The sequence below is a fragment of the Pseudomonas mosselii genome, from assembly GCF_019823065.1.
In the GTDB taxonomy this organism is placed as follows: domain Bacteria; phylum Pseudomonadota; class Gammaproteobacteria; order Pseudomonadales; family Pseudomonadaceae; genus Aquipseudomonas; species Aquipseudomonas mosselii.
In genome coordinates, this window is record NZ_CP081966.1 from 2,137,685 (window position 1) to 2,190,841 (window position 53,157).

Below are 53,157 nucleotides of genomic sequence, written 5' to 3' on the forward strand. Positions count from 1 at the left end.
CAGACCGGCCATGGCGAAGAAGAACAGCAAGCCGATGTTCAGGTCGGCCACGCCCCAGCCCGGGGTGATCGGGATGATCGAGAAGCCGATCAGCAGGGCGCTCATGGCCACGACCGGCGCCAGGGTGAAGATCATCTTGTCGACGAAGGGCGGGTTCCAGTCTTCCTTGAAGAACATCTTCAGCATGTCGGCGGCGATCTGGAACATGCCGAACGGGCCGACACGGTTCGGACCGTAGCGGTCCTGCCACCAGCCCAGCAAGCGTCGTTCGACGAAGCTGAGCAGCGCGCCGCAGACCACCACGGCCAGCAGCACCACGATGGCCTTGACGACCTGAATGATCACATCGATCACTTCGGGGGTGAACCAGCTCATTGTGCTGCCTCCTGCAGGCCTTCGACGGCTGCACCGAAGATGGCGGGCGGAATGCCGGCCAGGCCTTTGGGCAACGCAACCAGGCCAGCGCCCAGTTCTTCATTGATACGCAGCGGCAGACGCAGCGACACGCCGGCCACGTTCAGGCTCAGCAGCGCGCCGTCGTTGACGCCCAGGCGGTCGGCCTCGGACTTGGCCAGGGCGACGTAGGCGGCCGGGATGCGCTCCTGCACCGGGGCGGCGCGCGAGGAGGACTCTTCGCTGCCGAACAGGTGGAAGAACGGTACGGCGGTCCAGGTACCGCGGGCCGGGTTGAACGCGCCCGGAATGGTGGTGAACCAGTTCAGGCGGTCGCCCTGCGACTCGATCAGGCGCACGCCCGGGTCACCGGCACGCAGGTGGCCACCCACTTCGTCCTGGAACTTGTTCCAGGCTTGCGGCGAGTTCCAGCCCGGCGACCAGGCGAACGGCACTTGCTGGCGCGGCTCGGCCGAGCCCGAGTAGCCTTCCATGGAAAAGGCGAACGCGGTGTCCTTGTCCTGTGGGGTACGCGGCTCGTGCACGCTGATGTTGGCGCGCATGGCGGTGCGGCCCGAGTAGCGCAGCGGCTCACGGGCCAGCTTCATGCCCTTGATGCGGAATGCGGCGCTTGGTGCGGCGTTGACGATGCCGGCCAGTTGCGGGGCGGCTTCGGCGCAGGCGCTGGTGACGTGGTCCAGCTGGGTCCAGTCCACCGGCTTGTTGAGCAGTGTGGCACGCAGGGCGTGCATCCAGCGCCAGCCTTCGTGAATCTGGATGCTGCTGTCCAGGTACTGCGGGTCGAACACCTGGAAGAAGCGCTGGGCACGGCCTTCCTGGCTGACCAGGGTGCCGTCGCCTTCGGCGAAAGAGGCGGCCGGCAGCACCAGGTGGGCGCGGTCGAGGGTCGGGGTCTTGGAGTGGTCGGCAACGATCACTACCTTGGCGGCGGCCAGGGCGGCGTCGACCTTGGCAGCCGGTACGCGGGCGTACAGGTCGTTTTCCAGCACGACGATGGCGTCGGCCTTGCCGCTGATGACCGCGTCCAGGGCGGCGTCGACGGACTCGCCGCCCATCATCGCCATGCCGAGGCTGTTGGCCTCAGGCACGACCAGGCTCAGCGAACCGTTCTTCTCGCGCAGCTTGAGGGCCTTGGCGATGTTGGCGGCGGCTTCGATCAGCGCTGGATCCGCCAGGGAGGTGCCGGCGACCACCAGAGGGCGGTTGGCGGCGACCAGGGCGTCGGCGATGCGCTGGGCCAGGGCCTTGGCTTCCTCGTCCAGGCCGGCGACGGCAGGCGCGCTCGGGTCGATGGCGTGGGCCACGGCGAAACCGATGCGGGCGAGGTCAGCGGGAGCGGCGTGTACACACTCTTCGGCGACGTCGTCCAGCTTGGTTTCAGCCAAGGATGCGATGAACAGCGGGTACAGCGCGTGCTGGCCGATGTTCTTCACCGCGGCGTCCAGCCAAGGCTGTACGCGCATGGCGTCGGCCATGGCCTCGGCCTTGCCCTTGGTGGCCTGGCGCACGGCCAGGGCGAGGCGGGCGGCGGTCTGAGTCAGGTCTTCGCCGAGCACGAACACGGCGTCGTGGTCTTCGATGTCGCGCAGGGTCGGGACCGGCAGCGGGCTGTCATTCAGCACGTTCAGCGCCAGTCGCACGCGGGCCAGTTCGCCAGCTTCCATGCCCGAGTAGAAGTACTCGGCGCCGACCAGCTCACGCAGGCCGTAGTTGCTCTCGAGGCTGGCGCGTGGCGAGCCGATGCCGACGATGGTGCGGCCGCGCAGCAGGTCGGCGGCCTTGTCCAGGGCGGCGTCCAGGCTCAGCTTGCTGCCATCGGCGAGGAACGGCTGGCGTGGACGGTCCTTGCGGTTGACGTAGCCATAACCGAAGCGGCCACGGTCGCACAGGAAGTACTGGTTCACCGAGCCGTTGAAGCGGTTCTCGATGCGGCGCAGTTCGCCGTAGCGCTCGCCGGGGCTGATGTTGCAGCCGCTGGAGCAGCCATGGCAGATGCTCGGGGCGAACTGCATGTCCCACTTGCGGTTGTAGCGCTCGGAGTGGGTCTTGTCGGTGAACACACCGGTCGGGCAGACCTCGGTGAGGTTGCCGGAGAACTCGCTTTCCAGCACTCCGTCTTCGACGCGACCGAAATACACGTTGTCGTGGGCGCCATACACGCCCAGGTCGGTGCCGCCAGCGTAGTCCTTGTAGTAGCGCACGCAGCGGTAGCAGGCGATGCAGCGGTTCATCTCATGAGCGATGAACGGGCCGAGGTCCTGGTTCTGGTGGGTACGCTTGGTGAAACGGTAGCGGCGCTCGTTGTGGCCGGTCATTACCGTCATGTCCTGCAGGTGGCAGTGACCGCCTTCCTCGCACACCGGGCAGTCGTGCGGGTGGTTGGTCATCAGCCATTCGACGACGCTGGCGCGAAACGCCTTGGACTCTTCATCGTCGATGGAAATCCAGGTGCCGTCGGAGGCAGGGGTCATGCAGGACATGACGATACGACCACGGGTGTCGTTCTCGTCGGTGTACTGCTTGACCGCGCACTGCCGGCAGGCGCCGACGCTACCGAGCGCCGGGTGCCAGCAGAAATAGGGGATGTCGAGGCCGAGCGACAGACAGGCCTGTAACAGGTTGTCCGCACCGTTGACTTCGAGCGCTTTGCCGTCTACGTGGATAGTGGCCATTGTTCAAAGTTCTTCGTTGGCCCGCGTGGGCGGGCGTGGCTAATGGAAATCGGTGAGCTCGCGGCCAGCCACGAATCGTTCGGGCCGGCCGGCGAGCTGGCGGATGGCACGGACCATCCGCTGTTCATCTTGTTATGCGCCGACCACGATCGGCTTCGCCAGGTTCGGGCGCAGGGCTTCGCTACCAGCACTGGCTGGGGCTACACCGGCCTCGAATTCCGAGCGGAAATATTTGATGGCACTGCCCAGTGGCTCGACGGCACCTGGTGCGTGAGCACAGAAGGTGCGGCCTGGGCCGAGGAAGTTGACCAGACCCAGCAGGGTCTCGATGTCTTCGGCGCGGCCCTGGCCTTTCTCCAGGGCGCGCAGCATCTTCACGCTCCACGGCAGGCCGTCGCGGCACGGCGTGCACCAGCCGCAGGATTCGCGGGCGAAGAACTCTTCCATGTTGCGCAGCAGCGAGACCATGTTGATGCTGTCGTCGACCGCCATGGCCAGGCCCGTACCCATGCGGGTACCGACCTTGGCGATACCACCGGCGTACATTTGTGCATCGAGGTGCTCGGGCAGCAGGAAGCCGGTACCGGCGCCGCCTGGCTGCCAGCACTTGAGCTTGAAGCCGTCGCGCATGCCGCCGGCGTAGTCTTCGAATAGCTCGCGGGCGGTGACGCCGAACGGCAGTTCCCACAGGCCGGGGTTCTTCACCTTGCCGGAGAAGCCCATCAGCTTGGTGCCGTGGTCCTCGCTGCCTTCACGGGCCAGCGACTTGTACCAGTCGTTGCCATTGGCGACGATGGCCGGCACGTTGCACAGGGTCTCGACGTTGTTGACGCAAGTCGGCTTGCCCCACACGCCGACCGCGGCAGGGAAGGGCGGCTTGGAGCGTGGGTTGGCGCGGCGGCCTTCCAGCGAGTTGATCAGCGCGGTTTCTTCACCGCAGATATAGCGGCCGGCGCCGGTGTGCACGAACAGCTCGAAGTCGAAGCCCGAACCGAGGATGTTCTTGCCCAAAAGGCCTGCGGCCTTGGCTTCGTCAATGGCGCGGTTGAGGTTCTTTGCCGCAGTGGTGTATTCGCCACGCAGGAATATATAGCCGCGGTAGGCTTTCAGCGCACGGGCGCTGATCAGCATGCCCTCGACCAGCAGATGGGGCTGTTGCTCCATCAGCATGCGGTCTTTCCAGGTGTTGGGCTCCATTTCATCCGCGTTGCACAGCAGGTAGCGGATGTTCATGGATTCATCTTTGGGCATCAGGCCCCACTTCACGCCAGTGGGGAAGCCCGCGCCGCCACGGCCCTTGAGGCCGGAGTCCTTGACGCTCTGCACGATGTCGTCGGCGGACATGTCGGCCAGCGCCTTGCGCGCGGCGGCGTAGCCGTTCTTGGACTCGTACTCGGCAAGCCAGACCGGCTCGCCGTCGTCACGCAGGCGCCAGGTCAGCGGGTGGGTTTCGGCGGTACGCGCAATGCGGTTGGCCGGGCCGAAGGAAGTGATGGTCATACGTAACCCTCCAGCAGCTTGGAGACGCCGGCAGGCTGCACGTCGCCAAAGGTGTCGTCGTCGATCATCAGCGCCGGGGCCTTGTCGCAGTTGCCCAGGCAGCATACCGGCAGCAGGGTGAAACGGCCGTCTGCGGTGGTCTGGCCGAGGCCGATGCCCAGCTCGCTCTGGATCTGGCTGACCACCGATTCATGGCCGCCGATGTAGCAGACCATGCTGTCGCACACGCGGATGATGTGGCGACCGACTGGCTGGCGGAAGATCTGGCTGTAGAAGGTGGCCACGCCCTCGACGTCGCTGGCGGGGATGCCCAGCACTTCGCCAATGGCGTAGATGGCGCCGTCTGGCACCCAGCCGCGCTCTTTCTGGACGATCTTCAGGGCCTCGATGGACGCCGCGCGCGGGTCCTCGTAGTGGTGCATCTCGTGCTCGATGGCCGAGCGCTCGGTTTCGCTCAGGGCGAAACGGTCGGTTTGGATAAGCGTGCTGTTCATGCTTAGCGGTCCACGTCAGCCATAACGAAGTCGATACTGCCCAGGTACGCGATCAGGTCCGCGACCATGCTGCCTTTGATCACCGAAGGGATCTGCTGCAGGTGCGGGTAGCTCGGGGTACGGATCCGGGTGCGGTAGCTCATGGTGCCGCCGTCGCTCGTCAGGTAATAACTGTTGATGCCCTTGGTCGCCTCGATCATCTGGAACGACTCGTTGGCCGGCATGACCGGGCCCCACGAGACTTGCAAGAAGTGGGTGATCAGGGTCTCGATGTGCTGCAGGGTGCGCTCTTTCGGCGGCGGCGTGGTCAGCGGATGGTCCGCCTTGTACGGGCCTTCCGGCATGTTGCGCAGGCACTGGTCGATGATGCGGATACTCTGGCGCATCTCCTCGACGCGGACCATGCAGCGATCGTAGGCATCGCCGTTGTGGGCCAGCGGCACTTCGAACTCGAAGTTCTCGTAGCCGGAGTAGGGGCGTGCTTTACGCAGGTCGAAGTCGCAACCGGTGGAGCGCAGGCCGGCACCGGTGGTGCCCCAGGCCAGGGCTTCCTTGGTGTTGTAGGCGGCGACGCCAATAGTACGGCCTTTGAGGATGCTGTTCTGCAGGGCCGCCTTGGTGTACTCGTCGAGGCGCTTGGGCAGCCATTCGACGAAGTCCTTGACCAGCTTGTCCCAGCCGCGCGGCAGGTCGTGGGCGACACCACCGATGCGGTACCAGGCCGGGTGCAGGCGGAAACCGGTGATCGCTTCGATCACGGTGTAGGCGCGCTGGCGGTCGGTGAAGGTGAAGAACACCGGGGTCATGGCGCCGACGTCCTGGATGTAGGTACCCAGGAACAGCAGGTGGCTGGTGATACGGAAGAATTCGGCGAGCATGATGCGAATCACGTCGACTTTCTGCGGCACCTTGATGCCGGCCAGCTTTTCCACCGCCAGTACGTACGGCAGGTTGTTCATCACCCCGCCGAGGTAGTCGATACGGTCGGTGTAGGGAATGAAGCTATGCCAGGACTGACGCTCGGCCATCTTCTCGGCACCACGGTGGTGGTAGCCGATGTCCGGTACGCAGTCGACGATCTCTTCGCCGTCCAGCTGCAGGACGATTCGGAAGGCACCGTGGGCCGAGGGGTGGTTCGGGCCGAGGTTGAGGAACATGTAGTCCTCGTTGGCACCGTGACGCTTCATGCCCCAGGCTTCGGGGTTGAAGCGCGCCGATTCCTCTTCAAGCTGCTGCTTGGCCAGGGTCAGGCTGTAGGGGTCGAACTCGGTGGCGCGGGCCGGGTAGTCCTTACGCAGCGGGTGGCCTTCCCAGGTCGGCGGCATCATGATGCGGCTCAGGTGCGGGTGGCCGGCAAAATCGATGCCGAACATGTCCCAGACTTCGCGCTCGTACCAGTTGGCGTTCGGCCAGATGCCGGTCACGGTCGGCAGGTTCAGGTCGCCCTCGCTGAGCGACACCTTGATCATCACGTCGCTGTTACGCTCGACCGACAGCAGGTGGTAGAACACACTGAAATCGGCGGCGGGCAGGCCACGGCGCTGGGTGCGCAGGCGCTCGTCGACGCCGTGCAGGTCGTACAGCATGCTGTACGGCTTGGCGACGCCGCGCAGGAAGCTGAGCACTTCCTTGAGCTGGGCACGTTTTACCCACAGTACCGGCATGCCGGTGCGGGTTTCCTGGGCGACGAATGCCTCGGCGCCAAAACGGTTGTGCAGTTCGACGACCACATCCTGGTCGTCAGCCTTGTAGGGCGGAATATAAATAGCGTTGTCCGCTGTCATGGTCTCGGTCGCTTTGGGTCAGCGTTAAGAATGAAGCCAGGCCGCCGGCTCCTTCGGGAGCGGGCGGCAGGTCGCTGGATCAGACTTCGTCGGGGCTGCGCAGGTTGGTTACCGCAATGCGCTGTTCGCGACGCAAGTCTTTCTGGGCGGGCATCTCGGCACGGTAGATGCCTTGATCACCAACCACCCAGGAAAGCGGGCGTCGTTCTTGGCCGATCGACTCCTGCAGCAGCATCAAGCCTTGCAGGAATGCCTCGGGGCGCGGCGGGCAGCCAGGCACATAGACGTCCACGGGGAGGAACTTGTCGACCCCCTGAACGACCGAGTAGATGTCGTACATGCCGCCGGAGTTGGCGCACGAACCCATGGAGATGACCCACTTGGGCTCGAGCATCTGCTCGTACAGACGCTGGATGATCGGCGCCATTTTGACGAAGCAGGTACCGGCGATGACCATGAAGTCGGCCTGGCGCGGCGAGGCCCGGATGACTTCGGCGCCGAAGCGGGCGATGTCGTGGGGTGCCGTGAAGGCCGTGGTCATTTCCACGTAGCAGCAGGAAAGGCCGAAGTTATACGGCCAGAGGGAGTTCTTGCGACCCCAGTTGACCGCGCCACGCAGCACATCTTCGAGTTTCCCCATGTAGATGTTCTTGTGGACCTGGTCTTCCAGCAGTTGATCGGTGACGGTTTCCCGCTCACCGACCGGATACTGCTCGTTGGGTGCGTCCGGATCGATTCTGGTGAGATTGTATTGCATGCCAAAGCCTCATTGTTTCAGCTTCGCTTGCCGCTTGCGGCGACCTTCGGGAGCCCAATCGAGCGCCCCGACGCGCCATAGGTAGACAAGACCTGCCAACAGAATTGCTATGAAAATGAGAGCTTCGACGAATCCGGTCCAGCCGCTTTCGCGGACGGACACAGACCATGCATACAGGAAGAGGGCTTCGATATCGAAGATCACGAACAGCATCGCGACCAGATAGAATTTGGCGGACAGGCGCAGGCGGGCGCTGCCGACGGGCAGCATGCCGGATTCGAAGGGTTCGTTCTTGGCGCGACCCCAGGCCTTGCTACCGAGCAGGCTGGACAGGCCGAGCATGAAGGCACACAGGCCGACGACACCCAGGAGGAAGATGGCAAAGCCCCAGTTGTGGGCGATGAGTCCTGCCGAATCGGACATGCTAGAAATCCTTATACAGAGACCCAGCTCTGCAGTCTGAAATAAAGTAGAGCGGCGACGTGGTGTCGCAGACGCAGTGACCAAATGTCGCAGCTGAATCAATCGCGCTGATTTTATGGGTAAACCCAGTGCAAGTAAAATTTCCGTTGCAAATTTATTCGTAGGTTTAAGAACAAAAATCTTTCGTAACTGGCTGAAACCCTTGAGTTTCGGGCATTGGGCGCGGATTTGTTAATTATGTTTCTTGCCCCGCGTAATGACGGGCTAATTGCGTAATGATAATTAATATCATTTGATCTGGCCTGTAATGTTTTTGCTGTTCTGGCCCTTGCAAAGTTCATCTGCCGAGCGCCCCTCTTGCAAATGCGAAAAACTCTCGTTCTAGCAGCTTCCGGCGCTGCGCGTACCGCTCTGGATCAATACTTTGTCGCTTGCGTCGCGGCTGACCGACGCGGCGATCAGCCACTGGCCGAGCCAGTAGAAGAGGATGATCAGGTACTCGGCGGCGGCGAACGGGCTGACGAAGCGGTCGATGCCGATCAGGCTGTCGGAGAACACGAAGGCGCAGGCGCCCAGCGCGGCCAGGCCACCACAGGCCAGGGCGCGCCAGAGCATGGCGCCGATGGTCAGGGCGTAGAGTACCACCGGGATCAGCAGTGGACCCAGGCCATGGCCGGCGAGCAGGCCGAACAGCGAACCGCCGATCAGCACGGCGAAGGCCAGGGCCGGGTAGGCCGGGCGCCATGTGAGGCTGCAATAGCCGCGCAGGTAGGCCAGGTGGGCGCAAAGAAACGCCGCGAGGCCGAACACGAACAGGTCACGGGGAATGGCCAGGAGTATGTCGCCAAGCACTGAGAAGGCCAGGCCGACGATGATCCAGCGACGATAGGGTGTGACGGGGGGGGTGCTCAGCCAGGCAATCAGGGCGAGCACCGGAATGGGTTTGACCAGCAGGCCGAGCAGGGCGTTGTCGCTGGTCAGCGCATATAGATAGACGGCGGCGGCTGCGACGGCGAGGGTGAGCAGGTGGCCAGGGCGGGGCATGGGCAGTCCTTGCTGTGGGGTAGCCACAAGCTTAGACCTGATCCTGGGTTTTGCCGGCGACGCGATCCCTGTAGGAGCGGCCTTGTGTCGCGAAAGGGGCGCGGAGCGGCCCCAGGGTTTCAGCGTTGACGCAAAGATCGCCGGGGCCGCTTTGCGGCCCTTTCGCGACATAAGGCCGCTCCTACAGGGGGGCGTTTGGCCTGAAAACAATGAAGAAGGCCCGGAATCCTCGCGAATCCCGGGCCTTGCTCAACAGCTCACTGCACTCAGTGGAACTGCTCTTCCTCGGTCGAACCGGTCAGTGCGGTCACCGACGAGGCGCCACCCTGGATCACGGTGGTCATGTCGTCGAAGTAGCCGGTACCGACTTCCTGCTGGTGCGCCACGAAGGTGTAGCCTTTGCTCGCGTCGGCGAATTCCTGCTCCTGCAGCTTCACGTAGGCGGTCATGTCGTTGCGGGCGTAGTCGTGCGCCAGGTTGAACATGCCGTGCCACATGTTGTGGATGCCGGCCAGGGTGATGAACTGGTGCTTGTAGCCCATGGCCGACAGCTCGCGCTGGAACTTGGCGATGGTGGCGTCGTCCAGGTTCTTCTTCCAGTTGAAGGAAGGCGAGCAGTTGTACGACAGGATCTGGTCCGGGTATTCCTTCTTGATCGCCTCGGCGAAGCGACGGGCTTCGTCCAGGTCCGGCTTGGCGGTTTCACACCAGATCAGGTCGGCGTACGGGGCGTAGGCCAGGCCGCGGGCGATGGCTTGGTCGAGGCCGGCGCGCACCTTGTAGAAGCCTTCACGGGTCCGCTCGCCGATCACGAACGGCTGGTCGTACGGGTCGCAGTCGCTGGTCAGCAGGTCGGCGGCGTTGGCGTCGGTACGGGCCAGGATGATGGTCGGCACACCCGAGACGTCGGCGGCCAGACGCGCTGCAACCAGCTTCTGCACGGCTTCCTGGGTCGGCACCAGGACCTTGCCGCCCATGTGGCCGCATTTTTTCACCGAGGCCAGCTGGTCTTCGAAGTGCACGCCGGCGGCGCCCGCTTCAATCATGTTCTTCATCAGCTCGTAGGCGTTCAGCACGCCGCCGAAACCGGCTTCGGCGTCAGCCACGATCGGTGCGAAGTAGTCGATGTAGCCATCGTCGCCCGGGTTCTTGCCGGCTTTCCACTGGATCTGGTCGGCGCGGCGGAAGGCGTTGTTGATGCGCTTGACCACGGTCGGTACCGAGTCGACCGGGTACAGCGACTGGTCGGGGTACATCGACTCGGCCGAGTTGTTGTCGGCGGCAACTTGCCAGCCGGACAGGTAGATGGCCTGGATGCCAGCTTTTACCTGCTGCACTGCCTGGCCACCGGTCAGGGCGCCCATGCAGTTGACGAAATCTTTTTCTGGGCGGAAGGATGGGTGGGCACCTTCGGTGACCAGCTTCCACAGTTTTTCTGCGCCTTGGCGAGCAAAGGTGTGCTCTGGCTGCAGCGAGCCACGCAGGCGAACGACATCAGCGGCGGTGTAGGTACGGGTCACGCCTTTCCAGCGCGGGTTTTCGGCCCAGTCTTTCTCGAGGGCTGCAATTTGCTGTTCGCGTGTCAGTGCCATGGAAATAAACCTCGTCGCATCGATCTTGAGTGTAATTGTGCTGATGCTCGGATACGCGGATCAGAAGCCAGGCGGCTGTCCTGTCCGGGGGCGTGCGGCGGCGAACGCAGAAGGCTCGAAGGGGGAAGGGGTGTGCGGCCAGGCGAAGGTGTGCCCTGCAGGTCGGCTCGTGGTTGCCTTGCTGCGGTGCGACGCGATTGCCAGAACTGCGGTGATGCGCTTCCGTCCCTCGGGACAACTTCTTCGTTGCAGTCGCAATCCCGTCGAACCGCCTTGTGGGCCGTATGGACACGAGGTGCCTCCACGGTGGGAGGAGCGCACCTCGAAGACCCTTGCCAGGGCCTCTGATTAGCGGGAGCGAGGCCATCATGCCCTTGGCGAAAAGGGCCTGTCAAATGTTTTGTAGTGCTTTTTTCTGCTTACTACATCTTTGGTCTAATGCGACTTGGCGGTCAGTTTCAAGGCCTTTGGTCGAGGCCTTGAATTGCCTGGGTTCAGTCGAGAAGGTCGACTTTGACGCGCAGAGTCATGTTTTCACCGCGCTGGGTGCTGTAACTGAGGCTTGAAGCGCTGCGTTCGGATTGGCTCTGCTGGTTGAACCCGGCCAGGGTGATCCACTCGCCGAGCTTGCCGGTGACGGTCGTGTCGGTGCTTTGAACTTTCACTACATCGGCACGTTCCTGACTCATTCGATCATTATTGGTGCTGATTTGCAGACGAACCGTGTCGCCGCTCAGGCGTGGCGTGACGTAGAAGCCTTGGGTGACATTGCGGTATTCGGTGTTGCTCTGGAGGCGCCCGTAACCATCGGTTTCGGTGCTGGTGACGGGAATGCTCTGGCCCACCTGGATCAGTGCCGGCTGCCCGTCGCTGGCCTGCACCTGCTGCATGCCGCCTTCGCGATTGGCTGTGCCGTAGCGGATCACGCGGGCGTTGCCGTGGTTGTCCTGGAAGTTGCTGTCGTTGTTGTCGACGCTGATCAGCAGGCGCTTGGGCGCGGTGTCGAGCTGTTGCAGCAGGGCGCGCAGATCGTCGATGCGTTCCTGGCTGGCGTTGACGATCAGCTTGTCCTCGAAGGTGCTGACGCTGCCGTCCTTGCCCAGGAACGACTGGGCGGCGGGCAGCAGTTCGGCGCTGCTGCGGTGTTGCAGGGGGATGACCTCGGTGGCGGCCTGGGCGGTGAGGCTGGCGGCCAGCAGCAGGGAGGCGAGCAGGGGGCGTAGCGGCATGTCCATGATCTCCGCGGGTGGAATGGACATGATGGCAAATTTGCGTGCAACTTGCCGTGCGGATTGGCGGTGGCTGCTGTCAGACAAAATCCGTAACATCGCGCCCTCGATTTTCAGGCTCATTACTCAAGTCTCCACAGCGTGGGAGCTTGAGGTTGTCTACAGGACCTCCATGAAACCCGCCCGACTACGCGCCGACCTGCTCGCCGGCCTCACCACTTCGTTCGCCTTGGTGCCGGAGTGCATCGCCTTTGCCCTGGTGGCACACCTCAACCCGCTCATGGGGCTGTATGGTGCCTTCATTATCTGTACCCTGACCGCCTTGTTCGGCGGTCGTCCCGGCATGATCTCCGGCGCCGCCGGCTCCATGGCGGTGGTGATCGTCGCCCTGGTGGTGCAGCACGGCGCCCAGTATCTGCTGGCCACGGTGCTGCTCGGCGGTGTGGTGATGATCCTGTTCGGCGCGCTGCGCCTGGGCAAGCTGGTGCGACTGGTGCCTTACCCGGTGATGCTCGGCTTCGTCAACGGCCTGGCCATCGTCATCGCCCTGGCCCAGCTGGAGCACTTCAAGGACGGCGAGCACTGGCTTGGCGGGACGCCGCTGTACCTGATGATCGGCTTGGTGGCGCTGACCATGCTGGTGGTCTACGTCCTGCCAAAGCTGACTCGTGCGGTGCCACCGGCGTTGGTCGCGATCCTCGGTGTCGGTCTGCTGGTCTATCTGCTCGGCCTGCCGACCCGTACCCTCGGCGACATGGCGCACATCGCCGGCGGCCTGCCGATCCTGGCCTTGCCGCAGGTGCCATGGAACCTGGAAACCCTCAAGATCATTGCTCCCTATGCAGTGCTGATGGCCATGGTCGGCCTGCTGGAAACCCTGCTGACCCTCAACCTCACCGACGAGATCACCGAGAGCCGCGGCTATCCGGACCGCGAGTGCGTGGCGCTGGGCGCGGCCAACATGGTCTCGGGCCTGTGCGGTGGCATGGGCGGCTGCGCGATGATCGGCCAGACCGTGATCAACCTCAGTTCCAATGGCCGTGGGCGCCTGTCGGGCGTGGTGGCCGGGGTGATGATCCTGCTGTTCATCCTGTTCCTGTCGCCGCTGATCGAGCGCATTCCGCTGGCGGCGCTGGTGGGGGTGATGTTCGTGGTGGCCCAGCAGACCTTCGCCTGGGCCTCCCTGCGGGTGCTGCACAAGGTGCCGGTAAGTGATGTGCTGGCGATTATCGCCGTGACCGTGGTCACGGTGTTCACTGACCTGGCCACGGCGGTACTGTTCGGCATCGTCATCGCCGCGATCAACTTCGCCTGGCAGCATGCGCGGGAGTTGTATGCCGACAGTCATGTGGACGGCGAGGGCAGCAAGCATTACCAGGTCCATGGCACGCTGTTCTTCGCCTCGACCACGCCGTTTCTCAACCAGTTCGATCCGGCCAATGATCCGGCCAGGGTCACCCTGGACTGCCAGCACCTGAGCTTTGTCGATTATTCTGCGGTGGCGGCGCTGAAGACCTTGCGCGAGCGGTATGCCAAGGCAGGCAAGCAGTTGCGGGTGGTGCACTTGTCGGAGCGTTGCAGGAAGCTGCTCAGGCGTGCGGGGGAGCAGCACTGAGTGTGTGCTGGCGAGCAGGATTGTTGTAGAGGGTCTTGGGCCTGGGCACTGCGCGTCCAAGCAGAGGTCGCGTTAAGCTGATTCGCAAAGTTTTTGATTTTTTTGAAAAAACCGCTTTACAGACGCACGATCGATGACTAATATGCGCCCCACACGACAGGCACATAGCTCAGTTGGTTAGAGCACCACCTTGACATGGTGGGGGTCGTTGGTTCGAGTCCAATTGTGCCTACCAAACCTGAAGAGGGCGATCCGTAAGGATCGCCCTTTTTGCTTTGTGCCGTTCCACCGTTGCCGACATACGCTGCAACCTTCCACCTTCGCCTCATCCCTGCGGCCGAGCTGTCCGCTCATGTTAGAATCCGCCCCTTCGAATCTGGAGGTACAGGCGTGCGCAAACTGGCGGTGGTAATGGCGGTGTTGGCCCTGGCGGGCTGTAACAACGAGGTCGAAGGCGTACACAAGCAGGTGGCCGAACACCTGAACAACCCCAAGACGGCCAAGTTCGCCAACGTGCGCTTCGACACCCAGGGCTCTATCTGCGGCCAGGTGCGTGGCAAGGACGACGCCGGGCAGTACGAAGCGTATCGCAGCTACGTGGCGATCAAGCATGATGGGCAATACGAAATCCTCATCGACGAGACCGGCAACAACCTGCGCATTCGTGAAGTCTGCGGGGGCGCCGACCTGCAGCGTCGCGCCGAGGCCCTGGCCGACCAGCCGGCGCCGGAGGGCTGGGACGTGGAGGTGATCCAGGGGCCGAACATGGGCGCCCTGACCGACATGACCGCGCGCCTGATCGAGAAGGGCATTCCGTCCTGGGTCGAATACCGCGAGGGCAAGCCGGTGGTGCTGATGGGGCCGTTCCCGGCCAAGGCCGATGCCGATGCGCGCAAGGCCGAAGTGATGGCCAAGCTGGGCACTGACTCGATCGTCATCCAGCACGGCGTCCAACGCTGATTGTCGACCGTGGCTTGGGGGCATTGCCCAGGTTGCGGTGCGGACCGCTTCAACGGCTAGCGATCAGTGCTGATGTCCTCGAACACGCTGATCAGATGCTGCGGTTGCCCATCTGCTCGGCGTTCCAGCGAGGTGCGCGCCCGCACCCAGATAAAGTGCCCGTCCTTGTGGCGCACGCGTTTCTGCACCTCGTAACGGTCGATCTCGCCGGCCAGCATGCGCCTCAGTAGCGCCAGGTTGTCCGGCAGGTCGTCGGGGTGGGTGATCTGCTGGAAGGTCGTGCCGTACAGTTCGTCTTCACTGTACCCCAGCAGCTCGCAAAAACTGCCGTTGACCCGCTGCCAGCTGCCATCTGGGTCGATGTAGGCCAGCGCGCCCCAGGCCAGTTCGAAGATGGTGCGAAAACGCGCTTCGCTCTGGCGCAGCTCCTCTTCGGCCACCTTGCGCTCGGTGTTGTCCATGCTGATGCCGACCATTTTCACCGGGCGCCCGACACTGTCGCGCAATACCGTGGCGCGTGAGGCGATCCAGCGCTGGCCGCCGTCGGGGCGGGTGATGCGAAAATCGCATTCGCAGCCGGTGCCGTCGGCCACCGCCTGGGCATACATGCCCTGCATGTGCTGGGCGTCATCGACATGGATGTGTTCCCAGAAGTCCTCGTTACGACGCAACGGCCAGCCATACACCGCCTCGACGTTGGGCGAGTAGGTCACTTCGTCGGTGACCAGGTTCCATTCCCAGGTGACGATGCGCGCGCCCTCCTGGGCCAGCTTCATGCGCGTCTCGCTTTCCATGATCTCGGCGGTGTAGCGGCGGCGCACGTCGGTCATCGGCAGCTCGACCACCTCGGCCTGCTGCACGCTGTGAAGGGCCTCCTCGCCGTAGCGCAGCCAGATCCAGTTGACCTTGAGCAGGTCGGCCAGGCGGCGCAGGTTGTCGTAGTCGATCTCGCCGCCGCGGGTCCACTTGTGCACCGCGGTGCGCGAGATTCCCAGCGCCGTGCCCACAGCCTGCAGGGTTAGCTTGTGGTGTTCGAGCAGTTCCTTGAGGCGAAAGGCGAAGCTGTTTTCGGTCATGGGCGCTGGATCCTTGGGCGGGCACGAAGGGGGCAGTATACCCGAGCTGTCAACTTGAGGTTGACGGGGTGGTTGCCGGGCATGTCGGGGCCGGTTAACGTGGCGCCTGACTCACTCAGGACAGGGAAGCACCGCAATGAGCCGATCACTGGAACTCAACCGCGCCAGCTGGGACGAGCGCGCGCCCCTGCACGCCGCCTCCGGGGACTACGAAGTCGAGCGCTTCGTCGCCGAGCCCGGGCATCTGTCCGAGGTGGTGCGTTTCGACCTGCCGCGTCTGGGCGATATCCACGGCCTGCGCGCCGTGCACCTGCAATGCCATATCGGTACCGACACCCTGTCGCTGGCGCGCCTGGGCGCCGAGGTCTGCGGCCTGGACTTCTCCGCGGCCTCCCTGGCTCAGGCGCGCCAACTGGCCGAGCGCTGTGGTGCGGGCATCGGGTATGTCGAATCGGACGTCTATCAGGCCGCGCAGGTACTGCCTGCTGAGGCATTCGACCTGGTCTACACCGGCATCGGCGCGCTGTGCTGGCTGCCGTGCATCGAGCGCTGGGCGCAGACCGTGGCGGCTTTGCTCAAGCCGGGCGGGCGGCTGTTCCTGCGCGACGGCCACCCGATGCTGATGGCCGTGAACGAGGACCATCAGGACCGCCTGCAACTGGAGTATCCGTACTTCGAGCGCGAGGCGCCGACGGTGTGGCACAGCGACGAGACCTACGTCGAGACCGACCAGGCGCTGACTCAGACCGAAACTCATGAGTGGAACCATGGCCTGGGCGAGGTGATCACCGCGTTGCTGAACAATGGCCTGCGCATTACCGGCCTGGAAGAGCACCAGAGCATTCCCTGGGAAGCGCTGCCGGGGCAGATGACGCTGGGCGATGACGGCGAGTGGCGCCTGAACGAGGCGCCGTGGCGGTTGCCGCTGAGCTATACGCTGCAGGCGGTGAAGGGGTAGGCGCGCGGACCTATGGCATGCGTCACCACCCCTTAGGCGCGTGCATGAATCCGGATCAGGACAGGAATCCACCGTCGACATTGAGCGCGGTGCCGGTGGTATAGCTGGAGGCATCACTGGCCAGGTACAGCACCGCGCCTGCCATCTCGCTCGGGTCGGCCACGCGCTTGAGCGGGATCTGCTGCAGCGCGGCGTTGCGGATGCTGTCGTTCTTCACCAGCGCCGAGGCGAACTTGGTGTCGGTCAGCCCCGGCAGCAGGGCGTTGCAGCGGATGCCGAACTGCGCGCACTCCTTGGCGAAGACCTTGGTCATGTTGATCACCGCCGCCTTGGTCACCGAGTAGATGCCCTGGAACAATCCGGGCGAGACGCCATTGATCGAGGCCACGTTGATAATGCTGCCGCCGCCGTGCTCGCGCATCAGCTTGCCGGCTTCCACCGACATGAAGAAGTAACCGCGGATATTGACGTCGACGGTCTTCTGGAACGCCCCCAGGTCGGTGTCCAGGACGTTGCAGAACTGCGGGTTGGTGGCGGCGTTGTTGACCAGGATGTCGAGGCGGCCGAACTGTTCGCGGATGGCGGCGAACACCTGCTGGATCTGCTCCATCTCGCCAATGTGACAGGCCATCGCGGTGGCCTTGCCGCCGGCGGCGACGATCGCCTCGGCCACCTGCTGGCAGCCGTCGAGCTTGCGGCTGGAAACGATCACATGGGCACCTTGCTGGGCCAGCAGGTGGGCGATGGCTTCGCCGATGCCGCGGCTGGCGCCGGAAACGAAGGCGATCTTGCCGTCGAGGTCGAACAGGTGGGTCTTGGACATGCGCATATTCCTTGTTGTCTGCCGAAGTTACAGGCTGGATTTGCCGATCAGTTGCAGGCTCATCTGCTCCAGCAGCCGGTTCATGTGGATGAACTGGGCGAAGCGCTTGTCCTGGGTCTGGCCGTGGAAGAAGCGGTAGTAGATCTGCTGGACGATGCCGGCCAGGCGGAACAGGCCGTAGCAATAATAGAAGTCGAAGTTGTCGATGCGGATGCCGGCGCGCTCGGCGTAATAGTCGACGAACTGCTGGCGAGTGAGCATGCCGGGGGCGTTGCTCGGCTGGCGGCGCATCAGTTGCACCGGCGCCGGGTCGCCCGCCTCGATCCAGTAGGCCAGGCTGTTGCCCAGGTCCATCAGCGGGTCGCCGATGGTGGCCATCTCCCAGTCCAGCACGCCGATGATGCGCATCGGATTGGCGCTGTCGAGGATGACGTTGTCGAAGCGGTAGTCGTTGTGCACGATGCCCGGGCGCGGATGGTCGGTGGGCATCTTCTCGCGCAGCCAGGCGATCACCTGCTCCCAGCGCGGCGCGTCGGGCGTCAGGGCTTTTTCATAGCGGCTGGCCCAGCCTTCGATCTGGCGCTGCACATAGCCTTCCGGCTTGCCCAGGTCAGCCAGGCCGCAGGCCTGGTAGTCGACCTGGTGCAGCTCGACCAGGCGATCGATGAAGCTCTTGCACAAGGCTTCGGTGCGGCCAGCATCAAGGTCCAGTTCGGCAGGGATGTCCGAACGCAGGATGATGCCGTTGACCCGTTCCATTACATAGAACTCGCCGCCGATCAGCGATTCGTTGGTGCAGTGCACGTAGGCCTTGGGGCAATAGGGGAAGCCGGCGTTGAGCTGGTTGAGGATGCGAAACTCACGGCCCATGTCGTGGGCCGACTTGGCCTTGTGACCGAACGGTGGGCGACGCAGCACGAATTCACGATCCGGGTAGCTGACCAGGTAGGTCAGGTTGGAGGCGCCGCCGGGGAACTGGCTGATGCTCGGCGTGCCGTCGAGGTCGGGAATGTGATCCTTCAGGTACGGATCGATGACGGCCGCGTCGAGTTCTTCGCCGGGGCGTACCTGGGTGGACTGGTCGGTGAGCGTCATGCGATTTCCTTATGATCGGTAGCAAGGACTATTGGCTAATCTAATTTCCCGTCAAAGCTGGTACAAGCGTGCCAGACGTTTATTGGCCTGGGTGTTGCCGGACGATCAATCGCCCTGATGGATGGGCCTAGCGGCGGGCGAAAAAAAACCGAAGCCCGTCAGGCTTCGGTTTTTCATTGGCGATTCGCCGCGCCGATCAGGATGGGAACAGCTCGCTGAGCTTCATCGACAGCATCATGTCGCCTTCGACGCGCAGCTTGCCACCCATGAAGGCTTGCATGCCGTCGGTTTCACCGCTGACGATGCCCTTGAGGGTCTCGCTGTCCATCACCAGGGTGCAGTTGGCGTCGGCATTCTCGCCTTCCTGGATCTCGCAGGTGCCATCCTTGACCAGCAGGGCGTAGTGCTTGTCTTCATCGGTGATGTTGAAGCCGAACACCAGGTCCAGGCCGGCGGCAGCGGATGGGTTGAATTTTGCCTTCATCGCCTCGACGGCTTTAGCTACATCGCTCATGGTGTATTCCTTGTTAAGTGATATTCGCGTCCGCAAGGACACAACAGACCGGGCTCATCGGTAGGTGACGAGCTCCGGCAACCGCAACAGCCGCACATGGGCTTGGCTGTTGAAGGAAGCCAGGGTGACGTCGCGGCCCCGGAATTTCAGGTGGCTGAGCGACGTGTTGATGATCTGCCAGTTCAGGGTGAACGCCTGAGCCGGCGTGATTCCGCTCACCAGGTGAAGCAGGGCAGCGATGGTGCCGCCGGAGGTGAACAGGGCGATGTTGTCGCCGCTGGCGGCGCTGTCGAGCAGCCGTCGCAGACCATCGCCGACCCGGCCGGTGAAGGCCTGCCAGGTTTCCAGGTGTTCATCGTGGGCATGCTCGCCGTCGTGCCAGCGCTGCACCATCAGGGCGAACAGACGTTGGAACTCGCCGCGGTGCTGGGCGCCATTGCGCAGTACATGCAGGGCCTCGGGCTCTTCGGGCAGCAGGGCAGAGAGCAGGGCACGGATCACGCCGTCGGCGTCGAACTCGTTGAAGGCCGCGTCGGTCTCAATGGTCGGGACTGCCTCGCCATGTGCCTGCAGCGCGTCGAGGGCCAGGCGGGCGGTGTCCTGCTGGCGACGCAGGGTGCCGGCCAGGCAACGGTCCAGGCGCACGCCCAGCTGAGCGAGGTGCTCGCCCAGTGCCCGGCTCTGACGCTCACCGACCGGCGAGAGCACGTCGTAGTCAGCGGCACCGAAGGAGGCTTGGCCATGTCGGATCAGGTAGAGATTGCCCACGTTGAAGTCCGGCCCGGTTGGAGGTTGTTGCGAGGTTAGGTTGCCCCAGGCGGGCTGTCAACGAAAAAACATACAAGCGTTTGAAAAGGTCGTTTGAACTGTGTTGCCAGCATTTTCACCGGCTGGCAGCGGCTCTGGCGCCCCGGTATGCTTGCATCCAGTTCGCGCCGTTGCGGCGCTGGTTTATCAAGGAGTCAATGTGGAGTTTCTTGCCGAATACGCAAGCTTTCTCGCCAAAACCGCCACCCTGGTGATCGCCATCCTGGTGGTGCTGTCGGCCATCGCCGGCCTGCGTGGCAAAGGGCGGCGCAAGCCGGGCGGGCAGTTGCAGGTCACCCGTCTCAACGAGTTCTACAAGGAGCTGCGCGAGCGCCTGGAATCGGGCCTGCTCGACAAGACCCAGCTCAAGGCCCTGCGCAAGCAGCAGGCCAAGGCGGAAAAACAGCAGAAGAAAAAGCCCGAGGACAAGCGCCGGGTGTTCGTCCTCGACTTCGACGGTGACATCAAGGCCTCGGCCACCGAGAGCCTGCGCAACGAGATCACCGCGCTGCTGACACTGGCCACCCCGCGTGACGAGGTGGTGCTGCGTCTGGAGAGCGGCGGCGGTATGGTGCACAGCTACGGTCTGGCTTCCTCGCAGCTGGCGCGTATCCGCGAGGCCGGCATCCCGCTGACCATCTGCATCGACAAAGTCGCCGCCAGCGGCGGCTACATGATGGCCTGCATCGGCGAGAAGATCGTCAGTGCACCGTTCGCGGTGCTGGGCTCGATCGGCGTGGTGGCGCAGATGCCCAACGTCAACCGGCTGCTGAAGAAGCACGACATCGATTTCGAAGTGCTCACCGCCGGTGAGTACAAACGCACCCTGACCGTGTTCGGCGAGAATACCGACAAGGGCCGGGAGAAGTTCCAGGAAGACCTGGACATTACCCACCAGCTGTTCAAGGACTTCGTTGCCCGCTACCGTCCGCAGCTTCATATAGACGAAGTGGCGACCGGCGAGGTCTGGCTCGGCATCGCCGCGCTCAATCGCCAGTTGGTCGATGAGCTGGGCACCAGTGACGAGTACCTGAGCCGCAGCGCCCGCGAGGCCAATGTGTTCCACCTGCGCTTCGCCGAGCGCAAGAGCCTGCAGGAGCGCATCGGCGTGGCCGCCAGTGGGGCGGTGGAGAACACCCTGGTAGGCTTGTGGAGCAAACTCGGGCGTCTGCGCTAACACCTTGAACCCCTTGAAGATTTTTTTCTTCAAGGGGGTTGCAAGGTCCATCGAATGCCGACATAATGGCGTCCATCGAAACGCAGCTGACTTGAAAAAGCCCAGCGGTTTCAAGGGGATAGCGAAAGCTGGCTCCGACTTTGAGGCCGAGTAGCAAAGTGGTTATGCTCCGGATTGCAAATCCGTCTACGCCGGTTCGATTCCGACCTCGGCCTCCACTATTCGAAACCCCGCAGACCGCAGGTCTGCGGGGTTTTTTAATGCCTGCGAATTATTCGTCGTCCCACTATCTGGGACAAATCGTGGGACACTAAGGAAAGTGTGTGACCACCAGTAAATCCGCGGTGATCTTCTACTGGTTATTCAAGGATGAAACGCAATGAAGAAGCTCAAAGAGCTGGACGCAGCCGCCACCCGTTACCTGAGCAGGTACTCCCGCAAGCAGTTTTTCTCGATTTTCGTTGTGATTACGGCGATCAACTATTGGTGCGCCTACAACGTAGAGGGATACAAATCGATCTGGCTGGCAATGATTGGCGGCTGGTTCTTCGGTATGACCTTCGCGCCGTTCCACGCTAAAAAGGGCCAATCCTGAAGGCAGCTACTGGGTAGTGATCTTGGGTGGTAGCAAGGGCGGCCAACGTTGGACAGCGAACCGCCTTGATCAGCCGCGTCTGCGCAGCCACTCATCCGCGACGTCCCCCATGGTGGCAGGCGCAGCGCTCTTGATCCAGGCCATGAAGGCGCGGTCGAACTTGAAGGCCTCGCCACATTCATTAACCAGGAACTGTCGGACCTTCTGCGTATTCCGGTAGTGCCTGTCCAGCGGGGTGGTGCGGGTGATCGGTCCAGCGTGCCAGTCGAAGCTCATCTTCATTCCCTTGGATGGCCATGATCCTCGGAGCGTAGCACTGTCTGCGGCTGTGCGGGCGTGCGCTCACCTGATGGTCTGAGCCGTCTCATTGAGCCAGGCGGCTTGCCAGAAGCTCGACAAACGCCCGCACCTTGACCGGTCGAAAGCGAGCCGTTGGAAAGACTGCATGGATCTCGCCTCGGGGTAGCGACCATTGCGGCAGCACCTCGATCAGCCGGCCTGCTTGCAGGTCAGGTTCCGCCACATAGTCCGGAAGGACCGATAGCCCGGCCCCGAGCAGCGTGGCTTCGCGCACTGCCAAGGTGGCGTTGAGCGACAGGCTGGCTCTCATCTCAACCGTTTCGCGCTGTGAGGTGTCCTTGGCAAATACCCAGCGGGTCGGTTCTCGCAGCGCCAGGTTCGCCACGATCGGCAACTCGGCCAGCTCCGCTGGGGTCTGCAGTTTGCCTACCCGCGCTTGCCACTGAGGGGCGGCCACCAATCGTTGCGCAAACTGGCCGATTCGTCGGGCCTGCAGATGTTGCTCGGTAATCCAGCCAACGCGAATGGAAAGGTCCAGATCGTTGGCGCCCAGATCCAGGGTTTGGTCGCTGAAATGGGCCTCGACCTTGCACTGCGGATATCGCTGCGAGAATGCGGTGATGGCCGGCACCACGACACCGATGCCGTAATCGAAAGGGGCGGTCAGGCGTAGGGTGCCCGTCGGCTCACTGGCGGCCTCGGACAATTCTTCGAAAGCCTCTTCCGCCTCTTTGAGGATCAGAGCACAGCGTTGGTAGAACTGTTGGCCTGCCTCGGTGGTGCGGACATTTCGCGTGCTGCGCACCAGCAGTGTGGTGCGGCAGTCGCTTTCCAGCCGCGCTACCTGCTGACTGACCACGGCCTTGGTGATGCCGAGGCGTTCGGCAGCGGCGGTGAAGGAGCCGGTCTCGACCACTGCGGTGAAGTACGCAAGCCTGTTCAGGCTGGAAGCGCCGGTCATTGATAGATCCTCAATGTATGTCTATAGCATACGGTGTGTTTATTTCGTATGTATTTAAATGTCAATGCCTGCGCGGTAGGATTTGAGGCATTCCATTTAAGGCGATCTACTATGAGCAGGACTCTGGTTTACCTCTTCGATCCACTGTGCGGCTGGTGCTACGGCGCAGCTGGACCGCTGCCTCAGGTCCTCGAGTCCACTGGCCTTGCGTTGCGCTTGGTACCGACGGGGCTGTTTTCCGGCAGCGGTGCGCGCGTCATGGATGACGACTTTGCGGCCTATGCCTGGAGCAACGACCAGCGTATCGAACGCCTGACCGGGCAAGTCTTCAGTGAACGCTATCGCGATCATGTACTCGCCGACCGTCTTCAGGCGTTCGACAGCGGCCCATCTACCCTGGCGCTCAGTGCAGTGAACCTGACAGCGCCTGAGCGCGAGTTCGAAGCGCTCAAGGCGATCCAGGCGGCGCGCTATGTCGATGGCCTGGACGTGACTCGAGTGGAGACGTTGACCGCTGTCCTGGCAAACCTGGGCTTGGATACCGCCGCCGAGCGCCTGACGCGTCCGGATTCGGCCTTGCTGCAGGTCAACGACGATCGTGTGGGGCAGGGGCGTGCCTTGCTGCGTCGTGTGGGCGGCCAAGGCGTACCGACATTCGTTCTGCAACAAGCGGACGATGCCCTGCAGTTGTTGCCTGCCAGCGCTATCTTTTCAGATCCACGAGCCTTCATTCGCGAGCTGAACGCGGGGGTAAAATCATGAGCAAGGGCAACCTGGACATCATCCGAGCCTCGTACGAAGGCTCAGCCGAACAGAATGGCCAGAATCTGCTGGCGGCGTTGGCTGCGGACGTGACCTGGACCGAGGCGGCCGGCTTTCCTTATGCCGGTACCTATGTCGGCCCCCAGGCGATCATGGAGGGTGTGTTCCATCGCCTGGCCACCGAATGGGATGGCTACCAGGCCAAGGTGCATACCTATGTGGCCGAGGACGACCGAGTTGCCGCCTTTGGCGTTTACTCAGGTACCTATCGCAAGACCGGGAAAGCGATGACCGCAACCTTTGCCCATCTGTACCGTTTGACGAACGGCAAAATTGTCAGCATGGAGCAATACGTCGACAGTGCGCAGGTCAACGCGGCGCTCACCTGAGCCGTTTCACGGTCGCCGTTGGCTTAAGGCGCAGGCCGCCGCAGAGCGGCCTGCGCCGACAGGCAATTACTTGCCCGAAGCGTCCTGCTCGACCACCAGGTCAAGCACATAGACCTGCGACGAGGCGTCGGCCGGCGGGTTCTTCCATTCGTATTGCTTCACGCGCAGCACGGTGCGCACGCCGTCGCGGTGCTCGTAGCCTTCGATGGATTGGTACAGCGGGTGCCAGCTGTCCTGGGTCGCCAGTTGCAGGCCGGCGTCGTCATAGCGACGCTCGCGCACTTGCAGGCACTGGTAGTTGGGGATCAGCGGGTGGCTGCACTTGACGGTCTTGGCGGCCACTTCCAGGAACTTGATCTCGCCCTTGCTGCCATAGCGGGTCTCTGGGGTGGCTTCACCCTGGAATTTCAGCACCGAACCGTCCTGGGTGGTCAGTTGCAGCACCGGCTCCCCGGCATCGTCGGAGAAGGTGGTGCGCAGGTCGCCCTTGAACAGGCGCCCGACCTGGGCGTCCAACTCCATCAGGGGCTTATCGCAGGCCTTCAGGGTCGAGGCCAGTGATTGCACCTTCAATACGCCGTCCTTGTAGGAATAGCCGCCGAACTGGTTGTTGCAGCCGCCATTGATGTTCAGGTTACGCTCGGCGAAGTTCAGGCGCAGCTTGCCCTCGATGCCAGGCGCCATGGCGGCGATGGCCTTGCCCGACGCATCGTTGGCAGCGACCAAGTTCCAGTAGTAGGCCGAGAGTTTGGGCTGGGTTGCGGGAGAGGCGGCAGTAGCAGGCATGGAAGGCGTCCCTTCATGGGAAGTGGAAGCCGGAGCGCACGCCTGGAGCAGGGCGGCGCAGACGGCAACGAGGAGAATATTCTGTTTCATGGTTCGCTCTTTCAGCCTTGAAAAGTGGGGGGCGGCATCCTCGACAGGCGGGATGCGCGCGCCGGTAAACCGGGATATCGAGACCGTTTCAGGATCGCTTCGCGATGTGGACCTTGCCACGCCTGTGAGCGCTATCGGACGGCCTCGGCAGTAACCGATGGCAATGGGACAGCATCGATTCCATTGAGTTTCATCAACGGGGTGGCCTGCAAGTGTTGCCGGATTTTGCAGGAAAGCCAGCGCCCTCTAGACCTGCGGGCCTTTGCAGGGATATCCACTCATTTTCGCGGCCTGCAGCGCACGCTCCCTGGCCAAGGGCGTGAGTGCCCCTGCTGCATAGCCGTTCTTGATGTAAAGAAAATAGTTGCCCTGCAGGTCGTGGAAGATCCGGTAAACATCGGCAGCTCTATGGGGGGTTGGTAGCGTGACTTTATCGACCATCAGTTCGTAGCCGTCGATATCCAAACTGCCCAGCCTGGCCGTGAAGTCTGCCTCTAAGGCTGCGCGCCAGCGATTGCGCTCGTAGGTGCATGCCCAGAAGAGGGCGATCAGTACCAACAGTCCAGCGCACAGAAAGGCGATGTCGGTGAGCAGTTTCAGCATGTCGTTCCTTTGACCTATGGTCCTTCAATACCGGCCGTATGCCACTTTACCAAGTCGCAACGGGAGAGTGCGCATCCGCCGTGGTGTTGATATGCCTGATCGCTCAAGTAGGGGTATGAGAAAGCTTCTTGTCGTTGTCGTGGGCTAGGATTGCACAGACCCCAATCTGCAGAGGCAAACAGCAATGAGCAAATACCGCACCGTCATTGCCACATTGACATCCATCGCACTGGTACTGGCGCCCTGCATATCCTTCGCCGACCCGGGGAATGGCAAGGGGAAATCCCAGCAGAACCATGGCAACCCGGGGGCGGGCAAGCACGATGGTGGTCATGGCGGCCCCGTGATCGACCGTGGCGATGTGCTCGGTATCCTGGGGGGGCACCGTGACTACTGGAGTCCTGGGCCAGCGCTTCCTCCGGGTATCCAGAAGAACCTGGCGCGTGGCAAGCCTCTGCCCCCTGGCATTGCAAAGAAGCTCGATGGCCGGCTGCTGGGCCAACTGCCGCGTTATGACGGTTACGAATGGATGCAGGCGGGTGTCGACCTGATTCTGGTGGCAGTCGCCACGGGGGTGATCTACGAAGTACTCAACGGTGCTTTCGACTAGCGCGCAGGCAAAGAAAAGGCCCGCTGGGGAGGGCGGGCCAAGTGTTTCACGGATGAGTCACTACCTTGGCACGGCAGACGTGAAAATGTTGTCAATTGCCGTGGCTTTCTCGTGATCGGAGCGCCCAAAAAAGAAAACCCGCCTAAAGAGGCGGGTTGAACAGAACGTATCGAAGCCAGGTCAGTCTGCCTGTGCAGATGTCAGAATTTCGTGAAGGCTTGGTCAGTAACCGTTACTGAATTTTTCATCGATCCTGCGCCGTTTCACGGCGTACTGTTTCTGGTTGATGATATCCAGCAGCAGTTGGTTGTCGAGCTCATCCAGTTCTCTTCTTTTCATGCCTGACACATGCGCCCGGGTGACCTGATAATTGATTGACTCGGCCGCGTTGTACCCACTGAACGGGTCCCACAGTACCGAGACAGGCCATAGCAACAGGTTTACGGTGCCGTAGCCGTAGGCACGCCCATAGAATGAGCCACCTCCCGGCAACAGCCCTAACAGCAGTGCACCCACGGGGCTCTTCTCTTCCACGGCCAGGTTGTTGGCCCGGTAATGATCGAGTTCGGCCGTCTGGACGGAATTCAGGCCGCTGGCGCAGCCGGTGATCAGCGTAAGTAGCGCTGCAGTCAGCAGATAGCGATGAAGCATCGTGAGTCCTTACTTGCGGGGGGAATTCATCCTCGCAAGCCATGGGCACGAGGTAATGCCATGCTGCGCCCAGGACGGCAACCCGGCTGTCATCCGAATCATCCGTACTCGTCAGAAATAGCCATGAAAAAACACTCGGCCAGCTCAAGCATGCGCGAGCGCCAACTGGCTGATGACGCACACCGAGCGATCCTCCGCGGGCGTTGCTGCGCTGTAGTCCACCTGGTTGTACACCCCGCCATGGAAGTTGAACGTGCGTCCATACCAGCTTGAGGTCAGCTTCAGTGTGCCCGAGTCTGCTTCGCGTCCGTCATGGATGGCGATGACCTTGGCAGAGCCGTCGGCAGTGACTTCGATACTGATGTCGAAGAGGGCGCCCAAGGGCACGCCAGCCAGCAAGGTGCTGTTGATCGGCGTCACCTGATCGAAGTCCCGGCGAAAGCCGAGGGTGATCCTGCCCTTGTTCCAGAACACCTTGATCGCCGGGCTGTCGTCGTCTTTCACATGCATCTGCGCGATCACCACCTTCTGCGCCGAGTTGACCTGCTCGAGCACCATGCGCTGGTGGCTGAAATGTCGGTTGGCACTGTTCATGGCCCAATAGGTGGCTTCCTTCCACTCGCAGCGAGTGCGATGTGTGCTCTTGCTCGACGCGCCCTTGGTCGGCGCGGTCATGCGTACCGCGCCATTGTCCAGGCGTCTGACCACCTGTGGCAGGGTGGCCAGGGCCTGTGCCCCGGTGACCTCTAGGGCCAGAGGGTCGCTAGCGGATTTGGCGAGCGGTGTGGTGATGATCAGCGTGTCGATGTTCACGGCCATACGGAAACCTCCTGGATAAAAAGATCCTGCACCTATGCGAGCAGTTGAAAGGCGTCGGGTTCAGTGAGCCAGGGAGGTCCGGGCAAAAAAAGCCCGCCAGGGCGGCGGGCGAAGTGCGTTTTTGAAGGGAGAGCCTGTACCTTGCACCTTGTCGGTTAAGCTGAGGTTAAGTGCCGCGAGCATTGACCGCCCGCGCCGATGCGCCTATACAGGCGTGCCGTTGTTACCGGAGCCTGCAATGCACGACGAAGACGATCTGCCCGAACCCGAGCACGATCACCTGCTCGATCCCGAATTCCACGAAGACTACGACCCTGAGGCTGACGCTTACGGGGCGCTGGATGAAGTCGAAGAGGATGAAGAGTCACTCGACGACTTCGACGATGAGGACGACCACCCGGCCTGGCACGACGACTGCGACGATTGATGTCGCCGCCGTCACGCTCAGCGGCGGTCGAGGGAGAAGCGCCCGGCGCCGGTGAGGGCCAGCAGCAGCAACCCGCCGACGATGGCGAGGTTCTTCAGGAACTGGGTCATGTTGGCGCTGCGCTCGGGCTCGACCATGTTCCAGAACGGGTGCCCGAGCAGCGCGGTACCCAGCACGAACAGGGCAAACAGCAAGGCCAGCGGGCGGGTGTAGAAGCCCAGGATCAACAGTATGCCGACCAGCAGTTCCATGATCACGGCGACGGCCGCCGCCAGCATGGGCGCGGGCGCGCCCAGGGAGGTCATGTAGCCGACCGTGCCTTCGAAACCGCTCAGTTTGCTCCAGCCGGAGAGCACGAACAGGATCATCAGCAGGATGCGAGCGAGCAGCAGGATGACGTCGCGTTGACCGTCGAGCAGGCTATAGCGCATGGCGGCGCTCCAGTGGACAGGGACAAGTTCCACTCTAGCAGTTGTGTGGCGGTTTTCCGGCGGGCATGAAAAAGGCGCCGCAAGGGCGCCTTGATCGACAGAAGATGGTGCGAGTGGCGGGACTCGAACCCGCAAGGCTCACGCCGACAGATTTTAAGTCTGCTGTGTATACCAATTCCACCACACTCGCACGATAGGCCGGCGCGCTGCATAGCGGCGGGGCCTGGGCAATCAGGCGCGCTTTATAACCCATTGTTATAGAAGCGTCAACTGGCCCTGGGGTTCAGGGTTCGATGCTGCGGGCGATGTCGCGCATGTCGCAGGCCGAGTGGCGCAGGGCATCGACATGCCCGTCCATGGCCTGTGCATCGGCCTCGTGAACCGAGTGACGCAGGAAGCGGGCATGGCCATCCAGGGCCTGGCACAGTTCGTCGAGTTCGCTGGCGTTGCGCACCAGATCATCCTGCAGCCCTTGCATGCGAAAGTTCGAAGTCATGTCGGGTCCTCGTGGGATCGGGGCGGGGCCCACTATAGGCCAATTGACAGCATGCCGCCATTACGCCACTGTTCAGGCATTGGATCCAACGGGTCGTGTCGCCATGTCATCGCGTTCCTCCTATCCAGAGACAGCACGGCGTGTACAGCCGAAGCTGTTCTGGCGGCTGCTGTTCCTGCTTGTCTGCCTGCTGGCGGCATTCCTGTACGCCGGCTTCATGAGCCTGGGCGGCTACCTGCTGATGCTAGGGCTCGACCTGGACCACCCCGAACCTCAACGCTTCCTGGCATTGGGCGGCGGCGTGTCGATCCTGTTACTGGGGCTGTGGCTGTTGAAGGTGGCGATGCCGCGCCGTCTGGTGCCGACGGTGGTGGAGCGTGAGCACTGACGATCGTCGCCTGAAGGACGGTGTCGGCGGGACTTTGGCTACGCTCAATATGTCCTTTCGCGGTGCTTGTGGAGCTTGCATGGTGTCGACAGACCGCCCCACTCATTCGGTAATGCCCGAGGCGCGCTACGAGCAATTGGTCCAGGCCGTGGTGGACTATGCCATCTACATGCTCGACCCGACCGGCCATGTGGTGTCGTGGAACGCGGGTGCGCAGCGAATCAAGGGTTATCGTGCCGATGAGGTGATCGGCCAGCATTTCTCGTTGTTCTTTACCGATCAGGACCGTTCTGAAGGGCGCCCACAACAACTGCTACGCCAGGCCCTGGAAGAAGGCAAGGCGCAGGACGAGGGCTGGCGCGTGCGCAAGGATGGCACGCAGTTCTGGGCGCTGGCGGCGCTGGATGTGATCCGTGATGAGCATGGCGAGGTCATCGGCCTGGCCAAGGTCACCCGCGACATCACCGATCGCCGCGAGTCCGCGCTGCAACTGGACGCCATGCGCGCACAGTTGTTCCAGGCGCAGAAGCTCGAAGCCTTGGGACAACTGACCGGAGGCCTGGCCCACGATTTCAACAACCTGCTGACGATCATCATCAGTTCTGCCCGGCTGGCCTCTGGCAACCAGGATCCGGCACGCGTGCGGCGCCTGCTCGAGCATATTCTCGACGCCGGGCAGCGCGGTACCCAACTTACCCAGCAACTGCTCAGTTTTGCCCGGCATCGGCAACTGAATGTCACCAGCATCGCGCCAGCCCAGGTGATCGACACCACTCGCGGGCTGGCGGAGCACGCGTTGCCCAGGGACATCGAACTGCTGCTGCAGGTGCAGCCGGACCTGCCGCTGATCGAGGTGGACGCCGGGCAGCTGCAGATGGTCCTGCTCAACCTGGTGTTCAATGCCCGCGATGCGATCGCGACGACGGGGCAGATCCACCTGACGGCCGAAAGCGTCCGCCTGGCCGGCGAGGTGGAGGGGCTGCATGGGCGCTTCGTGCGCTTCGATGTGCGTGATGACGGGCAGGGTATCGACCCCCAGGTGTTGCCGCGCATCTTCGAGCCGTTCTTCACTACCAAGGCCTTCGGCAAGGGCACCGGTCTTGGCCTGAGCCAGGCCTATGGTTTCGCTCGTCAGAGTGATGGCGCGATCAGCGTGTCCAGCCGCCCCGGTGAAGGCACCTGCATGAGCTTGTACCTGCCCGCCCGAATGGGCGACGATACCCCATCGAGCGACGGATAGACCATCATGGTAGAGCAACTCAAGCGACTGGCCACCGGCATCGAAGGGCTTGATGCGCTGCTCAAGGGCGGGCTGGTGGTCGGTGCGTCCTACATCGTCCAGGGCCACCCGGGCTCGGGCAAGACCATTCTCGCCAACCAGCTGGCCTGCAACCATGTGCGCGACGGTGGCCGGGTGCTGGTGGCGACCCTGCTCAGCGAGTCTCATGAGCGCTTGTTCCAGTACCTGTCGACGCTGAGCTTCTTCGACCCGGCGCTGGTCGGCGACAGCATCCAGTTCGTCAGCGCCTTCGATACCCTCGAGCAGGATGGCCTGGATGCGGTAGTCAGGCTGTTGCGTCAAGAGATTGCGCGGCAGCAGGCCACCTTGCTGGTCGTCGATGGCCTGCTCAACGCCCGCTCACGGGCGGAAACCAGCCTGGATACCAAGAAGTTCGTCTCCGAGCTGCAGGGGCATGCGGCGTTCGCCGGTTGCACGGTGCTGCTGCTGACCAGTGCCCGGCTTGAGGAGGGCAGTCCCGAGCACACCATGGTCGACGGCGTGATAGAGCTGGGCGAACACCTGGTCGGCAGTACCGCGGTGCGGCATGTCCAGTTGCGCAAGACCCGCGGCAGCGGCGCGCTGTCTGGTCGCCACGAATGCCAGATCGATGAGTCGGGGTTGCAGGTCTATCCGCGCCTTGAAGCGCTCTACAGCCGCCCCAGCCAGCAGGGTGCGCAAACCCTGGCGCGGGTCGCCACCGGGGTCGCCGACCTGGACGGCATGCTCGGTGGCGGGCTGGCCGAAGCCTCGGTGAGCTTGCTGATGGGGCCATCCGGCGTGGGCAAGACGGCTTTGGGCATCGCGTTTCTCGCCGCCTCGACGAGGGCCGCACCGGGTCTGCATTTTGGATTTTACGAGACGCCGGCGCGACTGCGCCTGAAAGCGTCCGCTCTGGGCTACGACTTGCCTGCGCTGGAGCGCGAGGGGGCGGTGCAACTGAGTTGGCAGCCGACCACCGAAGGCCTGCTGGATCAACTCGGCGCGCGCCTGCTGGCGCAGGTCGAGGCATTGGGCGCGCGACGCGTGGTGATCGACAGCCTGGGCGCCTTCGGCCGTTTGGCGCTAGAGCCCGCCCGCCTGAATGCGTTCTTCCGCGCGCTGACCGGCGAGCTGCGTGCCCGTGGCGTCACGGTGCTGCTGACCTGGGAGATGCGCGACATCTTCGGTGCGGAGATCACTGCGCCGGCTCCGGACCTGTCGAGCATCGTCGACAACCTGATCCTCATGCGCTTCGCCGAGCTCGACGCACAACTGCATCGCGCCCTGTCGATCATCAAGGTGCGTGACAGCGACCACGATCCGGCCTTGCAGGCATTGAATCTGGGGCCGACAGGCATCAACCTGGCGCGGGCATTCGATGGCGCCAGCGGCGTGCTCAGTGGCTCGGCGATATCGCCAGGAGACCGGTGATGGGATGAGCAGCATCCTGATCGTCGACGACGAGTACCTGATCGCCGATATCCTGGGATTCGCTCTGGAGGATGAGGGTTACCTGGTGGAAAAGGCCAGCAATGGGCGCAAGGCGCTGGAGGCCTTGAGAGAAAAGCGCGTGGACCTGGTGATCACCGACTACATGATGCCGGTGCTCAATGGCGAGGAACTGTTGAATGCGATTCGTGACGAACTGCTGCTGACGGACCTGCCGGTGATCCTCATGAGCGGTGCCCAGGCCAGCCAGGGCCGGGCCTGCCCCGGAAGGTTCGCGGCGGTGTTCGACAAACCCTTCGACATGGACCGAATGATCGCCACGGTACGCGAACTGCTTGGCGCCTGAGGTTCGCAAGAGGCTCCCCGCATGGGCGGGCAATCGATCAGGCGCATCCGTGCGGCATGATGCGGTTGGCTTGGGGTTACTCGTCGTTGCTTTTTTCCGGCGCCGGGCTGCCGGCCTGGATCCGCTTGTAGATCTCTTCACGGTGCACCTGGACATCCTTCGGTGCATCGATACCGATCCTCACCTGCATCCCCTTGACGCCCAGAATGGTGACTTTGATGTCATCGTCGATGACGATGCTTTCGCCAACCTTGCGTGTGAGTATCAGCATGTATTTCTCCTTGGTGATGTAGAAAACCGCCGAGCCTGATGGTCTGCGGTGGGAGCCTGTCCCTCTTCCTTCTCATTAAAGACGCTTTCGGCGGATAGTAATTCCCCGACAGACAAATTCTGTTATCGATCTTTAGTTGCAGGTGCCAGTGGGGGTGCTACGCATTCCGCTGGCCAAGGTGCTCAGTGGCAAGGATAGGGTGCTTGGGTCCATATGGGAAATTTCTCTGCTCGATGAACTAAATAGTTGGGGTCAATGATCGTTTTGGCGCGCAAGCGCCTGGAGAAAGCGCAGCAGTGACACTTCCTCGAGTTCCAGGCCCTTGCGTGCCCGCGCGCGGGGCAGGTCCGCCAGGCGTCCGAGTTGGAAGTGTTCGAGTACGGCAGGGTGGATGTAGCAGCGTCGGCACACCGCTGGCGTGTTGCCCAGTCGCGCCGCCACCTGGCGGACGGTGTCGGCGACCTGGCGCCTGGCCTCGCTGTCGGGTTCCCAGGCCAGTGGCCGCAGCAGGCTCAGGGCAAGGCTGCTGCCGGCCCAGGTGCGGTAGTCCTTGGCGGTGAAGTCGGCGCCGGTCAGTTGCTGGAGAAACTGGTTGACCTCGGTCGAGCCGATGCCATGGCGCTGGCCCTGTTCGTCCAGGTACTGGAACAAGGCTTGGCCGGGCAATTCCATGCAGCGCTTGACCAGCCCGGCCAGGCGCCGGTCGGTCAGGGTGACGTTGTGCTCGACTCCGCGCTTGCCACGGAACTGAAAGCGAATTTGGCTACCCTTGACCTGCACATGGCGGGTGTTGAGCGTGGTCAGTCCGTAGGAGCGATTGGCGCGCAGGTATTGGCGGTTGCCGATGCGGATCAGCGTACTGTCGAGCAGGCTGATCACCAGCGCCATGACCTTCTCCCGGCCCAGCCCCGGGCAGGCCAGGTGCGCATCCAGTTGCTTGCGCAGCTTCGGCAGCGCTTCGGCGAAGGCCAGCATGCGCCCGTACTTGTGCTGGTCGCGCAGCTCGCGCCATTGCGTGTGGTAGCGGTACTGCTTGCGCCCCCGGGCATCCCGGCCGGTGGCCTGCAGGTGGCCCTGTGGATCGGCACAGATCCACACATCGGTGTAGGCCGGCGGGATCACCAGGGCTGCGATGCGCGCCAGTGTGTCGGCATCGCGGACACGCTGGTTGCTTGCGTCGAAATAATGAAAGCGATCGCGCCAGCGCCGCCGGGTCAAGCCGGGCTGGCTGTCATCGACGTAGTGCAGGGCGGCAGGGAGCGGGCAGTCGGGCATGGGGGCGGTCCATGAAGGGCACTCTTGCTGCAATGGACAGCGCCGGTTGCGTCATTGCTCAGCCCAGCAGCGCTACCGACTTGATCTGCGCCCAGAGGGTCTGGCCCGGCTGCACCGCGAGCTGATCCGCCGAATAGCGGGTGATGCGCGCCAGCAGGGCGTTGCCGGCGGCGTCCAGGCTGACCAGCACATGGGCGGGGTTGTCCGCCGGGCGGCATTCGCGGACTCGCACCGGCAGGCGATTGAGGATGCTCGAGGCGCTGTCGGCGGTCAGTGCCAGGCTGACATCCCGGGCCTGGACCTTGAGCCGCAGGGTGCTGCCCATGTGCAGCCCCGGGTGGGCGATGCGCAAGCGCTGGCCGTCACTGCCGGGCAGGCGTAGCTCGAACAGCTGGTAATGCGGATCGTGACCTACCACCACGCCTTCGAGCACCACGCCGGCATCCTCGCCCTGGGCCAGCGGCAGGTCGAGGCGCGCCAGGGTCTGGCCGATCGGCCCGCTGGCCACGGCCTTGCCCTGTTCGAGCAGGACCAGGTGGTCGGCCAGGCGCGCCACTTCGTCCTGGGCATGGCTGACGTAGATCAGCGGAATGTCCAGTTCGTCGTGCAGGCGTTCCAGGTACGGCAGGATTTCCCGCTTGCGCGCGCTGTCCAGCGCGGCCAGGGGTTCGTCCATCAGCAGCAGCCGTGGGCTGCTGAGCAGGGCTCGGGCGATACCGACCCGCTGCGCCTCGCCACCGGACAGGGTCGCCGGCTTGCGTGCCAGCAGGTGGCCGATGCCCAGCAGTTGGCAGGCCTGCTCCTGGCTGATCTTGCGCGCCTCGGGGGCGATGCGGCGCCAGCCGAACTCGAGGTTGCCGCGCACCGACAGGTGCGGGAACAGGCTGGCCTCCTGGAACACGTACCCTACTGGCCGCTGGTGTGGCGGGATGAAGTGCCCGCGCGCGCTGTCTTCCCAGACCTCGCCATTGACCTCGATGTAGGCGCTGGCGGCCCGCTCCAGGCCGGCCAGGCAACGCAGGCACGAGGTCTTGCCCGAGCCGGAATGGCCGAACAGGGCGCTGATGCCGCGTCCGGGCAGGTTCAGGTCGACGTCCAGGGTGAAGTCGTCACGCGCCAGTTTCAGACGCGCCTGTATCGATGTACTCATGTCAGCTCCAGCCGGCCTTGCTGCGACGGCCTGCATAGAGCATCAGCAGCACCAGGAACGAGAACACCAGCATGGCTCCGGCCAGCCAGTGCGCCTGGCTGTATTCCATGGCTTCGACATGATCGAAGATCTGCACCGAGACCACCCGGGTCTTGTCGGGAATATTGCCGCCGATCATCAGCACCACGCCGAACTCGCCCACGGTGTGGGCGAAGCCAAGAATGCTGGCGGTGATGAAGCCGGGGCGCGCCAGCGGCAGCACCACGTGGATGAAGGTATCCCACGGGCTGGCCCGCAGGGTGGCGGCCACCTCCAGCGGGCGCTGGCCGATGGCGCCGAAGGCGTTCTGCAAGGGCTGCACCACGAAGGGCATGGAGTACACCACCGAGCCGATCACCAGCCCGGTGAAGCTGAACACCACGCTGCCCAGGCCCAGGGCCTGGGTGGCCTGGCCTATCCAGCCCTGGGGGCCGAGGGCCAGCAGCAGGTAAAAGCCGATCACGGTCGGTGGCAGCACCAGCGGTAGGGCCACCACCGCGCCGATCGGTCCGCGCAGCCAGGAGCGTGTGCGCGCCAGCCACCAGGCGATGGGCGTGCCCAGCACCAGGAGAATGGCGGTGGTCAGGCTGGCCAGCTTGATGGTCAGCCAGATCGCGCTCAGGTCACCGGCGTCGAGCGGCATCAGAGCTCATAGCCGTAGGACTTGATCACCGCGGCGGCCTTTGGACCCTTTAGGTAGTCGACCAGGGCCTTGGCGGCCGGGTTGTCCTTGCCTTTGTTGAGAATCACCGCGTCCTGGCGGATCGGGTCATGCAGCTCGGCGGGCACGATCCAGGCGGAGCCTTCGCTGACCTTGCCATCCTTGTAGATCTGCGACAGGGCGACGAAGCCCAGCTCGGCATTGCCGGTGGAAACGAACTGGAAGGCCTGGGTGATGTTCTGACCTTCGACGATCTTCGCCTTGGTGGCTTCGGTCAGCTTGAGCTTGTCCAGCACCTGGGTGGCGGCCAGGCCATAGGGCGCGGCCTTGGGGTTGGCAATGGACAGGTGCTTGTATTCGTTCTTCTTCAGCACGTCGCCCTTGGCGTCGACGTAGCCCGGCTTGGCCGACCACAGCGCCAGGGTGCCGATGGCGTAGGTGAAGCGTGAGCCCGCGACGATTTCCTTTTCCTGCTCGAGCTTGGCCGGGGTACTGTCGTCGGCGGCGAGGAACACTTCGAACGGCGCGCCATTCTTGATTTGTGCGTAGAACTGGCCGGTAGCGCCGTAGGCGGCGACCAGCTTGTGGCCGGTGTCCTTCTCGAAGTCCTTGGCGATGGCCTGGATGGGCGCTGTAAAGTTGGCCGCTACGGCGACATGGACTTCATCGGCCTGGGCGGCGTTGACGGCGATCAGGGTGGCCAGGGCACTTAAGGCCAGGTGGGGCAGACGAATACGCATGTAGACGGCTCCTAGGGGGCGGCGGATTATCGTTATGGCTTGAACTATATAGCGATACGCCATCCGTCGGGAAGAGGGTGCCTGAAAGTTTCTTGATCTATTGGTCAGCTTTTTGTTGGCCGCCCGGCAATGGCTCGGGTCAGCTCACCCGCCGGCATGTGACGCCCAAGGCGCAGCGCCTGTCCGGACCACAGGTTGCTGAAATCGGCGTTGCCCTGCGGGTCGGTGATCGCCCGCAGTGGCATCAGCGCGCCGCCGGCCAGCGGGAAGCGCGGGGCGAGGGCGCTCATCGGCCCCAGCTCGCGCATCAGGCGGTTGTTGATGCCACGCGCCGGGCGGCCGGTGAACAGGTTGGTCAGCGCTGTATCGTTGGCGGACGCGCTGTCCAGGGCGCGGCGGTGCGCCGGGGACACATTGGCCTCTGGGCAGAACAGGTACGCAGTACCGACCTGCACCGCCGAGGCGCCCAGGGCCAGGGCGGCGACCAGGCCGCGATGGTCGCCGACACCACCCGCCGCGATCACCGGCAACTGCACGGCATCCACAACCTGGGGCACCAGGGCGAAGGTGCCGATCTGGCTGTTGATGTCGCTGTCGAGGAACATGCCACGATGGCCGCCGGCCTCGTAGCCCATGGCGATGATCGCGTCGCAGCCATGCTGTTCAAGCCACCGCGCTTCCTCCACCGTGGTGGCGCTGGACAGCACCTTGGCCCCGGCTGCCTTGACCCTTCGCAGCAGCTCGGGCGCCGGCAGGCCGAAGTGGAAACTGACCACCTCCGGGCGCAGTTCCTCCACCAGCTGGCAGCTCTGTTCGTCGAAGGGCGCGCGATTGGACACCGGTGTCGGCGCCTCGAAGTCCGCGCCGACTTCCTCATAGTAGGGCTTGAGCGCCTGCTTCCAGCGGGCGTCGCGCTCGGGGTCCGGCGGCGGCGGCTGGTGGCAGAAGAAGTTCAGGTTGAGCGGGCCCCGGCAGGCGGCGCGAAAGGCCTCGATCTCGCCGCGCACCTGCTCGGCGGTGAGCATGGCGCAGGGCAGGGCGCCGAGACCGCCGGCGTTGCCGACGGCAATGGCCATGGCCGAACCGCTGGCGCCGGCCATGGGCGCCTGGAGAATGGGCAGCTCGATACTCAGCAGGTCGAGGATGCGACGGTCTTGCCGGGTGCTCATGGACGACTCCTTGAGTGCGGGGCGTGCTGCGTGGTTACAAGGCCTTGCTGACCTGGATGTCGCTGATCTTGTCGACGTCGTCGCCGTGGATCTTGCGCAGCGCTTGCTGCGCCTGCTCGAGGGAGGCGTCGGGCATCTGGGCGAAGTCCCAGCGGCGCTCGCCGTCGAGCTTGTACTTGATCACATATTTGATGGTCTGGGTCATGCGGCTATCCAAGTGTTATCCGAGTTTCGACGACGAGCGACGGACGATCTTGATCTTGTGGCTGAGGGCCGGCTTGCGCGTCACCGAGATCGGGCGAGTGGTCACGGTGTCGATGGTGATGTTCCAGAAGCCAGTGCTCGGCACGGTGATCTTCGCCGGGAAACGCTCGAAGTGGCCGCCGTGGTAGGTGTGGCGCCCGCCATTCTTGAAGCTGCGGAAGTTGGCGTCGTTCATCAGGCGGATATTGCAGCGCTGGGAGCACTCGATGACGACGATGTCGTCTTCGTTCAGGTGCTCGCGCTGGTGTACGAATTTCATGGGGAGCTCCGCAAGGATTGGTTCAGCAAACGCGAAAGATACCACGATGTGAGGTTACACTTGCGCCCGGGCTGGCCAAGCCAAGGAGATTTCTGCCAGACGTGGGAGCAAAACCGCCTGGATGTGGTCAGAGGATGACTTTGCAGATGCTGGAGACGATGTAGATGAAATGGGTGTTAGCGGCGGTATCGTTGGCCTTGGGGGGCTGTGTCAGCGTAACGGAACTCGAGCAGTCCCACGCGACGCTGGATGTGATCTCCGGCAAGACGCCGCGCGAATATGCCGATTGCGTGAAGCGCAAGCTGGCCGACACGCGTGATCCCTTGCAGGAAGAGGTACGGGGCGATGGCCTGCGCCTGACCGTGCCGCAGAAGGTGTCGGCCGGTGTCGGTCCTGCGGCGCTGCTCGATATCGACAAGCGCGGCAGCGGCAGCGCGATCAAGGTGTATGAACGGCTGAACAACTTCCCGCTGCGCCTGGGTGATGTGCGTACTTCGGCGACCCAGTGCATCTCCGGTTCTTGATCCAGCTCAGTTAATCGGCGATTAGCTGGCGGTTTGCCACTTTCCTTCCCGGTGACGCGTTGTCGCACGTCGGGGATTAGGCCTAGTATTTCTGGGCTTATATCGTTTGAGCCTAAGCTTATAACAAGGAAATGGAGCCTCCGTGATGAAACCCCTGAGCCATGTCGTGATCGGCAGCCTGCTGATCTTGGCCTGGCCCTCGGCGCACGCTGCCGATGGCCAGAAAATCTTCAACCAGGGCGGGCAGAACCCCGCCGCCATGGCCTGCCTGGGCTGTCATGGCCCGGACGGCAAGGGTATCGCCGCCGCCGGCTTTCCCCGTCTCGCCGGCCTGCCTGCCGGCTATCTCAGCAAGCAGTTGCACGACTTTCGCAGCGCCAGCCGCAAGCAGCCAGTGATGGAGCCGCTGGCCAAGGCCCTGGACGATGCCGAAATCGAGGCGGTCAGCACCTATCTGGCTAAGCTGCCTGCCGATGCCGCGGCGGGCACGCGTCGCCAGCAGATCGCCAACGATCCGGTGGCCCGCCTGGCCATCTACGGCGACTGGAGCCGGCTGATCCCCGGTTGCGTGCAGTGTCATGGCCCGGGCGGCAGCGGCGTCGGCGAGCACTTCCCGCCGCTGGCCGGGCAGCCCGCCGCTTACCTGGTGGCGCAACTCAATGCCTGGCGCGATGGCAGCCGCAGCAATGACCCCAACCAGTTGATGGTCAACGTGGCCAAGGCGATGACCGATGCCGAGGTCAAGGCGGTCGCTGACTACTTTGCCCAACCGGCCAGCCAGGAGGTCAAGCCATGAAAGTCCTGATGCCAACCCTGCTGCTGGCCATGGGCACTGCCCAAGCCGCCCCCATCGCCATGGAAGACCAGTCCCAGCTCAAGGTCCCGGGCGTGCAGGCCGCCCCGCAGTTCGTGCCGCCGGCGGAAAGCGCGATCCCGGATAACGCCTTCGGCAAGATGATCCGTGAAGGCCACGCGCTGTTCGTCGATACGCGACGATTGATGCCCGACGCGGTCGGCAACGGCATGAACTGCAGTAACTGCCACCTCGACCAGGGACGTATGCCACATTCCGCGCCATTGTGGGGCGCCTACCCAATGTACCCGGCGTATCGCAAGAAGAACGACAAGGTCAACACCTTCGCCGAGCGCATCCAGGGCTGCTTCACCTTCAGCATGAACGGCAAGCCGCCGGCGGCCGACAGCCCACAGATGACCGCCTTGAGCGTTTACGCCTACTGGCTGTCGACCCAGGCGCCGACAGGCGTGGAAATCGCCGGTCGCGGCTACCCGGAGGTGCCCAGGCCCGAAGGTGGTTATGACTTCAAGCGCGGCAAGCAGGTGTATGACGAGCAATGCGCGATCTGTCACGGTGGCAATGGCGAAGGGCAAAAGGTGGCCGGGGAGTATGTGATGCCGCCGCTGTGGGGCAAGGATTCCTACAATTGGGGCGCCGGCATGCACCGGATCAATACCGCGGCGTCGTTCATCAAGTACAACATGCCATTGGGCAAGCCTGGCAGCCTGAGTGATCAGCAGGCCTGGGACGTGGCCGCGTGGATCAACCGCCATGAGCGACCGCAGGATCCGCGGCTGGTCGAAGGCTCGATCGAGAAGACCCGGCTGAAGTTCCATGCCAACGACGGGGTCAACCTGTATGGGCAGAAGGTCGATGGCGTGCTGATCGGGCAGGGGATCGGCGGCTGAGCCACGGTCATCGCGGGGCATCTTCGAGAGCGGGCCTGCCCCGCGATGACGCTGCCGGTCGCCTGAAATTCACGCCCTGGCGGAACTATCTACACTGGAATATCTCTATGATGGCATCGGCCAGCGCGGGGGGCATTGTAAGGTGAACGCCGCCTGATTAGACTGCGCCGAATTTCGTACGCAAAGCCCTTGTTAAGGACGTATATGATCAAGAAATGCTTGTTCCCGGCAGCCGGTTACGGCACCCGCTTCCTGCCCGCTACCAAAGCCATGCCCAAGGAAATGCTGCCGGTGGTCAACAAGCCACTGATCCAGTATGGCGTTGAAGAAGCGCTGGACGCTGGCCTCAACGAGATCTCCATCGTCACCGGCCGTGGCAAGCGCGCCCTGGAAGACCACTTCGACATCAGCTACGAGCTGGAAAACCAGATCAAGGGTACCGACAAGGAAAAATACCTGGTCGGCATCCGCCGACTGCTCGACGAGTGCTCGTTCTCCTACACTCGCCAGACAGAAATGAAAGGCCTGGGCCACGCGATCCTCACCGGTCGTCCGCTGATCGGCGACGAGCCATTCGCCGTGGTACTGGCCGACGACCTGTGCGTCAACCTCGAAGGTGACGGCGTGCTCAAGCAGATGGTCAAGCTGTACAAGCAGTATCGCTGCACCATCGTGGCGATCATGGAAGTCGACCCGCAGGAAACCAGCAAGTACGGCGTGATCGCCGGTGACCTGATTGGTGACGACCTGTACCGCGTACGCAACATGGTCGAGAAGCCGAAACCCGAAGATGCACCGTCGAACCTGGCGATCATCGGCCGCTACATCATGACCCCGGACATCTTCAAGCTGATCGAGGAAACCGAACCTGGCAAGGGCGGTGAAATTCAGATCACCGACGCATTGATGAAGCAGGCCCAGGACGGCTGTGTGATTGCCTACAAGTTCAAGGGCAAGCGTTTCGACTGCGGTGGCGCCGAAGGTTACATCGAAGCGACCAACTTCTGCTTCGAAAACTTCTACAAGACCGGCAAGGCTTACTGAGTTTCCGGTATTGTGTGAAAAGCCACCTTCGGGTGGCTTTTTTGTTTGCGGCGGCCAACGGCGCTATGCTGGGCGCCTGCCTAGGAGAGTGAATACATGGCCTACGATTTTGATCTGTTCGTGATTGGCGCCGGTTCCGGCGGTGTGCGCGCGGCACGTTTCGCCGCGGGGTTCGGTGCGAAAGTGGCGGTGGCCGAGAGCCGCTACCTCGGCGGCACCTGCGTCAACGTCGGGTGCGTACCGAAGAAGCTGCTGGTGTACGGCGCCCATGTCGCCGACGAACTGGAACAGGCCGCGGGCTTCGGCTGGACCCTGGAAGAGGGGCATTTCGACTGGGGCACGCTGATCGCCAACAAGAACCGCGAGATCGAGCGCCTCAACGGCATCTATCGCAACTTGCTGGTCAACAGTGGCGTGACCTTGCTGCAGGGCCATGCGCGCCTGACCGGCGCCCATGAGGTGGAAGTCGAGGGCCAGCGTTACAGCGCCGCGCATATCCTCATCGCCACCGGCGGCTGGCCGCAGGTGCCGGACATCCCCGGCAAGGAGCTGGCGATCACCTCCAACGAAGCCTTCTACCTCAAGGACCTGCCGCGCCGGGTACTGGTGGTGGGCGGCGGCTACATCGCCGTGGAGTTCGCCGGCATCTTCCAGGGCCTGGGCGCCGACACCACGCTGCTGTACCGCGGCGAGCTGTTCCTGCGTGGCTTCGACGGCTCGGTGCGTACCCACCTGAAGGAAGAGCTGGAGAAGCGCGGCCTGGACCTTGAGTTCAACGCCGACATCCAGCGCATCGACAAGCTCGAGGATGGTAGCCTCAAGGCCACCCTCAAGGACGGTCGCGAGCTGGTCGCCGACTGCATCTTCTACGCCACCGGGCGCCGGCCGATGCTGGATAACCTGGGCCTGGAAAACACCGGCGTCGAACTGGACCCGCGCGGCTTCATCCGCGTCGACGAGCAGTACCAGACCACCGAACCGTCGATCCTGGCCATTGGCGACGTCATCGGCCGTGTGCAGCTCACCCCCGTGGCCCTGGCCGAAGGCATGGCCGTGGCCCGGCGCCTGTTCAAGCCCGAGCAGTACCGCACGGTCGACTACCAGAACATCCCGACTGCGGTATTCAGCCAGCCGCCGATCGGCACCGTGGGCCTGACCGAGGAGCAGGCGCTGGCCGCCGGGCACAAGGTGCAGATCTTCGAGAGCCGCTTCCGCGCGATGAAGCTGACCCTCACCGATATCCAGGAAAAGACCCTGATGAAGCTGGTGGTCGACGCAGAAACCGACAAGGTGCTGGGCTGCCACATGGTCGGGCCGGATGCCGGCGAGATCATCCAGGGCCTGGGGATCGCCCTGAAGGCAGGTGCGACCAAGCAGCAGTTCGACGAGACCATCGGCGTGCACCCGACCGCCGCGGAAGAGTTCGTGACCATGCGCACCGTCACCCGCTGATACGCGTTTATCCCGGATCGCGGGGCAAGCCCGCCCCCACGCCTGAAAACCTTCTGGCGTGGGGGCGGGCTTGCCCCGCGATGCATTTTGCCCCCGCAATCCTTTGCTCAGCCCAATCCCTTCTATTAATAATCCCGCCTTATAGCCAAAACCAATCACCAGCATGAGCTTTGCCAATGAGCCTTCATCGGGACCAGCGGTTAGGATTCTCTCCGTCAACTGATTTCAACCCATGAAGGAGCGTCTCTCATGCCAATCATCAACAGCCAGGTCAAACCGTTCAACGCCACTGCTTTCCACAATGGCGAATTTGTCCAGGTCAGCGAAGCCGACCTGAAAGGCAAGTGGTCCGTCGTGTTCTTCTACCCGGCCGACTTCACCTTTGTCTGCCCGACCGAACTGGGTGACCTTGCTGACAACTACGCTGAATTCCAGAAACTGGGCGTGGAAATCTACGGTGTGTCTACCGACACCCACTTCACCCACAAAGCCTGGCACGACACCTCGGACACCATCGGCAAGATCAAGTACCCGCTGATCGGTGACCCGACCCACGTCATCTCGCGCAACTTCGACGTGCTGATCGAAGAAGCCGGCCTGGCCGATCGCGGTACCTTCGTGATCAACCCGGAAGGTCAGATCAAGATCGTCGAAATCAACGACGGTGGTGTAGGCCGTGACGCCAGCGAGCTGCTGCGCAAGGTCAAGGCTGCCCAGTACGTTGCCGCTCACCCAGGCGAAGTCTGCCCGGCCAAGTGGAAAGAAGGCGAAGCCACTCTAGCGCCGTCGCTGGACCTGGTCGGCAAGATCTAAGGCAAAGCCTTTGATCATGCGCCAATCGCGGGCGGTAGACAGCCGCCAAAGCTGAAGCAGTTACCGCCCCGTAAAAACGCCCGGGCGATCTCGCCTGGGCGTTTTTGTATCCGAGTTTTGAAAAAGGAATCGCCCGTATGTTGGACGCCACGCTTAAATCGCAACTGAAAACCTACCTGGAGCGGGTCACCCAGCCGATCGAGATCGTTGCCTCCCTCGACGACGGCGCGAAGTCCCGCGAACTGCACGACCTGCTGGTGGAAATCGCCGGCCTGTCGAACCTCATTACCTTCAGCGCGGATGGCAACGACGCCCGTCGTCCTTCGTTCTCGCTGAACCGCCCGGGAGCCGAGATCAGCTTGCGTTTCGCCGGCATCCCCATGGGGCACGAATTCACCTCCCTGGTGCTGGCGCTGCTGCAGGTCGGCGGCCACCCCTCCAAGGCCAGCGCCGAAGTGATCGAGCAGATCCAGGCGCTGGAAGGCGAGTTCACCTTCGAAACCTACTTCTCGCTGTCGTGCCAGAACTGCCCGGACGTGGTCCAGGCGCTGAACCTGATGGCGGTACTCAACCCCAATGTGCGTCATGTCGCCATCGACGGCGCGCTGTTCCAGGATGAAGTCGAAGCCCGCAAGGTCATGGCGGTGCCGAGCATCTACCTGAACGGCGAAGTGTTCGGCCAGGGCCGCATGGGCCTGGAAGAAATCCTCGGCAAGATCGACACCAATGCTGGCGCTCGCCAGGCCGAGAAGATCAACGCCAAGGATGCCTTCGACGTGCTGGTGGTCGGGGGCGGCCCGGCCGGCGCCGCCGCCGCGATCTACGCCGCGCGCAAAGGCATTCGCACCGGTGTTGCTGCCGAGCGCTTTGGTGGCCAGGTGCTCGACACCCTGGCGATCGAGAACTTTATCTCGGTGCAGGAGACCGAAGGGCCGAAGCTGGCCACGGCCCTGGAAGAGCACGTCAAGCAATACGACGTCGACATCATGAACCTGCAGCGCGGCGAAGCGCTGATCCCGGCCACCGATGGCGGCTTGCACGAAGTACGCCTGGCCGGCGGCGCCTCGCTCAAGGCCAAGACCGTGATCCTCGCCACTGGCGCCCGCTGGCGTGAGATGAACGTGCCGGGTGAGCAGCAATACCGCGCCCGTGGCGTGGCCTACTGCCCGCACTGCGACGGCCCGCTGTTCAAGGGCAAGCGCGTGGCGGTGATCGGCGGTGGCAACTCCGGCGTGGAAGCGGCCATCGACCTGGCCGGCGTCGTCGCCCAGGTGACCCTGATCGAATTCGACAGCCAGCTGCGCGCCGATGCCGTTCTGCAGCGCAAGCTGCACAGCCTGCCGAACGTCAAGGTGATCACCAGCGCGTTGACCACCGAGGTGGTCGGCGATGGCGAAAAGGTCACCGGCCTGCGCTACAAGGACCGCACCACCGACGCGTCGCACGACCTGGCGCTGGAAGGCATCTTCGTGCAGATCGGCCTGCTGCCGAACACCGATTGGCTCAAGGGCACGGTCGAGCTGTCGCCGCGTGGCGAGATCATCGTCGACGCCAAGGGCCAGACCAGCATCCCGGGCGTGTTCGCCGCCGGTGACGTGACCACCGTGCCGTACAAGCAGATCGTCATCGCCGTGGGCGAGGGGGCCAAGGCCTCGCTGGCGGCCTTCGATCACCTGATCCGCACCTCGGCGCCAGCCTGATCGCCAGGCGCCGGCAATGAAAACGCCGCCATTCCCTGAGGGATGGCGGCGTTTTCATTGCCGGCGGTAACGCCGCGATCAGGCGCCGCGTTGTTCCATTGCCTGGCACGCTGCAGCGGTGAACAGCACGTCGGTGGAGGAGTTCAGCGCGGTTTCCGCCGAGTCCTGCAGCACGCCGATAATGAAACCGACCGCCACCACTTGCATGGCGATCTCGCTGGGGATGCCGAACAGGCTGCAGGCCAGCGGAATCAGCAGCAGCGAGCCGCCGGCCACGCCTGATGCGCCACAAGCGCAAACCGCCGCCACCACGCTGAGCAGCACCGCGGTCGGTAGGTCCACCGGGATACCCAGGGTGTGCACGGCGGCCAGGGTCAGCACGGTGATGGTGATCGCCGCGCCGGCCATGTTGATGGTCGCGCCCAGCGGGATCGACACCGAATAGGTATCCTCATGCAGGCCGAGTTTTTCCGACAGCGCCAGGTTGACCGGGATGTTGGCCGCCGAGCTGCGGGTGAAGAACGCGGTGATGCCGCTCTCGCGCAGGCACAGCAAGGTCAGCGGGTAGGGGTTGCGGCGGATCTTCCAGAACACGATCAGCGGGTTCATCACCAGCGCCACGAACAGCATGCAGCCGATCAGCACGCCGAGCAGGTGCAGATAGCCGAGCAGCGCGTCCAGGCCCGATTGCGCCAGGGTGGCGCTGACCAGGCCGAAGATACCCAGCGGGGCGAAGCGGATCACCACGCGCACGATCAGGGTCACGCCGTTGGACAGGTCCTCGACCACGGTGCGGGTGGTGTCGTTGGCATGGCGCAGGGCCACGCCCAGGCCGATGGCCCAGGTCAGCACGCCGATGAAGTTGGCGTTGAGCAGCGCGTTGACCGGGTTGTCCACGGCGCTGAGCAGCAGGTTCTGCAACACCTCGCCGATACCGCCGGGGGCGCTCAGCGTGGCGTCGCTGGCGCTCAGTGCCAGGTTGGACGGGAACAGCATGCTCGCCGTCACGGCCACCACCGCTGCGGCGAAGGTGCCCAGCAGGTACAGCCAGAGGATCGGGCGGATGTGGGTTTCCTGGCCATGGCGGTGGTTGGCGATCGAAGCCATCACCAGGATGAACACCAGCACCGGCGCCACGGCCTTCAGGGCGCTGACGAAGACCTTGCCGAGGAACGCCAGGTCGCGGGCCACGGCCGGGGCGAGCAGGGCGAGGAGAATGCCGGCCACCAGGCCGATGCAGATCTGCGTCACCAGGCCGGTGCGGTTGATGAGGCGGAGGATGGGGGTCATGTGCAGCGCAATCCAGTTACGTGAAAGCGCGCGACTTTATCACAGACCCGCAGGGCATATCGTGGCAACGGGCCTGTCCCGCGATCACCGGCCGATCTACCAGTGAAACAACTCCCGCCGCGCGCCCTCGGTGATCGCCAGGATCCCCGGGTGCTTGACCTTGCGCTCTACCGAAATGGCGTAGAACGACTCGTTCACCGCCTCGGTCTGGCCGATCAGCCTCACGCCGTACTGGCGGCAGACCTCCTCGGCGATCACGCTGGGGGCGACGAAGATGCCGCTGCCCGACTGGCCGAAGGCCTGCATCAGCGCGCTGTCGTCGAACTCGCCGACGATGCGCGGCTGCACCTGCTGCTCGGTCAGCCAGCGCAGCAGCCTGCTACGCACCACGGTCTCCTGGCCGGGGATCAGCAACGGTGCGTCGTCCAGGCAGGCGGGGAAGGGCCGGTCGAGGCGATCGGCCAGCGTGGGCGTGGCGAAGAAGCTCAGGCCGCATTCGCCGAGTTTCTGGCTGTAGCCCTTGATGTCCAGGTGGCTGGGCATGGGGCTATCGGAGATCACCAGGTCCAGGCGCTGGATCGCCAGGTCCGCCAGCAACCGTTCGAGCTTGTCCTCGCGGCAGCTGATGCGCATCACCTCGTCCAGCTCCATGGTCGGCGCCAGCAGGCGGTAGACGATGGACTTGGGCACCACGTCGGCCACTCCCACGCGAAACAGGATCTGCTCCTGCGGCCCGGCCCGCAGCATGGCCTCCAGCTCGCCGCCGATCTGGAACATCTGTTCAGCGTAGACCAGCGCCTGGCGCCCGGTCTCGGTCAGCTCCAGCTGGCGGCCGACGCGCTGGAACAGCTCGAGGTTCCAGGTCTGCTCGAACAGGCTGATCTGACCGCTGATGGTCTGCGGGGTGAGGTTCAACTGCTCGCTGGCGCGGGCGATGCTGCCGGTTTTGGCCACGGCCCAGAAATAGTGGAGCTGGCGGTAGTTGAGCATGGCCTTTCTCGGTTCGGGAAAACCGAAGTATACACGCTGAAAAAACGAATTTTCCGGATGTTTCAGCCCCTCTAGAATGCCATTCCATCAGGCGCATGACGCGCCGCCCGGCATTCGACAAGCGAGGACCCCATGCTACAACTCAAATCCATTGGTACACCGCTGGTGCTGGCACTGGCCCTGCTCGCCATGTCCGGTTGCGACCAGGCCGAGAAATCCGCCCAGCAGATGCTCGACCAGGCCGCCGAAACCGCCAAGCAGGCCATCGACAAGACCAACGACGCCGCCCAGCAGGCCCTGAGCGACGCCATCGGCGGCGATGCCGAGAAGGCCAAGGCCGAAGACGACAAGAAAGACACCCAGGACATCTGAGAGCAGGACTGACCAATGGAATATTTGCTGGAACTCGCCGCAAGTCCCACCGCCTGGGTTGCCCTCGCCACCCTGGTGGCCATGGAGGTCGTGCTTGGCATCGACAACCTGATCTTCATCTCCATCCTCACCAACAAGCTGCCTGAGCAATACCGCTCCAAGGCACGCCGTATCGGTATCAGCATGGCCCTGGTCATGCGCCTGGCGCTGCTCAGTACCGTGGCCTGGATCGTTCAGCTGACGGAGCCTGTGGTCGAGGTGTTCGGCCACACGTTCTCGTGGAAGGACATGATCCTCATCGCCGGTGGCCTGTTCCTGCTGTGGAAGGCGACCAAGGAGATCCATGAAAGCGTCGACCCTCACGGCGCCAAGGAAGAGTCCAAGGTTGGCAGCACCGTGACCATCGGCTTCACCGCGGCGATTTTCCAGATACTGCTGCTGGACATCGTCTTCTCGATCGACAGCATCATCACCGCCGTGGGCATGACCGAGCACCTGCCGATCATGATCATCGCCGTGATCAGCGCCGTCATCGTGATGCTGGTAGCCGCCGACCCGCTGGCCAAGTTCATCAACGACAACCCGACCGTGGTGATGCTGGCCCTGGGCTTCCTGATCATGATCGGCATGACCCTGATCGCCGAAGGTTTCGGCGCACATGTGCCGAAAGGTTATGTGTATGCGGCCATGGCGTTCTCCACGGCGATCGAGATCCTCAACATCCTGGCGCGTCGGGCACGCTTGAAGCGTGAGGCGGCCGAGGGCAACTGAGCCGCAAGCTACAAATGATAATAAGCAAGAGGGAGCCTGGGCTCCCTCTTGTCGTTCATGGCTCGAAGTGTGTAGATGCTGTCAATGAGCCCCGGCATGGCGTCGGACACGGCGCATGGGCTGGGCCTTGGCCAGTGCATGGGGTGGCAGGTGATGAGGGTGGGAATGCCGGCGCACGATGCGCAACACCCCCCAGAGCATGGCCGCCGCAACGCTGAGCCACATGCCGACCAGCATTAGAATTGCCATTGTCAGGCTCATGTGTGCCTCCTTATCTCTGGCGAGCCAGACTCGCCATCCAGACACAGCTTTAGTCTAGCCCGTCGCCTGTGACGTTCCATTGACCGAAGGTCTAGTCCTTGGGTTGTTTTGTTCCAAGCCCGCGCCGGGCTATACCCGCAGGCGCCAGCGTCCTATGATCGGCTTCTTGGTCGGGCGCTGCCTGCCTGACCGCGGAACAAGCGAGTGTCCACGTTGCAAAAGCTCTCCAAGTTTCGGGCCCTGGGCCCACGTCGCCTGCTGGCCGCCTGCCTGGTGGTGGCGACCCTTTCCGGTTGCGCAAGCTCGCCGCCTGCCGCGCTCAAGGGCCTGGCGCAGCGGGTCGAGATCAGCAGCGTGCCGTTCTATCGCGGCAACGCCAACCACAGCGGCTCGATGGCCCTGGCCGCGGTGCTGTCGCAACAGGGCGCGCCGATTACCCCGGGCCTGCTCGACAAGGCGCTGGGCCTGCCCCAGGCCGCCGAATCGCTGGATACCGGCATCCCCCGGGTTGCCCGCGAATATGGCCGGGTGGTGTACCCGCTGGACAAGCACCTGGACGCCTTGCTCGCGCAGGTGGCCGCCGGTTATCCGGTGCTGCTGCGCTACCAGGAAGGTTCGGCCTGGTGGAGCGAGACGCGCTACGCCGTGTTGATCGGCTATGACCGCTACAAGCAGCGGGTGCTGTTGCGTTCGGGCATGCATCGACGGCAGTTGATGGCCTTCGATGATTTCGAATCGGCGTGGGCCAAGGAGGGCAGTTGGGCGGTGCTGCTGCAGTCGCCACGGCAACTGCCGGCCGAGGTGGATCGCCAGCGCTGGTTGCGGGCGGCGGATGAGCTGGCCCGTTCAGGGCAGGAGATTGCCGCCAGGCAGGCGGTTGCCAGCCTGGGCCAGTGATGGCTTGGCCAGTTGCAGGACGCCGCCTGCAGTTCAAACGTGCCTCTACCGATCGAATGAGAGCATTGTCGCGAAAGGGCTTATTGGATCGCCGTCTCGTGCAGGCAGCGCCACACCACCCCACGGTCGCTGCATTCGAGCAATGCCAGCGACCAGCGTGCCAGTGTCACGTCCTGCGCGCGGTGGGTTTCCTTGTAGCGCACCGCCACATTCACCCCGGCCTGCCACACCACTTGCACATCGCCGACCGTGATCTGCAGCCCGGGCCGTGTGCCTGCGGCCCCCTTGAACAACTGCTCGACCTGCTGGCGACCCACTAGCCTGCCTGTCGTGCCCACCATGCTGAAATCGTCGGCGAACACCGCCATCAGGCCGCCGAGCACCGACTGGGTCTCGGCCGCCGACCGAGTGAAGATCATCTGGATCAGTTCGTGGACGTGATGAATGCTGCGTTCGGCGCGGGCAATCGCGTGTTCAGGCATGGGCGTGGTTCTCCTTGGGCAGTGTGTTCAGTACCAACAATGGCAGCAGCCCCAGCAGCGCGGCCAGGGCAAAGGTCAGGCGATAGGCCGAAGACGCGTCCAGGTCCACCAGCAGCAGGTTGAAGATCATCAGCAGCAAGGCTGCGCCGACGCTGAAGGCCATCTGTCGATTGAGGTTCCACAGTACGCTGGCCTGCTGCATCCGCTCGCCGCTGAAATCGAGCAGCGCGGTCGTCTGGGCGGTGTTGGCGCCGACGCCGCCGCCGATACCCATGAGGCCGTAGGCCGCGACCAGCGCGGCGCTATCCGTCGGCGGGGCGACCCATATCAGCAGGCTGATACCCAGGCTGTGCAGAAGCAGGCCGAGCAGCAGCAGGCGGACGGCACCGACGCGGTTGTACAGGCGGCCGGTCACCAGCATGGCGGCCAAGGCTCCGGTGGCATAGACCAGCATGAACAGGCCGGTGGCCTGGGCGCTCAGTTTCAACACGTCCTGCAGGTAGAAGATGTTCAGCAGGTTGACCCCAGTGAACACACCGGGGATCGCATGGTAGACCTGCATCGAGACCCGCAGACGAGGGCTGCCGAGCAGCTTGAGTTCGACGATGCCGCCGGCCGAGCGTCGGTAGTGGGCGCGGTACAGCAGGGCGCAGGACACGCTGGCCAGCAGGCAGGCGATGGTCAGCGCGAGGCCATGGCCAGCGCCGTACAGCGACAGACCCAGCAGCAGGCCGGCGAGGGTGGCGCTGACCAGCAGCAATCCCTTGAAGTCCGGGCGGGAGGCTGTCGGGCCGGGCGTCTGGTCAATCCAGGCCCAGGCCAGCGCCGCCGTCAGCAGGGCCAGCGGAATGTTGCAGTGGAAGACCCACGGCCAGCGGCCATGGTCGACGATCATCCCGCCGAGGGTCGGCGACAGCGCCGGCGCCAGTAGCGCCACGGCCATCACCAGGGTGGACACGCGGGCGCGCTCCGGGCCCTGGAACCGCTCGAAGGTCAGCGCTTGCCCCACAGGGATCAGCAGACCACCGGCCATCCCCTGGAGCAGACGCCAGGCGATCAGCGCGGCGAAGCTTGCGGCTTCCCCACAGCCCCAAACTGCCACGCTGAACCCCAGCATCGCGGCGCACAGCAGGCGCCGCGCGCCCCAGTGGTTCGCCAGCCAGGTGCTCACCGGCACGGCCAGGGTCAGCCCGAGCATGTAGGCGTTGCCGACCCAGGCGCTGCTGGCATTGCCAATGGCGAACTGGTCCGTGATCCGCGGCAACGCCACGGTCGGCATGAACAGGTTGATGCAGTCGATGAAGAAGCCCATCAGGAAGATCGTTGCCACGCGATATCGGTACGTCATTGCCACTCCTTTTCGGCGCGCAGCGTAGGTGCCGTGGACTGTCCCCGTCGATATCGCTACCCTTGAAACTCTGTTTGATGGAAGTGAACAATGCCGCGCACGGCCCTCCACACCCAGCTCAACCGGGTGCAGACGTTTCTGGCGGTGGTCGATTTCGGCTCCTTTACCAAGGCGGCGGACTTTCTCGGCATCAGCAAAGCCATGGCCAGCCAGCACGTCAAGGCGCTGGAGCAGGCCCTGGGAGTGACGCTGCTGGCGCGCAGCACCCGTTCCATCGCCCTGACCGAAACCGGCCAAGGTTTCCACGAAGACTTCAAGGTGATCGTCAGCGATGTCGAAGGCGCCTTCGACAGTGTGCTGCGCCGGCACAATGGCGTATCAGGCCGACTGCGCATCAGTACCACCGGGGAGTACGGCGAGCGCTTCATCCTGCCGCTGATCCCGGTGTTCGCCGAGCGCTACCCAGCGTTGTCGATCAGCTACGAGACCGACTCGTCGCTGAGCGACCTGATTGCCGAACGGCTCGACCTGGTGGTGCGCCTCGGTGCCCTGATGGACTCGAACCTGCGCAGTCGCAAGCTGGCTGACTACGACATTCTGCTGGTGGCCTCACCGCCCTTTCTCGCTCGCCATGCCATCACCGAGCCTGCCGACCTTGCGCAGGTACCCTGGATCGCCAATAGCAACCTGCGCAGCCCGACCAGTTGGACCTTGCACGCAACGCGCAGTGGCAGTGCGAGCGTGGTGGGCAAGGCGGTCTACCAGTCCAATGCGTCCCACGCCATCCGGGCGATGGCCTGCGCCGCGCTGGGCGTGGCAGTGCTGCCTGCCTGGCTGGTCGAGGAGGATCTGGACGCCGGCAGGTTGCGGCGCGTGTTGCCGGACTACAGCCTGCCGGCGCAGCCCATCAGCGTCGTCTACCCGAACAGCAGCCATGTGCCGCACAAGACCCGGGTGTTCATCGACTTCCTGTGCGAGCACCTGGGGCGCTAGTTCATGGCTCCAGGCCGATACCGCGCAGGATGACGCCGGTGACGGTCTGCACCGCTTGCTCGAACGCCACGTCGGACAGCGACTCGCCGCCATTGAGCAGGTTGACCTGGTAGCCGAAGTCGGCGTAGTGCTGGGTCGTGGCCCAGATCATGTACAGCAGCGCAGACGGCTCCACCGGCAGGATGCGGCGTTCCTCGACCCAACTGCGGATCTTCGCTTGCTTGAGCTGCGCCCAGGGCACCAGGATTTCGTCCAGGCTGGCGCCGAGCAGCGGGGCGCCGTGGAGCATCTCCTCGGCCCAGATCTTCGAGCCCAGCGGCCTTGAGCGCGAGTGGCCCATCTTGGCGCGGATGTAGCTGGTCAGCACCACCCTGGGGTCGTCAAAGCGCT

Annotated in this window: 61 protein-coding genes and 3 tRNA genes (2 of these 64 only partly in view); 26 read left to right on the forward strand and 38 right to left on the reverse strand. The window is 63.5% G+C overall.

Annotated elements, in window-relative coordinates; translation table 11 throughout:
- The 10 genes from nuoH to K5H97_RS09830 all read right to left on the reverse strand — a co-directional run.
- Nucleotides 1–375, reverse strand: partial view of an NADH-quinone oxidoreductase subunit NuoH gene (gene nuoH, locus K5H97_RS09785; RefSeq protein WP_028692465.1) — the 5' portion only. 633 nt of this gene lie to the left of the window's left edge; the window shows 375 of its 1,008 coding nt (coding positions 1–375); the start codon lies at nucleotides 373–375; the stop codon falls past the left edge of the window.
- Nucleotides 372–3,086 carry an NADH-quinone oxidoreductase subunit NuoG gene (nuoG, locus tag K5H97_RS09790; RefSeq protein ID WP_028692464.1) on the reverse strand — a complete coding sequence of 905 codons (2,715 nt, stop codon included), beginning with the start codon at nucleotides 3,084–3,086 and terminating at the stop codon, nucleotides 372–374. Before nuoG ends, nuoH begins: the two co-directional genes overlap by 4 nt.
- 132 nt (nucleotides 3,087–3,218) lie before the next feature.
- On the reverse strand, nucleotides 3,219–4,586 hold the full coding sequence (nuoF, locus tag K5H97_RS09795; protein ID WP_028692463.1) for an NADH-quinone oxidoreductase subunit NuoF: 1,368 nt from the start codon (nucleotides 4,584–4,586) through the stop codon (nucleotides 3,219–3,221).
- Nucleotides 4,583–5,080, reverse strand: a complete 498-nt coding sequence (nuoE, locus tag K5H97_RS09800) for an NADH-quinone oxidoreductase subunit NuoE (protein ID WP_012313767.1) — start codon at nucleotides 5,078–5,080, stop codon at nucleotides 4,583–4,585. Before nuoE ends, nuoF begins: the two co-directional genes overlap by 4 nt.
- A gap of 2 nt (nucleotides 5,081–5,082) precedes the next feature.
- Nucleotides 5,083–6,864 (reverse strand): NADH-quinone oxidoreductase subunit C/D, encoded by a 1,782-nt coding sequence (gene nuoC, locus K5H97_RS09805; protein ID WP_028692462.1) that lies wholly within the window; start codon nucleotides 6,862–6,864, stop codon nucleotides 5,083–5,085.
- Nucleotides 6,865–6,943: 79 nt separating this feature from the next.
- Nucleotides 6,944–7,621 (reverse strand): NuoB/complex I 20 kDa subunit family protein, encoded by a 678-nt coding sequence (locus K5H97_RS09810; RefSeq protein ID WP_008096180.1) that lies wholly within the window; start codon nucleotides 7,619–7,621, stop codon nucleotides 6,944–6,946.
- Between the two features lie 9 nt (nucleotides 7,622–7,630).
- Nucleotides 7,631–8,044, reverse strand: a complete 414-nt coding sequence (locus K5H97_RS09815) for an NADH-quinone oxidoreductase subunit A (RefSeq protein ID WP_028692461.1) — start codon at nucleotides 8,042–8,044, stop codon at nucleotides 7,631–7,633.
- A 381-nt stretch (nucleotides 8,045–8,425) separates the two neighbouring features.
- Entirely contained in the window at nucleotides 8,426–9,088 is a 663-nt protein-coding gene (locus K5H97_RS09820) for a lysoplasmalogenase (protein ID WP_028692460.1), read from the reverse strand.
- 266 nt (nucleotides 9,089–9,354) lie between these two features.
- Entirely contained in the window at nucleotides 9,355–10,680 is a 1,326-nt protein-coding gene (gene aceA / locus K5H97_RS09825; protein WP_008096174.1) for an isocitrate lyase, read from the reverse strand.
- 494 nt (nucleotides 10,681–11,174) lie between these two features.
- A complete protein-coding gene (locus K5H97_RS09830; RefSeq protein WP_238348096.1) occupies nucleotides 11,175–11,939 on the reverse strand; it encodes a secretin N-terminal domain-containing protein in 765 nt (254 codons plus the stop codon).
- Between the two features lie 142 nt (nucleotides 11,940–12,081).
- Between K5H97_RS09830 and K5H97_RS09835 the strand changes: the two genes are divergently transcribed.
- The 3 genes from K5H97_RS09835 to K5H97_RS09845 all read left to right on the forward strand — a co-directional run bounded on the left by K5H97_RS09835 (nucleotide 12,082) and on the right by K5H97_RS09845 (nucleotide 14,484).
- Nucleotides 12,082–13,524 (forward strand): SulP family inorganic anion transporter, encoded by a 1,443-nt coding sequence (locus tag K5H97_RS09835; protein ID WP_028692458.1) that lies wholly within the window; start codon nucleotides 12,082–12,084, stop codon nucleotides 13,522–13,524.
- Nucleotides 13,525–13,682: 158 nt separating this feature from the next.
- Nucleotides 13,683–13,759 (forward strand) — tRNA-Val (locus tag K5H97_RS09840).
- 155 nt (nucleotides 13,760–13,914) lie between these two features.
- Entirely contained in the window at nucleotides 13,915–14,484 is a 570-nt protein-coding gene (locus K5H97_RS09845; RefSeq protein WP_028692457.1) for an SPOR domain-containing protein, read from the forward strand.
- 56 nt (nucleotides 14,485–14,540) lie between these two features.
- Here K5H97_RS09845 and K5H97_RS09850 read toward each other — a convergent pair whose 3' ends face one another.
- The gene (locus K5H97_RS09850) at nucleotides 14,541–15,560 is read right to left on the reverse strand and encodes a helix-turn-helix domain-containing protein (protein ID WP_051555747.1); all 1,020 of its coding nucleotides are present in this window, start codon (nucleotides 15,558–15,560) and stop codon (nucleotides 14,541–14,543) included.
- 136 nt (nucleotides 15,561–15,696) lie between these two features.
- Between K5H97_RS09850 and K5H97_RS09855 the strand changes: the two genes are divergently transcribed.
- Nucleotides 15,697–16,518 (forward strand): class I SAM-dependent methyltransferase, encoded by an 822-nt coding sequence (locus K5H97_RS09855; protein ID WP_028692456.1) that lies wholly within the window; start codon nucleotides 15,697–15,699, stop codon nucleotides 16,516–16,518.
- 55 nt (nucleotides 16,519–16,573) lie between these two features.
- On the opposite strand, the gene K5H97_RS09860 is transcribed toward K5H97_RS09855, so the two are convergent.
- The 4 genes from K5H97_RS09860 to K5H97_RS09875 all read right to left on the reverse strand — a co-directional run bounded on the left by K5H97_RS09860 (nucleotide 16,574) and on the right by K5H97_RS09875 (nucleotide 19,718).
- Nucleotides 16,574–17,341 carry an SDR family oxidoreductase gene (locus K5H97_RS09860; protein WP_028692455.1) on the reverse strand — a complete coding sequence of 256 codons (768 nt, stop codon included), beginning with the start codon at nucleotides 17,339–17,341 and terminating at the stop codon, nucleotides 16,574–16,576.
- Nucleotides 17,342–17,368: 27 nt separating this feature from the next.
- Nucleotides 17,369–18,436, reverse strand: a complete 1,068-nt coding sequence (locus tag K5H97_RS09865) for a phosphotransferase family protein (RefSeq protein WP_028692454.1) — start codon at nucleotides 18,434–18,436, stop codon at nucleotides 17,369–17,371.
- Between the two features lie 196 nt (nucleotides 18,437–18,632).
- Nucleotides 18,633–18,950 (reverse strand): SCP2 sterol-binding domain-containing protein, encoded by a 318-nt coding sequence (locus tag K5H97_RS09870; RefSeq protein WP_028692453.1) that lies wholly within the window; start codon nucleotides 18,948–18,950, stop codon nucleotides 18,633–18,635.
- Nucleotides 18,951–19,004: 54 nt separating this feature from the next.
- Entirely contained in the window at nucleotides 19,005–19,718 is a 714-nt protein-coding gene (locus K5H97_RS09875; protein ID WP_028692452.1) for a histidine phosphatase family protein, read from the reverse strand.
- Nucleotides 19,719–19,917: 199 nt separating this feature from the next.
- Between K5H97_RS09875 and sohB the strand changes: the two genes are divergently transcribed.
- The 3 genes from sohB (at nucleotide 19,918) to K5H97_RS09890 (ending at nucleotide 21,529) form a co-directional block, all read left to right on the forward strand.
- Nucleotides 19,918–20,934, forward strand: coding sequence for a protease SohB (gene sohB / locus K5H97_RS09880; RefSeq protein ID WP_028692451.1), 1,017 nt, complete (start codon nucleotides 19,918–19,920; stop codon nucleotides 20,932–20,934).
- A 144-nt stretch (nucleotides 20,935–21,078) separates the two neighbouring features.
- Nucleotides 21,079–21,152: transfer RNA gene (locus K5H97_RS09885), tRNA-Cys, on the forward strand.
- A gap of 161 nt (nucleotides 21,153–21,313) precedes the next feature.
- Nucleotides 21,314–21,529 (forward strand): hypothetical protein, encoded by a 216-nt coding sequence (locus K5H97_RS09890; protein ID WP_028692450.1) that lies wholly within the window; start codon nucleotides 21,314–21,316, stop codon nucleotides 21,527–21,529.
- A 69-nt stretch (nucleotides 21,530–21,598) separates the two neighbouring features.
- Here K5H97_RS09890 and K5H97_RS09895 read toward each other — a convergent pair whose 3' ends face one another.
- The gene (locus tag K5H97_RS09895; protein ID WP_028692449.1) at nucleotides 21,599–21,805 is read right to left on the reverse strand and encodes a DUF6434 domain-containing protein; all 207 of its coding nucleotides are present in this window, start codon (nucleotides 21,803–21,805) and stop codon (nucleotides 21,599–21,601) included.
- An 88-nt stretch (nucleotides 21,806–21,893) separates the two neighbouring features.
- Nucleotides 21,894–22,790: a LysR family transcriptional regulator gene (locus tag K5H97_RS09900; protein ID WP_036986662.1), complete on the reverse strand. Its 897-nt coding sequence runs from the start codon at nucleotides 22,788–22,790 to the stop codon at nucleotides 21,894–21,896.
- 111 nt (nucleotides 22,791–22,901) lie between these two features.
- Here K5H97_RS09900 and K5H97_RS09905 point away from each other — a divergent pair, with 111 nt between their 5' ends.
- The gene (locus tag K5H97_RS09905) at nucleotides 22,902–23,552 is read left to right on the forward strand and encodes a DsbA family protein (RefSeq protein WP_028692447.1); all 651 of its coding nucleotides are present in this window, start codon (nucleotides 22,902–22,904) and stop codon (nucleotides 23,550–23,552) included.
- The gene (locus K5H97_RS09910; protein WP_028692446.1) at nucleotides 23,549–23,941 is read left to right on the forward strand and encodes a nuclear transport factor 2 family protein; all 393 of its coding nucleotides are present in this window, start codon (nucleotides 23,549–23,551) and stop codon (nucleotides 23,939–23,941) included. The genes K5H97_RS09905 and K5H97_RS09910 overlap by 4 nt, the downstream gene beginning before the upstream one ends.
- A 66-nt stretch (nucleotides 23,942–24,007) precedes the next feature.
- On the opposite strand, the gene K5H97_RS09915 is transcribed toward K5H97_RS09910, so the two are convergent.
- The gene (locus tag K5H97_RS09915; RefSeq protein WP_230962652.1) at nucleotides 24,008–24,727 is read right to left on the reverse strand and encodes an META and DUF4377 domain-containing protein; all 720 of its coding nucleotides are present in this window, start codon (nucleotides 24,725–24,727) and stop codon (nucleotides 24,008–24,010) included.
- A 336-nt stretch (nucleotides 24,728–25,063) separates the two neighbouring features.
- Nucleotides 25,064–25,420, reverse strand: coding sequence for a hypothetical protein (locus K5H97_RS09920; protein WP_028692444.1), 357 nt, complete (start codon nucleotides 25,418–25,420; stop codon nucleotides 25,064–25,066).
- A 184-nt stretch (nucleotides 25,421–25,604) separates the two neighbouring features.
- On the opposite strand from K5H97_RS09920, the gene K5H97_RS09925 reads away from it, so the two are divergent.
- Nucleotides 25,605–26,030: an anti-virulence regulator CigR family protein gene (locus K5H97_RS09925; RefSeq protein WP_028692443.1), complete on the forward strand. Its 426-nt coding sequence runs from the start codon at nucleotides 25,605–25,607 to the stop codon at nucleotides 26,028–26,030.
- Between the two features lie 222 nt (nucleotides 26,031–26,252).
- On the opposite strand, the gene K5H97_RS09930 is transcribed toward K5H97_RS09925, so the two are convergent.
- Together K5H97_RS09930 and K5H97_RS09935 are read right to left on the reverse strand one after the other, a co-directional pair.
- Complete coding sequence (locus K5H97_RS09930; RefSeq protein WP_028692442.1) at nucleotides 26,253–26,681, reverse strand: hypothetical protein; 429 nt, start codon at nucleotides 26,679–26,681, stop codon at nucleotides 26,253–26,255.
- A 144-nt stretch (nucleotides 26,682–26,825) separates the two neighbouring features.
- Complete coding sequence (locus K5H97_RS09935; RefSeq protein WP_028692441.1) at nucleotides 26,826–27,500, reverse strand: polysaccharide lyase family 7 protein; 675 nt, start codon at nucleotides 27,498–27,500, stop codon at nucleotides 26,826–26,828.
- A gap of 238 nt (nucleotides 27,501–27,738) precedes the next feature.
- On the opposite strand from K5H97_RS09935, the gene K5H97_RS09940 reads away from it, so the two are divergent.
- On the forward strand, nucleotides 27,739–27,927 hold the full coding sequence (locus K5H97_RS09940; protein WP_028692440.1) for a hypothetical protein: 189 nt from the start codon (nucleotides 27,739–27,741) through the stop codon (nucleotides 27,925–27,927).
- 17 nt (nucleotides 27,928–27,944) lie between these two features.
- Here K5H97_RS09940 and K5H97_RS09945 read toward each other — a convergent pair whose 3' ends face one another.
- From K5H97_RS09945 to K5H97_RS09955, 3 genes are all read right to left on the reverse strand, one after another.
- Nucleotides 27,945–28,358 carry a DoxX family protein gene (locus tag K5H97_RS09945; protein ID WP_028692439.1) on the reverse strand — a complete coding sequence of 138 codons (414 nt, stop codon included), beginning with the start codon at nucleotides 28,356–28,358 and terminating at the stop codon, nucleotides 27,945–27,947.
- A gap of 105 nt (nucleotides 28,359–28,463) precedes the next feature.
- A tRNA-Leu gene (locus tag K5H97_RS09950) sits at nucleotides 28,464–28,548 on the reverse strand.
- A 93-nt stretch (nucleotides 28,549–28,641) separates the two neighbouring features.
- The gene (locus K5H97_RS09955) at nucleotides 28,642–28,854 is read right to left on the reverse strand and encodes a hypothetical protein (RefSeq protein WP_036986661.1); all 213 of its coding nucleotides are present in this window, start codon (nucleotides 28,852–28,854) and stop codon (nucleotides 28,642–28,644) included.
- 103 nt (nucleotides 28,855–28,957) lie between these two features.
- Here K5H97_RS09955 and K5H97_RS09960 point away from each other — a divergent pair, with 103 nt between their 5' ends.
- From K5H97_RS09960 to K5H97_RS09975, 4 genes are all read left to right on the forward strand, one after another.
- The gene (locus K5H97_RS09960; protein ID WP_028692437.1) at nucleotides 28,958–29,242 is read left to right on the forward strand and encodes a hypothetical protein; all 285 of its coding nucleotides are present in this window, start codon (nucleotides 28,958–28,960) and stop codon (nucleotides 29,240–29,242) included.
- 79 nt (nucleotides 29,243–29,321) lie between these two features.
- Nucleotides 29,322–30,482 carry a two-component system sensor histidine kinase NtrB gene (locus K5H97_RS09965; RefSeq protein ID WP_036986660.1) on the forward strand — a complete coding sequence of 387 codons (1,161 nt, stop codon included), beginning with the start codon at nucleotides 29,322–29,324 and terminating at the stop codon, nucleotides 30,480–30,482.
- Nucleotides 30,483–30,488: 6 nt separating this feature from the next.
- Complete coding sequence (locus K5H97_RS09970) at nucleotides 30,489–31,934, forward strand: ATPase domain-containing protein (RefSeq protein WP_028692436.1); 1,446 nt, start codon at nucleotides 30,489–30,491, stop codon at nucleotides 31,932–31,934.
- Nucleotides 31,935–31,938: 4 nt separating this feature from the next.
- Nucleotides 31,939–32,298, forward strand: coding sequence for a response regulator (locus K5H97_RS09975; protein ID WP_028692435.1), 360 nt, complete (start codon nucleotides 31,939–31,941; stop codon nucleotides 32,296–32,298).
- 76 nt (nucleotides 32,299–32,374) lie between these two features.
- On the opposite strand, the gene csrA is transcribed toward K5H97_RS09975, so the two are convergent.
- From csrA to K5H97_RS10015, 8 genes are all read right to left on the reverse strand, one after another.
- Nucleotides 32,375–32,569, reverse strand: coding sequence for a carbon storage regulator CsrA (gene csrA, locus K5H97_RS09980; protein WP_023628788.1), 195 nt, complete (start codon nucleotides 32,567–32,569; stop codon nucleotides 32,375–32,377).
- A gap of 252 nt (nucleotides 32,570–32,821) precedes the next feature.
- Entirely contained in the window at nucleotides 32,822–33,844 is a 1,023-nt protein-coding gene (locus K5H97_RS09985) for a DNA topoisomerase IB (RefSeq protein ID WP_028692434.1), read from the reverse strand.
- A gap of 58 nt (nucleotides 33,845–33,902) precedes the next feature.
- A complete protein-coding gene (gene modC, locus K5H97_RS09990; RefSeq protein ID WP_028692433.1) occupies nucleotides 33,903–34,994 on the reverse strand; it encodes a molybdenum ABC transporter ATP-binding protein in 1,092 nt (363 codons plus the stop codon).
- A gap of 1 nt (nucleotide 34,995) precedes the next feature.
- Nucleotides 34,996–35,676 carry a molybdate ABC transporter permease subunit gene (modB, locus tag K5H97_RS09995; RefSeq protein ID WP_028692432.1) on the reverse strand — a complete coding sequence of 227 codons (681 nt, stop codon included), beginning with the start codon at nucleotides 35,674–35,676 and terminating at the stop codon, nucleotides 34,996–34,998.
- A complete protein-coding gene (gene modA / locus K5H97_RS10000; protein ID WP_028692431.1) occupies nucleotides 35,676–36,434 on the reverse strand; it encodes a molybdate ABC transporter substrate-binding protein in 759 nt (252 codons plus the stop codon). Before modA ends, modB begins: the two co-directional genes overlap by 1 nt.
- Before the next feature lie 104 nt (nucleotides 36,435–36,538).
- The gene (locus K5H97_RS10005; RefSeq protein ID WP_028692430.1) at nucleotides 36,539–37,603 is read right to left on the reverse strand and encodes an NAD(P)H-dependent flavin oxidoreductase; all 1,065 of its coding nucleotides are present in this window, start codon (nucleotides 37,601–37,603) and stop codon (nucleotides 36,539–36,541) included.
- Nucleotides 37,604–37,637: 34 nt separating this feature from the next.
- Nucleotides 37,638–37,808, reverse strand: a complete 171-nt coding sequence (locus K5H97_RS10010) for a hypothetical protein (RefSeq protein ID WP_088851781.1) — start codon at nucleotides 37,806–37,808, stop codon at nucleotides 37,638–37,640.
- 15 nt (nucleotides 37,809–37,823) lie between these two features.
- Nucleotides 37,824–38,126, reverse strand: coding sequence for a DUF1883 domain-containing protein (locus K5H97_RS10015; protein WP_028692429.1), 303 nt, complete (start codon nucleotides 38,124–38,126; stop codon nucleotides 37,824–37,826).
- 164 nt (nucleotides 38,127–38,290) lie between these two features.
- Here K5H97_RS10015 and K5H97_RS10020 point away from each other — a divergent pair, with 164 nt between their 5' ends.
- The 7 genes from K5H97_RS10020 to ahpF all read left to right on the forward strand — a co-directional run bounded on the left by K5H97_RS10020 (nucleotide 38,291) and on the right by ahpF (nucleotide 45,363).
- Nucleotides 38,291–38,650, forward strand: a complete 360-nt coding sequence (locus K5H97_RS10020; protein WP_028692428.1) for a hypothetical protein — start codon at nucleotides 38,291–38,293, stop codon at nucleotides 38,648–38,650.
- A 145-nt stretch (nucleotides 38,651–38,795) separates the two neighbouring features.
- Nucleotides 38,796–39,446 (forward strand): c-type cytochrome, encoded by a 651-nt coding sequence (locus K5H97_RS10025; RefSeq protein WP_028692427.1) that lies wholly within the window; start codon nucleotides 38,796–38,798, stop codon nucleotides 39,444–39,446.
- On the forward strand, nucleotides 39,443–40,354 hold the full coding sequence (locus tag K5H97_RS10030; RefSeq protein WP_028692426.1) for a c-type cytochrome: 912 nt from the start codon (nucleotides 39,443–39,445) through the stop codon (nucleotides 40,352–40,354). Before K5H97_RS10025 ends, K5H97_RS10030 begins: the two co-directional genes overlap by 4 nt.
- Before the next feature lie 204 nt (nucleotides 40,355–40,558).
- Nucleotides 40,559–41,398: a UTP--glucose-1-phosphate uridylyltransferase GalU gene (galU, locus tag K5H97_RS10035; RefSeq protein ID WP_010223914.1), complete on the forward strand. Its 840-nt coding sequence runs from the start codon at nucleotides 40,559–40,561 to the stop codon at nucleotides 41,396–41,398.
- A gap of 96 nt (nucleotides 41,399–41,494) precedes the next feature.
- Nucleotides 41,495–42,850 (forward strand): glutathione-disulfide reductase, encoded by a 1,356-nt coding sequence (gene gorA / locus K5H97_RS10040; RefSeq protein ID WP_028692425.1) that lies wholly within the window; start codon nucleotides 41,495–41,497, stop codon nucleotides 42,848–42,850.
- A gap of 249 nt (nucleotides 42,851–43,099) precedes the next feature.
- The gene (gene ahpC / locus K5H97_RS10045; protein ID WP_008090543.1) at nucleotides 43,100–43,663 is read left to right on the forward strand and encodes an alkyl hydroperoxide reductase subunit C; all 564 of its coding nucleotides are present in this window, start codon (nucleotides 43,100–43,102) and stop codon (nucleotides 43,661–43,663) included.
- A gap of 137 nt (nucleotides 43,664–43,800) precedes the next feature.
- Nucleotides 43,801–45,363 (forward strand): alkyl hydroperoxide reductase subunit F, encoded by a 1,563-nt coding sequence (ahpF, locus tag K5H97_RS10050; protein WP_028692424.1) that lies wholly within the window; start codon nucleotides 43,801–43,803, stop codon nucleotides 45,361–45,363.
- 78 nt (nucleotides 45,364–45,441) lie between these two features.
- Here the strand turns inward: ahpF and sstT are convergent, their stop codons facing one another.
- On the reverse strand, nucleotides 45,442–46,653 hold the full coding sequence (gene sstT, locus K5H97_RS10055) for a serine/threonine transporter SstT (protein WP_028692423.1): 1,212 nt from the start codon (nucleotides 46,651–46,653) through the stop codon (nucleotides 45,442–45,444).
- 96 nt (nucleotides 46,654–46,749) lie between these two features.
- Nucleotides 46,750–47,643, reverse strand: a complete 894-nt coding sequence (nhaR, locus tag K5H97_RS10060) for a transcriptional activator NhaR (protein WP_028692422.1) — start codon at nucleotides 47,641–47,643, stop codon at nucleotides 46,750–46,752.
- Nucleotides 47,644–47,775: 132 nt separating this feature from the next.
- Here nhaR and K5H97_RS10065 point away from each other — a divergent pair, with 132 nt between their 5' ends.
- The gene (locus K5H97_RS10065) at nucleotides 47,776–48,015 is read left to right on the forward strand and encodes a hypothetical protein (RefSeq protein WP_028692421.1); all 240 of its coding nucleotides are present in this window, start codon (nucleotides 47,776–47,778) and stop codon (nucleotides 48,013–48,015) included.
- 15 nt (nucleotides 48,016–48,030) lie between these two features.
- The gene (locus K5H97_RS10070; RefSeq protein ID WP_028692420.1) at nucleotides 48,031–48,786 is read left to right on the forward strand and encodes a TerC family protein; all 756 of its coding nucleotides are present in this window, start codon (nucleotides 48,031–48,033) and stop codon (nucleotides 48,784–48,786) included.
- 81 nt (nucleotides 48,787–48,867) lie between these two features.
- Here K5H97_RS10070 and K5H97_RS10075 read toward each other — a convergent pair whose 3' ends face one another.
- Nucleotides 48,868–49,047, reverse strand: a complete 180-nt coding sequence (locus K5H97_RS10075) for a hypothetical protein (RefSeq protein WP_028692419.1) — start codon at nucleotides 49,045–49,047, stop codon at nucleotides 48,868–48,870.
- A 204-nt stretch (nucleotides 49,048–49,251) separates the two neighbouring features.
- Here K5H97_RS10075 and K5H97_RS10080 point away from each other — a divergent pair, with 204 nt between their 5' ends.
- Nucleotides 49,252–49,944: a peptidase C39 family protein gene (locus K5H97_RS10080; RefSeq protein ID WP_051555746.1), complete on the forward strand. Its 693-nt coding sequence runs from the start codon at nucleotides 49,252–49,254 to the stop codon at nucleotides 49,942–49,944.
- A gap of 80 nt (nucleotides 49,945–50,024) precedes the next feature.
- On the opposite strand, the gene K5H97_RS10085 is transcribed toward K5H97_RS10080, so the two are convergent.
- Nucleotides 50,025–50,426, reverse strand: coding sequence for a nuclear transport factor 2 family protein (locus K5H97_RS10085; RefSeq protein WP_028692417.1), 402 nt, complete (start codon nucleotides 50,424–50,426; stop codon nucleotides 50,025–50,027).
- Complete coding sequence (locus tag K5H97_RS10090) at nucleotides 50,419–51,774, reverse strand: MFS transporter (RefSeq protein ID WP_028692416.1); 1,356 nt, start codon at nucleotides 51,772–51,774, stop codon at nucleotides 50,419–50,421. Before K5H97_RS10090 ends, K5H97_RS10085 begins: the two co-directional genes overlap by 8 nt.
- 90 nt (nucleotides 51,775–51,864) lie before the next feature.
- Here K5H97_RS10090 and K5H97_RS10095 point away from each other — a divergent pair, with 90 nt between their 5' ends.
- On the forward strand, nucleotides 51,865–52,767 hold the full coding sequence (locus K5H97_RS10095) for a LysR family transcriptional regulator (RefSeq protein ID WP_028692415.1): 903 nt from the start codon (nucleotides 51,865–51,867) through the stop codon (nucleotides 52,765–52,767).
- Nucleotide 52,768: 1 nt separating this feature from the next.
- Here the strand turns inward: K5H97_RS10095 and K5H97_RS10100 are convergent, their stop codons facing one another.
- Nucleotides 52,769–53,157 carry the 3' portion of a TetR/AcrR family transcriptional regulator gene (locus K5H97_RS10100; protein ID WP_028692414.1) on the reverse strand. 232 nt of this gene lie beyond the right edge of the window, so 389 of the gene's 621 nt are visible here — the last part of the coding sequence; the start codon falls outside the window, past its right edge; its stop codon occupies nucleotides 52,769–52,771.

Coding starts and splice junctions, on each gene's coding strand:
- nuoG (WP_028692464.1), bottom strand. CDS start 3,086: ATGGCCACTATCCACGTAGACGGCAAAGCGCTCGAAGTCAACGGTGCG.
- nuoF (WP_028692463.1), bottom strand. CDS start 4,586: ATGACCATCACTTCCTTCGGCCCGGCCAACCGCATTGCGCGTACCGCC.
- nuoE (WP_012313767.1), bottom strand. CDS start 5,080: ATGAACAGCACGCTTATCCAAACCGACCGTTTCGCCCTGAGCGAAACC.
- nuoC (WP_028692462.1), bottom strand. CDS start 6,864: ATGACAGCGGACAACGCTATTTATATTCCGCCCTACAAGGCTGACGAC.
- K5H97_RS09810 (WP_008096180.1), bottom strand. CDS start 7,621: ATGCAATACAATCTCACCAGAATCGATCCGGACGCACCCAACGAGCAG.
- K5H97_RS09815 (WP_028692461.1), bottom strand. CDS start 8,044: ATGTCCGATTCGGCAGGACTCATCGCCCACAACTGGGGCTTTGCCATC.
- K5H97_RS09820 (WP_028692460.1), bottom strand. CDS start 9,088: ATGCCCCGCCCTGGCCACCTGCTCACCCTCGCCGTCGCAGCCGCCGCC.
- aceA (WP_008096174.1), bottom strand. CDS start 10,680: ATGGCACTGACACGCGAACAGCAAATTGCAGCCCTCGAGAAAGACTGG.
- K5H97_RS09830 (WP_238348096.1), bottom strand. CDS start 11,939: ATGTCCATTCCACCCGCGGAGATCATGGACATGCCGCTACGCCCCCTG.
- K5H97_RS09835 (WP_028692458.1), top strand. CDS start 12,082: ATGAAACCCGCCCGACTACGCGCCGACCTGCTCGCCGGCCTCACCACT.
- K5H97_RS09850 (WP_051555747.1), bottom strand. CDS start 15,560: ATGACCGAAAACAGCTTCGCCTTTCGCCTCAAGGAACTGCTCGAACAC.
- K5H97_RS09855 (WP_028692456.1), top strand. CDS start 15,697: ATGAGCCGATCACTGGAACTCAACCGCGCCAGCTGGGACGAGCGCGCG.
- K5H97_RS09860 (WP_028692455.1), bottom strand. CDS start 17,341: ATGTCCAAGACCCACCTGTTCGACCTCGACGGCAAGATCGCCTTCGTT.
- K5H97_RS09865 (WP_028692454.1), bottom strand. CDS start 18,436: ATGACGCTCACCGACCAGTCCACCCAGGTACGCCCCGGCGAAGAACTC.
- K5H97_RS09870 (WP_028692453.1), bottom strand. CDS start 18,950: ATGAGCGATGTAGCTAAAGCCGTCGAGGCGATGAAGGCAAAATTCAAC.
- K5H97_RS09890 (WP_028692450.1), top strand. CDS start 21,314: ATGAAGAAGCTCAAAGAGCTGGACGCAGCCGCCACCCGTTACCTGAGC.
- K5H97_RS09895 (WP_028692449.1), bottom strand. CDS start 21,805: ATGAGCTTCGACTGGCACGCTGGACCGATCACCCGCACCACCCCGCTG.
- K5H97_RS09900 (WP_036986662.1), bottom strand. CDS start 22,790: ATGACCGGCGCTTCCAGCCTGAACAGGCTTGCGTACTTCACCGCAGTG.
- K5H97_RS09905 (WP_028692447.1), top strand. CDS start 22,902: ATGAGCAGGACTCTGGTTTACCTCTTCGATCCACTGTGCGGCTGGTGC.
- K5H97_RS09910 (WP_028692446.1), top strand. CDS start 23,549: ATGAGCAAGGGCAACCTGGACATCATCCGAGCCTCGTACGAAGGCTCA.
- K5H97_RS09915 (WP_230962652.1), bottom strand. CDS start 24,727: ATGCCTGCTACTGCCGCCTCTCCCGCAACCCAGCCCAAACTCTCGGCC.
- K5H97_RS09920 (WP_028692444.1), bottom strand. CDS start 25,420: ATGCTGAAACTGCTCACCGACATCGCCTTTCTGTGCGCTGGACTGTTG.
- K5H97_RS09925 (WP_028692443.1), top strand. CDS start 25,605: ATGAGCAAATACCGCACCGTCATTGCCACATTGACATCCATCGCACTG.
- K5H97_RS09930 (WP_028692442.1), bottom strand. CDS start 26,681: ATGCTTCATCGCTATCTGCTGACTGCAGCGCTACTTACGCTGATCACC.
- K5H97_RS09935 (WP_028692441.1), bottom strand. CDS start 27,500: ATGGCCGTGAACATCGACACGCTGATCATCACCACACCGCTCGCCAAA.
- K5H97_RS09940 (WP_028692440.1), top strand. CDS start 27,739: ATGCACGACGAAGACGATCTGCCCGAACCCGAGCACGATCACCTGCTC.
- K5H97_RS09945 (WP_028692439.1), bottom strand. CDS start 28,358: ATGCGCTATAGCCTGCTCGACGGTCAACGCGACGTCATCCTGCTGCTC.
- K5H97_RS09955 (WP_036986661.1), bottom strand. CDS start 28,854: ATGACTTCGAACTTTCGCATGCAAGGGCTGCAGGATGATCTGGTGCGC.
- K5H97_RS09960 (WP_028692437.1), top strand. CDS start 28,958: ATGTCATCGCGTTCCTCCTATCCAGAGACAGCACGGCGTGTACAGCCG.
- K5H97_RS09965 (WP_036986660.1), top strand. CDS start 29,322: ATGGTGTCGACAGACCGCCCCACTCATTCGGTAATGCCCGAGGCGCGC.
- K5H97_RS09970 (WP_028692436.1), top strand. CDS start 30,489: ATGGTAGAGCAACTCAAGCGACTGGCCACCGGCATCGAAGGGCTTGAT.
- K5H97_RS09975 (WP_028692435.1), top strand. CDS start 31,939: ATGAGCAGCATCCTGATCGTCGACGACGAGTACCTGATCGCCGATATC.
- csrA (WP_023628788.1), bottom strand. CDS start 32,569: ATGCTGATACTCACACGCAAGGTTGGCGAAAGCATCGTCATCGACGAT.
- K5H97_RS09985 (WP_028692434.1), bottom strand. CDS start 33,844: ATGCCCGACTGCCCGCTCCCTGCCGCCCTGCACTACGTCGATGACAGC.
- modC (WP_028692433.1), bottom strand. CDS start 34,994: ATGAGTACATCGATACAGGCGCGTCTGAAACTGGCGCGTGACGACTTC.
- modB (WP_028692432.1), bottom strand. CDS start 35,676: ATGCCGCTCGACGCCGGTGACCTGAGCGCGATCTGGCTGACCATCAAG.
- modA (WP_028692431.1), bottom strand. CDS start 36,434: ATGCGTATTCGTCTGCCCCACCTGGCCTTAAGTGCCCTGGCCACCCTG.
- K5H97_RS10005 (WP_028692430.1), bottom strand. CDS start 37,603: ATGAGCACCCGGCAAGACCGTCGCATCCTCGACCTGCTGAGTATCGAG.
- K5H97_RS10010 (WP_088851781.1), bottom strand. CDS start 37,808: ATGACCCAGACCATCAAATATGTGATCAAGTACAAGCTCGACGGCGAG.
- K5H97_RS10015 (WP_028692429.1), bottom strand. CDS start 38,126: ATGAAATTCGTACACCAGCGCGAGCACCTGAACGAAGACGACATCGTC.
- K5H97_RS10020 (WP_028692428.1), top strand. CDS start 38,291: ATGAAATGGGTGTTAGCGGCGGTATCGTTGGCCTTGGGGGGCTGTGTC.
- K5H97_RS10025 (WP_028692427.1), top strand. CDS start 38,796: ATGAAACCCCTGAGCCATGTCGTGATCGGCAGCCTGCTGATCTTGGCC.
- K5H97_RS10030 (WP_028692426.1), top strand. CDS start 39,443: ATGAAAGTCCTGATGCCAACCCTGCTGCTGGCCATGGGCACTGCCCAA.
- galU (WP_010223914.1), top strand. CDS start 40,559: ATGATCAAGAAATGCTTGTTCCCGGCAGCCGGTTACGGCACCCGCTTC.
- gorA (WP_028692425.1), top strand. CDS start 41,495: ATGGCCTACGATTTTGATCTGTTCGTGATTGGCGCCGGTTCCGGCGGT.
- ahpC (WP_008090543.1), top strand. CDS start 43,100: ATGCCAATCATCAACAGCCAGGTCAAACCGTTCAACGCCACTGCTTTC.
- ahpF (WP_028692424.1), top strand. CDS start 43,801: ATGTTGGACGCCACGCTTAAATCGCAACTGAAAACCTACCTGGAGCGG.
- sstT (WP_028692423.1), bottom strand. CDS start 46,653: ATGACCCCCATCCTCCGCCTCATCAACCGCACCGGCCTGGTGACGCAG.
- nhaR (WP_028692422.1), bottom strand. CDS start 47,643: ATGCTCAACTACCGCCAGCTCCACTATTTCTGGGCCGTGGCCAAAACC.
- K5H97_RS10065 (WP_028692421.1), top strand. CDS start 47,776: ATGCTACAACTCAAATCCATTGGTACACCGCTGGTGCTGGCACTGGCC.
- K5H97_RS10070 (WP_028692420.1), top strand. CDS start 48,031: ATGGAATATTTGCTGGAACTCGCCGCAAGTCCCACCGCCTGGGTTGCC.
- K5H97_RS10075 (WP_028692419.1), bottom strand. CDS start 49,047: ATGAGCCTGACAATGGCAATTCTAATGCTGGTCGGCATGTGGCTCAGC.
- K5H97_RS10085 (WP_028692417.1), bottom strand. CDS start 50,426: ATGCCTGAACACGCGATTGCCCGCGCCGAACGCAGCATTCATCACGTC.
- K5H97_RS10090 (WP_028692416.1), bottom strand. CDS start 51,774: ATGACGTACCGATATCGCGTGGCAACGATCTTCCTGATGGGCTTCTTC.
- K5H97_RS10095 (WP_028692415.1), top strand. CDS start 51,865: ATGCCGCGCACGGCCCTCCACACCCAGCTCAACCGGGTGCAGACGTTT.